55 protein-coding genes and 1 riboswitch (2 of these 56 only partly in view) are annotated in these 57,671 nt (G+C 54.3%); of the genes, 29 read left to right on the top strand and 26 right to left on the bottom strand.

The features are described 5' to 3' along the window. On the bottom strand, positions 1-178 hold the 5' end (the start) of the coding sequence (locus tag ONV78_RS15290) for a transglutaminase family protein (protein ID WP_279504309.1). The gene continues 3,101 nt to the left of window position 1, outside the view; only the first 178 of its 3,279 coding nucleotides appear in the window; the start codon lies at positions 176-178; the stop codon falls past the left edge of the window. A 174-nt stretch (positions 179-352) separates the two neighbouring features. After that, complete coding sequence (locus ONV78_RS15285) at positions 353-1,090, bottom strand: proteasome-type protease (protein WP_279504307.1); 738 nt, start codon at positions 1,088-1,090, stop codon at positions 353-355. Positions 1,091-1,386: 296 nt separating this feature from the next. On the opposite strand from ONV78_RS15285, the gene ONV78_RS15280 reads away from it, so the two are divergent. After that, entirely contained in the window at positions 1,387-2,160 is a 774-nt protein-coding gene (locus ONV78_RS15280; RefSeq protein ID WP_279504305.1) for an acetoacetate decarboxylase family protein, read from the top strand. A gap of 616 nt (positions 2,161-2,776) precedes the next feature. Here ONV78_RS15280 and ald read toward each other — a convergent pair. Beyond that, entirely contained in the window at positions 2,777-3,898 is a 1,122-nt protein-coding gene (ald, locus tag ONV78_RS15275) for an alanine dehydrogenase (RefSeq protein ID WP_127968551.1), read from the bottom strand. 132 nt (positions 3,899-4,030) lie between these two features. Between ald and ONV78_RS15270 the strand changes: the two genes are divergently transcribed. Beyond that, the gene (locus ONV78_RS15270; RefSeq protein ID WP_127968550.1) at positions 4,031-4,516 is read left to right on the top strand and encodes an Lrp/AsnC ligand binding domain-containing protein; all 486 of its coding nucleotides are present in this window, start codon (positions 4,031-4,033) and stop codon (positions 4,514-4,516) included. 21 nt (positions 4,517-4,537) lie between these two features. On the opposite strand, the gene creD is transcribed toward ONV78_RS15270, so the two are convergent. Then, positions 4,538-5,899 (bottom strand): cell envelope integrity protein CreD, encoded by a 1,362-nt coding sequence (creD, locus tag ONV78_RS15265; RefSeq protein ID WP_279504301.1) that lies wholly within the window; start codon positions 5,897-5,899, stop codon positions 4,538-4,540. Between the two features lie 213 nt (positions 5,900-6,112). Here creD and ONV78_RS15260 point away from each other — a divergent pair, with 213 nt between their 5' ends. The 3 genes from ONV78_RS15260 (at position 6,113) to ONV78_RS15250 (ending at position 11,133) form a co-directional block, all read left to right on the top strand. After that, entirely contained in the window at positions 6,113-7,267 is a 1,155-nt protein-coding gene (locus ONV78_RS15260) for an FIST N-terminal domain-containing protein (protein ID WP_279504299.1), read from the top strand. Between the two features lie 33 nt (positions 7,268-7,300). Then, positions 7,301-9,793, top strand: a complete 2,493-nt coding sequence (locus ONV78_RS15255) for a hybrid sensor histidine kinase/response regulator (RefSeq protein WP_279504297.1) — start codon at positions 7,301-7,303, stop codon at positions 9,791-9,793. 131 nt (positions 9,794-9,924) lie between these two features. Continuing rightward, on the top strand, positions 9,925-11,133 hold the full coding sequence (locus tag ONV78_RS15250; RefSeq protein WP_279504295.1) for an EAL domain-containing response regulator: 1,209 nt from the start codon (positions 9,925-9,927) through the stop codon (positions 11,131-11,133). Position 11,134: 1 nt separating this feature from the next. Here ONV78_RS15250 and cobC read toward each other — a convergent pair whose 3' ends face one another. The 8 genes from cobC to ONV78_RS15210 all read right to left on the bottom strand — a co-directional run bounded on the left by cobC (position 11,135) and on the right by ONV78_RS15210 (position 19,606). Continuing rightward, positions 11,135-11,689: an alpha-ribazole phosphatase gene (gene cobC, locus ONV78_RS15245; RefSeq protein ID WP_279504293.1), complete on the bottom strand. Its 555-nt coding sequence runs from the start codon at positions 11,687-11,689 to the stop codon at positions 11,135-11,137. After that, positions 11,674-12,540 carry an adenosylcobinamide-GDP ribazoletransferase gene (locus ONV78_RS15240; RefSeq protein WP_279504292.1) on the bottom strand — a complete coding sequence of 289 codons (867 nt, stop codon included), beginning with the start codon at positions 12,538-12,540 and terminating at the stop codon, positions 11,674-11,676. The genes cobC and ONV78_RS15240 overlap by 16 nt, the downstream gene beginning before the upstream one ends. A gap of 12 nt (positions 12,541-12,552) precedes the next feature. Further along, the gene (gene cobT / locus ONV78_RS15235) at positions 12,553-13,599 is read right to left on the bottom strand and encodes a nicotinate-nucleotide--dimethylbenzimidazole phosphoribosyltransferase (protein WP_279504290.1); all 1,047 of its coding nucleotides are present in this window, start codon (positions 13,597-13,599) and stop codon (positions 12,553-12,555) included. A gap of 115 nt (positions 13,600-13,714) precedes the next feature. Further along, the gene (cobU, locus tag ONV78_RS15230) at positions 13,715-14,242 is read right to left on the bottom strand and encodes a bifunctional adenosylcobinamide kinase/adenosylcobinamide-phosphate guanylyltransferase (RefSeq protein ID WP_279504289.1); all 528 of its coding nucleotides are present in this window, start codon (positions 14,240-14,242) and stop codon (positions 13,715-13,717) included. Continuing rightward, positions 14,239-15,729: a cobyric acid synthase gene (locus tag ONV78_RS15225; RefSeq protein WP_279504288.1), complete on the bottom strand. Its 1,491-nt coding sequence runs from the start codon at positions 15,727-15,729 to the stop codon at positions 14,239-14,241. Before ONV78_RS15225 ends, cobU begins: the two co-directional genes overlap by 4 nt. Before the next feature lie 60 nt (positions 15,730-15,789). Then, positions 15,790-16,986: a hypothetical protein gene (locus ONV78_RS15220; protein ID WP_279504286.1), complete on the bottom strand. Its 1,197-nt coding sequence runs from the start codon at positions 16,984-16,986 to the stop codon at positions 15,790-15,792. Positions 16,987-17,018: 32 nt separating this feature from the next. After that, positions 17,019-18,965: a TonB-dependent receptor gene (locus ONV78_RS15215; RefSeq protein ID WP_279504285.1), complete on the bottom strand. Its 1,947-nt coding sequence runs from the start codon at positions 18,963-18,965 to the stop codon at positions 17,019-17,021. Between the two features lie 110 nt (positions 18,966-19,075). Continuing rightward, a riboswitch (cobalamin riboswitch) is annotated at positions 19,076-19,273 on the bottom strand. Between the two features lie 144 nt (positions 19,274-19,417). Further along, positions 19,418-19,606: a DUF3012 domain-containing protein gene (locus ONV78_RS15210; protein ID WP_011394921.1), complete on the bottom strand. Its 189-nt coding sequence runs from the start codon at positions 19,604-19,606 to the stop codon at positions 19,418-19,420. A gap of 275 nt (positions 19,607-19,881) precedes the next feature. On the opposite strand from ONV78_RS15210, the gene ONV78_RS15205 reads away from it, so the two are divergent. From ONV78_RS15205 to maiA, 6 genes are all read left to right on the top strand, one after another. Continuing rightward, on the top strand, positions 19,882-20,565 hold the full coding sequence (locus tag ONV78_RS15205) for a phospholipase D-like domain-containing protein (protein WP_216736478.1): 684 nt from the start codon (positions 19,882-19,884) through the stop codon (positions 20,563-20,565). 238 nt (positions 20,566-20,803) lie between these two features. Next, positions 20,804-21,622: a phenylalanine 4-monooxygenase gene (gene phhA, locus ONV78_RS15200; protein WP_216736477.1), complete on the top strand. Its 819-nt coding sequence runs from the start codon at positions 20,804-20,806 to the stop codon at positions 21,620-21,622. 192 nt (positions 21,623-21,814) lie between these two features. After that, the gene (gene hppD / locus ONV78_RS15195) at positions 21,815-22,912 is read left to right on the top strand and encodes a 4-hydroxyphenylpyruvate dioxygenase (RefSeq protein ID WP_279504281.1); all 1,098 of its coding nucleotides are present in this window, start codon (positions 21,815-21,817) and stop codon (positions 22,910-22,912) included. Continuing rightward, positions 22,905-24,032 carry a homogentisate 1,2-dioxygenase gene (locus tag ONV78_RS15190; RefSeq protein WP_279504279.1) on the top strand — a complete coding sequence of 376 codons (1,128 nt, stop codon included), beginning with the start codon at positions 22,905-22,907 and terminating at the stop codon, positions 24,030-24,032. The genes hppD and ONV78_RS15190 overlap by 8 nt, the downstream gene beginning before the upstream one ends. 23 nt (positions 24,033-24,055) lie before the next feature. Continuing rightward, entirely contained in the window at positions 24,056-25,039 is a 984-nt protein-coding gene (locus ONV78_RS15185) for a fumarylacetoacetate hydrolase family protein (RefSeq protein ID WP_216736474.1), read from the top strand. Further along, positions 25,039-25,686, top strand: a complete 648-nt coding sequence (gene maiA / locus ONV78_RS15180) for a maleylacetoacetate isomerase (protein ID WP_279504398.1) — start codon at positions 25,039-25,041, stop codon at positions 25,684-25,686. Before ONV78_RS15185 ends, maiA begins: the two co-directional genes overlap by 1 nt. 55 nt (positions 25,687-25,741) lie before the next feature. Here the strand turns inward: maiA and ONV78_RS15175 are convergent, their stop codons facing one another. Together ONV78_RS15175 and ONV78_RS15170 are read right to left on the bottom strand one after the other, a co-directional pair. Continuing rightward, the gene (locus ONV78_RS15175; protein ID WP_279504276.1) at positions 25,742-26,467 is read right to left on the bottom strand and encodes a DUF5071 domain-containing protein; all 726 of its coding nucleotides are present in this window, start codon (positions 26,465-26,467) and stop codon (positions 25,742-25,744) included. Between the two features lie 10 nt (positions 26,468-26,477). Beyond that, positions 26,478-27,062 (bottom strand): PrsW family intramembrane metalloprotease, encoded by a 585-nt coding sequence (locus ONV78_RS15170; RefSeq protein ID WP_216736471.1) that lies wholly within the window; start codon positions 27,060-27,062, stop codon positions 26,478-26,480. Between the two features lie 255 nt (positions 27,063-27,317). Between ONV78_RS15170 and ONV78_RS15165 the strand changes: the two genes are divergently transcribed. After that, on the top strand, positions 27,318-28,598 hold the full coding sequence (locus ONV78_RS15165; protein WP_279504273.1) for a hypothetical protein: 1,281 nt from the start codon (positions 27,318-27,320) through the stop codon (positions 28,596-28,598). 66 nt (positions 28,599-28,664) lie between these two features. Here the strand turns inward: ONV78_RS15165 and ONV78_RS15160 are convergent, their stop codons facing one another. From ONV78_RS15160 to ONV78_RS15150, 3 genes are all read right to left on the bottom strand, one after another. After that, positions 28,665-29,873 (bottom strand): MFS transporter, encoded by a 1,209-nt coding sequence (locus ONV78_RS15160; protein ID WP_279504270.1) that lies wholly within the window; start codon positions 29,871-29,873, stop codon positions 28,665-28,667. A gap of 265 nt (positions 29,874-30,138) precedes the next feature. Beyond that, positions 30,139-32,313, bottom strand: a complete 2,175-nt coding sequence (locus ONV78_RS15155; RefSeq protein WP_279504268.1) for a HAMP domain-containing sensor histidine kinase — start codon at positions 32,311-32,313, stop codon at positions 30,139-30,141. Continuing rightward, positions 32,313-33,017 carry a response regulator transcription factor gene (locus ONV78_RS15150; RefSeq protein ID WP_279504266.1) on the bottom strand — a complete coding sequence of 235 codons (705 nt, stop codon included), beginning with the start codon at positions 33,015-33,017 and terminating at the stop codon, positions 32,313-32,315. The genes ONV78_RS15155 and ONV78_RS15150 overlap by 1 nt, the downstream gene beginning before the upstream one ends. A gap of 201 nt (positions 33,018-33,218) precedes the next feature. Between ONV78_RS15150 and ONV78_RS15145 the strand changes: the two genes are divergently transcribed. From ONV78_RS15145 to ONV78_RS15135, 3 genes are read left to right on the top strand one after another with little or no spacing between them, the layout of a single operon-like run. Next, positions 33,219-33,749 (top strand): PspA/IM30 family protein, encoded by a 531-nt coding sequence (locus ONV78_RS15145; RefSeq protein ID WP_279504264.1) that lies wholly within the window; start codon positions 33,219-33,221, stop codon positions 33,747-33,749. Further along, positions 33,746-34,309 (top strand): hypothetical protein, encoded by a 564-nt coding sequence (locus tag ONV78_RS15140; protein WP_279504262.1) that lies wholly within the window; start codon positions 33,746-33,748, stop codon positions 34,307-34,309. Before ONV78_RS15145 ends, ONV78_RS15140 begins: the two co-directional genes overlap by 4 nt. 34 nt (positions 34,310-34,343) lie before the next feature. Continuing rightward, on the top strand, positions 34,344-35,585 hold the full coding sequence (locus ONV78_RS15135) for a VWA domain-containing protein (RefSeq protein WP_279504261.1): 1,242 nt from the start codon (positions 34,344-34,346) through the stop codon (positions 35,583-35,585). Positions 35,586-35,645: 60 nt separating this feature from the next. On the opposite strand, the gene ONV78_RS15130 is transcribed toward ONV78_RS15135, so the two are convergent. The 7 genes from ONV78_RS15130 to ONV78_RS15100 all read right to left on the bottom strand — a co-directional run bounded on the left by ONV78_RS15130 (position 35,646) and on the right by ONV78_RS15100 (position 45,181). After that, a complete protein-coding gene (locus tag ONV78_RS15130; RefSeq protein WP_279504260.1) occupies positions 35,646-36,923 on the bottom strand; it encodes an immunoglobulin domain-containing protein in 1,278 nt (425 codons plus the stop codon). 242 nt (positions 36,924-37,165) lie between these two features. Next, complete coding sequence (locus tag ONV78_RS15125; RefSeq protein WP_279504258.1) at positions 37,166-37,642, bottom strand: GNAT family N-acetyltransferase; 477 nt, start codon at positions 37,640-37,642, stop codon at positions 37,166-37,168. Positions 37,643-37,673: 31 nt separating this feature from the next. Further along, positions 37,674-39,206: a right-handed parallel beta-helix repeat-containing protein gene (locus ONV78_RS15120; protein ID WP_279504257.1), complete on the bottom strand. Its 1,533-nt coding sequence runs from the start codon at positions 39,204-39,206 to the stop codon at positions 37,674-37,676. Positions 39,207-39,294: 88 nt separating this feature from the next. Further along, positions 39,295-40,056 (bottom strand): metallophosphoesterase, encoded by a 762-nt coding sequence (locus tag ONV78_RS15115; protein WP_279504255.1) that lies wholly within the window; start codon positions 40,054-40,056, stop codon positions 39,295-39,297. Between the two features lie 194 nt (positions 40,057-40,250). Further along, positions 40,251-41,777, bottom strand: coding sequence for a type VI secretion system contractile sheath large subunit (locus ONV78_RS15110; protein ID WP_279504253.1), 1,527 nt, complete (start codon positions 41,775-41,777; stop codon positions 40,251-40,253). A 242-nt stretch (positions 41,778-42,019) separates the two neighbouring features. After that, entirely contained in the window at positions 42,020-44,107 is a 2,088-nt protein-coding gene (locus tag ONV78_RS15105) for a TRAP transporter fused permease subunit (RefSeq protein WP_279504251.1), read from the bottom strand. A gap of 60 nt (positions 44,108-44,167) precedes the next feature. Beyond that, positions 44,168-45,181 (bottom strand): TAXI family TRAP transporter solute-binding subunit, encoded by a 1,014-nt coding sequence (locus ONV78_RS15100; protein ID WP_216736458.1) that lies wholly within the window; start codon positions 45,179-45,181, stop codon positions 44,168-44,170. Positions 45,182-45,455: 274 nt separating this feature from the next. Between ONV78_RS15100 and ONV78_RS15095 the strand changes: the two genes are divergently transcribed. From ONV78_RS15095 to ONV78_RS15065, 7 genes are all read left to right on the top strand, one after another. Beyond that, positions 45,456-45,767, top strand: coding sequence for a hypothetical protein (locus ONV78_RS15095; protein WP_216736457.1), 312 nt, complete (start codon positions 45,456-45,458; stop codon positions 45,765-45,767). A 68-nt stretch (positions 45,768-45,835) separates the two neighbouring features. Next, positions 45,836-46,054, top strand: coding sequence for a hypothetical protein (locus ONV78_RS15090; RefSeq protein ID WP_216736456.1), 219 nt, complete (start codon positions 45,836-45,838; stop codon positions 46,052-46,054). A gap of 133 nt (positions 46,055-46,187) precedes the next feature. Further along, a complete protein-coding gene (locus tag ONV78_RS15085; RefSeq protein ID WP_279504249.1) occupies positions 46,188-46,772 on the top strand; it encodes a hypothetical protein in 585 nt (194 codons plus the stop codon). A 153-nt stretch (positions 46,773-46,925) separates the two neighbouring features. Beyond that, on the top strand, positions 46,926-47,204 hold the full coding sequence (locus ONV78_RS15080) for a hypothetical protein (RefSeq protein WP_279504247.1): 279 nt from the start codon (positions 46,926-46,928) through the stop codon (positions 47,202-47,204). A gap of 161 nt (positions 47,205-47,365) precedes the next feature. Next, entirely contained in the window at positions 47,366-47,833 is a 468-nt protein-coding gene (locus tag ONV78_RS15075; protein ID WP_279504245.1) for a hypothetical protein, read from the top strand. 1,061 nt (positions 47,834-48,894) lie between these two features. After that, the gene (locus ONV78_RS15070) at positions 48,895-49,269 is read left to right on the top strand and encodes a nuclear transport factor 2 family protein (protein WP_216736453.1); all 375 of its coding nucleotides are present in this window, start codon (positions 48,895-48,897) and stop codon (positions 49,267-49,269) included. 2 nt (positions 49,270-49,271) lie between these two features. Then, a complete protein-coding gene (locus tag ONV78_RS15065) occupies positions 49,272-49,655 on the top strand; it encodes a hypothetical protein (RefSeq protein ID WP_279504243.1) in 384 nt (127 codons plus the stop codon). An 8-nt stretch (positions 49,656-49,663) separates the two neighbouring features. On the opposite strand, the gene ONV78_RS15060 is transcribed toward ONV78_RS15065, so the two are convergent. Together ONV78_RS15060 and ONV78_RS15055 are read right to left on the bottom strand one after the other, a co-directional pair. Further along, positions 49,664-51,019, bottom strand: a complete 1,356-nt coding sequence (locus ONV78_RS15060) for a sigma-54 dependent transcriptional regulator (RefSeq protein WP_279504240.1) — start codon at positions 51,017-51,019, stop codon at positions 49,664-49,666. Beyond that, entirely contained in the window at positions 51,012-53,108 is a 2,097-nt protein-coding gene (locus tag ONV78_RS15055; protein WP_279504238.1) for an ATP-binding protein, read from the bottom strand. Before ONV78_RS15055 ends, ONV78_RS15060 begins: the two co-directional genes overlap by 8 nt. A 232-nt stretch (positions 53,109-53,340) precedes the next feature. On the opposite strand from ONV78_RS15055, the gene atpD reads away from it, so the two are divergent. The 7 genes from atpD to ONV78_RS15020 all read left to right on the top strand — a co-directional run. After that, positions 53,341-54,720, top strand: a complete 1,380-nt coding sequence (gene atpD, locus ONV78_RS15050) for a F0F1 ATP synthase subunit beta (RefSeq protein WP_279504237.1) — start codon at positions 53,341-53,343, stop codon at positions 54,718-54,720. Further along, entirely contained in the window at positions 54,717-55,100 is a 384-nt protein-coding gene (locus ONV78_RS15045; RefSeq protein ID WP_279504235.1) for a hypothetical protein, read from the top strand. The genes atpD and ONV78_RS15045 overlap by 4 nt, the downstream gene beginning before the upstream one ends. Positions 55,101-55,127: 27 nt before the next feature. Next, positions 55,128-55,394: an AtpZ/AtpI family protein gene (locus ONV78_RS15040; RefSeq protein WP_216736447.1), complete on the top strand. Its 267-nt coding sequence runs from the start codon at positions 55,128-55,130 to the stop codon at positions 55,392-55,394. Between the two features lie 64 nt (positions 55,395-55,458). Beyond that, positions 55,459-56,163 (top strand): F0F1 ATP synthase subunit A, encoded by a 705-nt coding sequence (locus tag ONV78_RS15035; RefSeq protein WP_216736446.1) that lies wholly within the window; start codon positions 55,459-55,461, stop codon positions 56,161-56,163. After that, complete coding sequence (locus tag ONV78_RS15030; RefSeq protein ID WP_127968503.1) at positions 56,163-56,435, top strand: ATP F0F1 synthase subunit C; 273 nt, start codon at positions 56,163-56,165, stop codon at positions 56,433-56,435. The genes ONV78_RS15035 and ONV78_RS15030 overlap by 1 nt, the downstream gene beginning before the upstream one ends. Before the next feature lie 27 nt (positions 56,436-56,462). Next, complete coding sequence (locus ONV78_RS15025) at positions 56,463-57,191, top strand: F0F1 ATP synthase subunit delta (protein WP_279504232.1); 729 nt, start codon at positions 56,463-56,465, stop codon at positions 57,189-57,191. Then, positions 57,184-57,671: the beginning of a F0F1 ATP synthase subunit alpha gene (locus ONV78_RS15020; protein WP_279504231.1), read on the top strand. 1,018 nt of this gene lie beyond the right edge of the window; the window shows 488 of its 1,506 coding nt (coding positions 1-488); the start codon lies at positions 57,184-57,186; its stop codon lies beyond the right edge, outside the window. The genes ONV78_RS15025 and ONV78_RS15020 overlap by 8 nt, the downstream gene beginning before the upstream one ends.

Raw genomic sequence — 57,671 nt, 5'->3', positions numbered from 1 at the left:
AGAAAGGGTCCTGCAGCCAGTTAATGAAGTGCGGTTTGGGATGAATGTTCAGACTGTAACTGATAATCGGCGTGCGGCAGTGCGGAGCGGGACGAAGTCGGACAGTGTGTGGAGACAGACTGACCAGTCGGTCATAGGTGTATGTCGTTCGATGTCTGATCCCTACCAGAATACTCATAGCAACCCCCTTGCTTAGTCATCGTCGGTAAGCGCCTGCATTGTTATGACGCATCCTTTACTGACTCTCGCTAGCTCCCTTGCTCCGCAACAAGGATAGGAGGCGATGTCCGGTCAAGGAATACGTTAATTCATCTTATCGCAGCGCTTCTATGCAACTACCGCGCCTTGGCGCTTATTTATTTTTCTCCCACTCGAAAAGCGGCAACTCATTAAACAACGCCTTAAGCCCCTCGCTCCATTGCTTGCGCAATGTCGCATAGTAAGGCGAATTCAGCTTCAAATGCATGACATGGGCCGGCTCCAGTTTACCGGTCTCATACACCAGAAGATCAAACGGCGGCGCCACGGATAAATTACTGCGCATGGTGGAGTCCATGGAAACCAGGGCGCAACGGGCCGCCGCCTCGAGACTGGAGTTACTGCGGATCACTCGATCCAGAATAGGCTTGCCGTATTTCGTCTCCCCTATCTGCAGGTACGGCGCATAGGGCGAGCTTTGAATATAGTTTCCTTCAGGATAGACCATGAATATCTCATGGGGACCGTCGTGATATTGGCCGCCAACGATCAGGGTGCAGTCGAAATTAGCGCCCTGCTTCAAATCCTTTTCGTAATAGTTTTTCAATTCGACGCTCAAGGCGCCGATGTAGCGAGCCGCGTCGCTCATGTCATTGCATGCGGCCAGCCCGCCTTCTCCAGAAGGATCTTCCAGGTCGCGGGAGATGCGTCTGACCACCGCCTGCGTGGTCGCCAGGTTGCCGGAGGTCAGCACGGTGACAAAGGCCTTTTCCTGCACTTTGAACGAATACATTTTGGGATAGGTGTTGACGTTATCAACCCCTGCATTGGTACGGGAATCAGATGCAAACACCAACCCGGCATCAACGGATATCGCCAAACAGTATGTCACGACCGCGCTCTCATTAAACAACAGGGAATCGGCTGCATAATGTACTTGGCGACGCATGCTTGCAATAATTTCTTTGTTAATATTCATATGCGGGCGCAACCGGCGTGAAAGCAGCTTTTCACCGGGATAATGCGCGCGTCATACAGCGGAGCAGGAGGGATGTCGGCGGACCATGAAGCACGCCGGCTGCGCGAACTGACTCACATCAAACCCAGTGGGAAAGTTCGTGTTAATCTGTGTAAATCACCCGGCCAGGAGCCGCCGCCTCAACCCACGCCATCTGCGGAGACATCCCGATGACCGGAGTCAAATTAGGATTAACCACTCCAACTCCCATGCCAAGCACAGACAAAGGCGCACTCTCCGCGTCGATCAATTACCGCGACAGCGCCTGCATCAATGCATTCTTTCCCGTTTCTGTGGAGGCGGCGACATCTCTGCTAAAGGGCAGCGGGCTCAAACCGGCTTTTGCACTGGGCTCTCACACGTTGGTGGTGGTCAGTATCTATGATCACAAGCGCTGCGCCATCGGCGCGCATAAAGAGGCCGGCCTGGTTATTCCCGTACTGCCGGAAGGTGAAAGTCTGCCGCTGAGCAACGTGCTGGATTTGTACCTGCCTATTAATCAACGCCGTATCGGCTTTTTTCCGTTGGACCTCCCGGTCACATCTGAGAGCGCTCTCTCGACTGGCAGAGAACTGTGGGGGTTGCCGCGCTTTCCGGCGGAGATCACCCTCGCCAGCCAACGCAGGCAGATACACGCGCAAGTCCGCTCTGACGGCGAAACGCTTTTTACTTTGAGCGGCGAAACGCTGCCCGGCATTCCAGTGATTCCTGTCAACCTGCTGATTTACACCCAGGTGGAGCATCGACTTACGAAAACCAAAGTACGTTTGAAAGGATTTGGAAAGCTCTACCCTGCAGGCACGGTCAGGCTTACAGTCGGAGAAACCGACCACCCAATGACGGAACATCTGACCCGTTTAGGCCTTGATGAAAAAAGCCCGGCTTTGATAATGCGCGCGGAACGATTGCAAATGCTGATGGAGCCGGCGTCAAGGATTGACTGACGCAACACTTGTCTGCACAAGCGCACATTAATTGACCAAACTCCAGGATTACCGCCCCATCTTGGAGCTTCCAGCAAATATCCGGGGCGGAAATAGGAAGGAAAAACGTCCTCGATTACATGGAAGCTATCCAAAGATTAACGCTTTTTCTTTTGCTTTCAGTGAATTGCCCGGAAGTTGAAAACCACTGGCACGGCTTATGCTGAAACTGGAGTGAAAGAGGTGTCCCAAACCAAACGATAGACCCACAACCCAACGAAGACGGATTGTCTCAATCTAACCACTGAGAAGAAGGATTTAAGTTATGAAACCTGAAACCAACGAAAGTCTGCTGTTCGCTTTAACCCACCCCTATGAGGTGACGGTTATGCAGGAAATGAGAGAGTATTTTGAGTGGATGTATTACGCCAACTAAGGCGTCCCGCCGAGCAGGAAACGCACAGTACAAGGACGTTCTCCTGCCTCTGCGCTGTTTTGCGGTCCCCGCAAAAACAAAAGCGGCCACTCAGGGCCGCAAGGAAGACGAGAATCCATTCTCCAATGCACTAGAGAGCATAAGCGCCGAAGCGCTTTTGCGGAGGTTTAACGGTTTTACCCGTTAGAACAATGTCGCCTGTTACAGCAGCGCCAAACCTTCTTCTGGAGTCAGGGACTCGATGTCCTGAGCTACGCCGACAGATGGACAGGTCAGCTTACCTTTCACCACGTTCAGACCTTGCAGCAGGAAGGCGTTGTCTTCCAGAGCCTGCTTCGCGCCTTTGTTGGCCAGTTGCAGAACGAATGGCAATGTTGCGTTGGTCAGCGCCAGAGTAGAAGTACGCGCTACAGCGCCAGGCATGTTGGCTACGCAGTAGTGAACAACGTCGTCAACGATAAAGGTCGGTTCAGCGTGAGTGGTTGCGTGAGAAGTCTCGAAGCATCCGCCCTGGTCGATCGCCACGTCGACAACCGCCGCGCCGCGCTTCATTTTTCTCACCATTTCGCGAGAAACCAGTTTTGGAGCCGCTGCGCCTGGAATCAGAACGCCGCCGATTACCACGTCAGCCTGAGTTACCCACTCTTCAACCGCTTGCGCAGTGGAGAATACGGTTTGGACGCTGTTGCCGAAAGTTGCGTCGAAGCGTCTCAGCACGTCAACGGACTTGTCCATTACAACAACCCGCGCGCCCATGCCGACAGCCATCTGAGTGGCGTTAAAGCCAACCACACCACCGCCAAGAACCACGACCAGAGCCGCTTCCACACCAGGAACGCCGCCCAACAGCAGACCACGACCCGCCTGGGATTTTTCCAGACAGCGCGCAGCAGCCTGGATGCTCATGCGTCCAGCGACTTCTGACATGGGAGACAACAACGGCAAGCGACCTTGCGCGTCAGTAACAGTTTCGTAAGCGATACAGGTGGCGCCGCTGTTCAACAGATCTTGAGTCTGAGGAACGTCTGGGGCCAGGTGCAAATAGGTAAACAGAGTTTGCCCAGGACGCAACATAGCGCGTTCTTGAGCTTGAGGTTCTTTCACCTTGACGATCATATCGGCGACTTCAAACACTTGCTCAGCGGTAGCGGCGATTTCCGCGCCAGCCGCGACATACTGCTCGTCAGAGAAGTCGATGGCTGCGCCGGCATCCTTTTGCACCACCACTTTGTGTCCATTGCGAATCAGCTCCTGGACAGCGGCGGGAGTCAATCCGACACGGTATTCGTGGTTTTTTACTTCTTTTGGTACACCGACAATCATTAATAAGCCCTCTCAAGGTTAGTAATAATTCCAGTCTACGCTTTGTATGCAGAATTTATCTCTGTTGTTAAAATTAAACTTGGTGTTTTATTCTTTTATTTTAAAACTTTCAGCACATTTGACTGGCAAAAAATGAAAAAGCAGCTGGACCGCATAGACCACGCCATTTTGCGCGAACTACAAAGTGAAGGACGCCTTAGTAACAGTGAACTGTCCCGGCGGGTGAACCTGAGCCCCACTCCCTGCCTTGAACGGGTAAAACGGCTGGAAAGAGACGGCTACATTCGGCGCTATACCGCTGTTCTGAACGCTAAAAAGCTGGGCGTGGGTCTGGTGGTGTTCATTGAAATCGGTTTGAACCGAACCTCCAGGGATGTATTCGCCGACTTCAAGGACTCCGTCATCAAGGTTCCCGAAGTGCAGGAGTGTCACCTTGTCTCCGGCAATTTCGACTATCTGATAAAAGCCAGGGTGGCCAACATGGATCAGTACCGGGCTTTGTTGGGAGAAAAGATACTGGTGCTGCCTGGCGTGAGGGAGTCGCGCAGCTATGTCGTGATGGAGACGGTCAAGGAAGGCCAGGAACTGAAACTGGATGGCTGGCGCGAAGACCTCTGAGCCTCGCGCCAGTTATTCCGGTCAAGCTTCCCTTATGTCTCCTTCGCCGCCCCGCAGGTTATACCAGTCGATTCTGCGCGTGGCGAACATCGCTGCGCTAAGGATGACAAACAATCCCAGAGAGCCGTACAGCAGCGCCAGATCCTGTTCGTTCAGTAGCGATAATAGATAGCCGTACAACACAATCAATAACGTGACGAAGGCGATGGTTAGCTTTCTCCGCCGGATAAACTGCCCGGCGTACCATCCTACCTGCCCAATGACCGCGCCACAGGCGATCAAATATGCGGCCCAGGTCCCCAAATGCTCTGAAAGGGAGAGAAACAGCAGATAGAACAAACACAGAGTCAGTCCTGTAAACAAGTACTGCATAACGTGGATGCGCACGCCACTGATGACTTCAAAGAGCCACAGGCACGCAAAGGTGCAGGTAAGAAACAGTAACGCATACTTCACCGAACGGCTGATTTCCTGATATCCCGCCCCCGCAGCAGGTCGCGACACGCCGACTAATGGCGAAACCTGATCAAGCAAGGCAGGCGCTGACCCCGTCCAGGAAGCGGGAACCCCTTTGGCCAGAAACGGAATGTCCCATTTAGCGTAAAAGGCGTCCTTTTCCAGCTTACGCTCCACCGGCAGCCAATTTCCCTGGAAGCTCGGATCTAACCAGTCTCCATCGATTTCGATATTGCTTTCCTGCCCGACCGGCGATACATACAACGCCTGTGCGCCTTTTAAACGAATCGCCAGATTGAAATCATTAGGGGCGTCGGTGCGGATCGATCCTACCGGCAGTCGCATATGTACGCCGCTGACGTCAGCCATGCCGCCGCCGGGCGAAGGCGCAGCCTCGTGCTCATTCCAAAGAAACTTAATCGGACTTTGAATCGCTTTTACATCCCCAATCGCTACCGAAAGATAGGCGTCTTTTAACCGTAGCGACTGGTTTTCCTCCAGCTCCTGCAATTGCGGACGCAGGTCAAACGCCCCTTTCAGATTGGCGTCCGTATGATAAAGAGGCGCCTCATAAATACCTCGATATCGGATATCGCTGATCACTTTAAATTTTGCGTGCAAATAGGTCGGCGTCACCATTAGATAATGGGTCCGCATAACAGGTCTGGCGGCGGTCTCCGAAGCGACTGCGTTGGATGCGGTGTCCACCGGTATGACAAGAAAGGGGCCGTTCACGGTCTGCTCGCCGCCCCATTTCTCAGTAATCTCCGTCACAACATTATGGTATCTGACGCTGCGTTCTCCGATCAGACCATTAATCTCCATGATGGGAATCTGCAATATCAGGATCAGCACGCCAATCATAAAAGCTTTGCCCAGTGGAGAATGCAGCCCAAATCGCCGCCAATTTACTTCTCTTACGTTCACCTTGCCCGCTCCTTTGTTTGCTCTGTGGCTATAAAAACAAACAAATAGGGCGAACCGATGGGAAAATCAGGGCGAAATATGGCGCGGAGAACTTTATTGGGTGGGATGAATTCTCACCATTGAGCAACTAGACTTTAGGTAACGCCTGAACTGATGCATTTCACTGGCTTTGAGCCGTCATATTAATAACAGCTGTTACCGTGAAGGTGTCCCATGAAAGCCTGCTCCACTTCCACGAACGCCGCCGATCCATATCGGGCGGGGACCATGATGGGCGACGTGCTCGCCGCCATAAGCCCTGAAGTCATCTTCTTATTCTCCACCGTTCACTATGAAAACCCGCAAGAACTTGTCGAAGGGCTGTACGACAGTATTGGCAATGATGACCTGGTGATTATCGGCAGCACCGGAGACGGATTCTTTGAAAGCGAAGGGCCGCGGGACATCGGAGCCTGCGCGCTGGCGCTCAACTCGGAAGGCCTGGTCAGGTGGCGCGCCTCCCACGCATTAGGCGTTGGCGAGCAACCGGCGCAGACCGCGCGCACCGCCCTGTCTGACGCGCTGCAAGCCTGTGGCGACGACAAACCAACATGCATGTTTATGGTGTCGGATTTTCGCGCCGACGCCTCGCAGATTGAAAAAGTGCTGGAGTTCGAGACGGACATTCCCATTGTCGGAGGCTTCGCCGCCGACGACAACAAGATGGCCAGTTGCACCCTGTACGCCAACCGTCGCGCCCTTTCCGACGCGGTGGTTGTCATGACGGCGTCCGGCGAGCTGCATTTTGATATCTCCATCGGCAACACCCTGAATGCTGTCGGCCAACCGGGAGTCATCGACAAAGCGGAAGGCGCCACGATTTTCTCCATCGACGGCACCGACGCCATGGATTTTATCGAACGGGAAACCGGCAAGCCGGTACTACAATCGGACCGTGGCATCACCTCCCTGTCGATTATTGATTCTGACGAACCGGATATCACCCGACTACGATCCATCGTGCCCGACTTTTCCGTTTCCGAGCGTTTTTTGGGGCTCTATGGCGGCATAGAACAGGGCAAGACGGTACAAGTATGTCTGGCGCAACCGGAAACCATTATCAGCGAGGTATACAGCATCGCCGAAAAGGCGCGTAAACGCGGCGTGAAACCTGTCGCTGCGCTTATTGTCAGCTGCGTGGGCCGTAAATGGCTATTGGGACATGAGATCGAACATGAAATCCGCGCCTTGGCGGAGCACTTCGGCAGCGCCCTGCCCATCGCAGGGTTTCCGTCATTTGGGGAGATCGGTCCGCTCAAGACCGCGAAGGGTTATTCAAGAAACTTGTTCCACAACATGACCTATGTACTTCTGTTAATATCCGAATAACCCGTTCGCGCTTCCGTAGGGCATTGATAATAAATGAAAGCCAGGTTAATCAGTACGCTCGACCCCGCACCGCCAGGCTTCACCTTCCGCCACCCGCAAAAACGCGATCTGGTGGCCGGACCGGTTGTGGTGGTCACCGATAATTCCGAGCAGGTGCTCGCCATTGTCGACCATCGCAGCGACCGCTTACAGGGAGCGATAGTCAGCTTCGGCGACGCCTTTGATCTGCAACCTCTGGGGCCGCGCTGTTGGTTATTGCAGGCCCCTCATCACTGGTTCAATGACCTGGCGCAAATCTTCACGCCCATGTTAAAGGTGCTGGACGACACCATTCCACTGCTGGACGAATCCCAGGAACTGCAGTTGAAACTGGAGCGCGCCAGTCGCGACCTGTCCACGACCCATGATGATTACCAGCGGGTCAACGCACGCCTGCAAAACAAGGTGGAAGCGGTCACTAAAGCCCAAGGCGAAATACTGGCGCTGAATACCGCCCTGGAAAAACGCGTAGACGCGCGCACCGCTGAGCTGGCGGAAACCAATCGCAAGCTGCTCGACGCCAAAGAAGCGGCGGAAAGCGCTAACGAGGCCAAAAGCTTGTTTCTGGCCACAATGAGCCATGAAATCCGCACGCCGATGAACGGTATCCTGGGAATGCTGGAGCTGCTGTCGCATTCGCAGCTCAGCGCCGAACAAACCAAGATGATCAGCACAGTAAGGGACTCCGCCTTCTCCCTGCTGAATATTCTCAACGACATTCTCGATTTCTCCAAAATAGAAGCCGGACGCATGGAGCTGGAGAACATCACCCTGTCCGTGGAGGAAATTATCGAAGGCGTGGCGGAGACAGTGGCGGCCAGCGCCAACAAACGCAATCTGCACCTGCATTGCTACGTGGACCCGGACATTCCCGACGCGCTTATCGGCGACGAAGTGCGTCTGCGCCAGATTCTGTTCAATCTGTGCAGCAACGCCACCAAGTTCACCGACACCGCCAACGGACAACAAGGGTGCGTCACCTTGCGCGCCGACCTTCTGCACAGCGCGGGTCAGCTCTATTCCATCCGCATCAGCGTCAAAGACAACGGCATCGGAATGGACCGGGGCACCCTGGACAAGCTGTTCAGCCCTTTCACTCAAGGGGAAAGCTCCACCACTCGTCGCTATGGCGGCACTGGGCTGGGCTTGTCCATTTGCAAACGCTTAACGGAGATAATGGGCGGAGCCATAGAAGTCGCCAGCGAGCCGGGACAGGGCACGGAATTCCGGCTCAATCTGACCCTGGCCGCCGCTCCAGGCGCTCGCGTTGAGCCGCCGCCCACACTGGATGGCATAGAAATGCTGGTGGTCCTAAGCGACGAACTCACTCGGGCGACAATCACCAGCTACTTGCTGAAATTCGGCGCAACGGTGCAAAGCTGCCAGGGCATAAAAGAAGCGTCCACGCACCTCTCCAAAGCCCTGCAACTGGACCGTACGCCTCCCGTTCTGCTGACCTACGCGGAGCAGGACGGCGATCTCTCTCCCTTGCTGAAGCTGCGTGGACAACCCTGGGGGCAGGACGTGCGCTTTATCATCCTGACGCCGCGACGCTATCGGTCACTGAATCCGCCGCCGGATTCCGTCAAAGTCTATGTCTACCCGCTGTGTCGTAATGATCTTGTGATGGCCGCCGCAGCGGCGGCAGGGCGTTGCAGTCCACCGGTCAGACACTTTCAGGACCCGGACAAGATCCCCCGTTTCGACGTGCCGAATCGCCCAGGTCTGCACCCTGTGAGCATACTGGTGGCGGAGGACAACCTCACCAATCAGGAGGTCATCCGCCTGCAGCTGAAACGACTCGGTCTCGACTGCATTATTGTGGAGAACGGTTGCCAGGCGCTGGCGGTATGGCAGCAGCGTCAGGTGGATCTGGTGCTAACCGATTGCCATATGCCGGAAATGGACGGCTTTCAATTGACCTCGGCGATCCGGGAAAAAGAAGGCGCAGGCCTGCGCACCCCCATTATCGCGATTACCGCCAACGCCTTGCGTGGTGAAGCGGAGCGCTGCCTGCACGCGGGCATGGACGACTATCTTTCCAAGCCTGTGGAAATTCGCAAACTCTATGAGACGCTGGCCAAATGGCTGCCGCATCAGCGCCGCAAGCTCAACCCCGCGGACCACCCGGAAATGGTGGAAGGCTCCGTGGACCTCAATGTCTTGAGCGACTCTGTGGGGCCGGATATAGACGTCCAGCATGAAATTCTCACCAAATACCGGGAAGACGCCGCCGCCAACCTGAGGGCGCTGGTGCTTGCGGCCCAACAGGACAATCCTGAAGCCGTAACCTTCGAAGCGCACCGCCTCAAATCCTCCTCCCGCGCTATCGGCGCGGAAGCGCTGGGAGAATGGAGTGAGAAAGCCGAAATGGCTGGGCGCGGCGCTAATTGGCGCGATATCCGCTTCGCAGTCAGCGGGATTGAGCAAGAGTTCGAAAAAGTAGACTATTATTTACAAAACTGGCTGGCCCATAACGGAGGTTGAGCTGACTGCGGCCAAACCGTCACGCAGCCCCGTCGCCCCCGACTGCTCCGTCCCCACATCGCGGCTGCTTGGCCGATACTGACGGAGCGAGCCTCGGCGACACAGATCAAAAGAGTTAAGAATTGATTGTTATGAGCGAAAAGCAGTTTTGTCACCTGAACGCCCTGATTATTGATGACGACGCCTTCATGCGCAGCATTATCACCAAAACGCTGCAGCGACTTAATCTGGGGCGTGTGGAGAGCGTTGCGAGCGGAGAAGAAGCGCTGACCTTGTTGGAAGGCGACGACTCCCACTTCGATATTTTGCTGGTGGATCTTCTGATGCCAGGCATGGACGGTATTGAACTGCTGCGCCATCTGGCAGAACATGAATACCAGGGCGGCGTTCTGCTATTCAGCGGTGCAGACAGCAAAGTGTTGAAAGCGGCAGTGAATGTGGCGCGGGCGCGCTACCTGAATGTGCTGGGGTCGTTGCAGAAGCCCGTCACCGTTGACGCCCTCACTTACTATCTCACCCATTACCAGTCTTATTTCCGCTCCCGTAACACAGTTTCCGGCGGCTCTCTGCTCAATACCAGCGAGCTGCGCCAGGGCTTGAATGACGGCCACCTCACGCTTTATTACCAACCCCAGGTGGATATGAAAACGGAAGCCGTCGTCGGAGTCGAAGCGCTGGCTCGCTGGAAGCACCCACAACATGGTTTGCTGGGCCCCGGCGCGTTTGTGCCATTAGCGGAAGAAAGCAATCTTGTCGGTGATTTCACCACCGCCGTAATCGCCCAGGCGATAGATCAAATGCAGAAGTGGAAGCAGAAGCAGCTCAATCTGCAGGTCGCCATCAACATTTCCTCTTCCTCTATTTCCATCCTGGACCTGCCGCACTTGCTGGAACACTACTGCCAGCACCATAAAGTGGAGGCGTCGAGAATCACGCTTGAGATAACCGAGACCCAAGTGGGACAGGACATGGTGACCATGCTGGAGGTGCTCACTCGCATCAAGCTCAAAGGGTTGGGGCTGTCCATTGACGACTTCGGCACCGGCTATTCTTCATTGGAGCGCTTACAGCGCATTCCCTTCGACGAACTCAAAATCGATGGCAGCTTTGTCCACGGGTCCAATCGCGACCAGGCGGCGCGCGCCATTTTTGACTCCAGCGCCGCCCTGGGCAAACAACTGGGCATGAGTATCGTAGCGGAGGGAGTGGAAAATCAGGATGACTGGGATTACGCCGCCAAACTGGGCTGCGATATCGCTCAAGGATTCCATATCGCCCAGCCGATGGCGCCGGAGGATTTTGAGGCTTGGCTGAAGCGCCGCGAGGCTGGCAAAGAGTAGCTTACCGTTCAGGCAGATTCGGAGTGGGGATGTGAATCACGCCGCCATAATCGAGAGGGATGCTGAATGTTTTCGACTTGTCCCAGCGGCTGTATTCAGGATGCAGTTGCAGACACAGACAACGTAATAAGCCCGAATGCGCCACCACCAACGCCACTTTCCCCTTCGCTTCCCGCGCCAGACGTTCAATAAATTGTTCACTTCTCCGATACAGATCCGGAAAACCTTCGCCTCCCGGAGTGCGCTGAGTCAGCCAATTGTCTCCCCAGTCCCGGGCTTCTTTTTGCGGCAAGTCGGTTAGCAGCTTGCCATCCCAGTCGCCAAAGCTCATTTCCATCAAAAGGTTGTCATAGCTCGGCGCGGGGTCCAACCAGTCCGCCAGTGTTTTACAACGGGTCAGTGGACTGCTGTAAAGCAGGTCCCAGGCCGCCGGTAATTGCTTGCGAATGGTGGCGGCTTCTTCCGCAAATGTATCAGCCAGTGCGACATCGGATTGGCCGTACAGCGTTCCTTTCGGGACCGCAACCCGAGTATGCCGGATCAGATAGAGCTCCATAGCGCCCCCAGCAACAGGAATAAAACGATTTCCGCCAGTTGTTGCACGGCGCCCAGACAGTCTCCGGTGTAGCCGCCCAAACGACGGGACAGATAACTAATACTGGCGCGACGCAGGAGCCACAAGCCCACAACCGCCAACGCCAGCGCTTTGACGCCCGCCAACAGCAGCGGCGCAAGCGCTATTACTACGGCAATGGCAATGTCTCTCGTTGCGATGCCTTTAGCGACCGGCTTGACCTTGCTGAGCTGGTCCGCGCGCACGTAGTCCAGACTCGCGATCAGACTGATCGCCAGGGCGCGACTGCAGGCATGGGATATCCAAAGCAATAACAGGGCGGCGTCCGGAGCAAGCTGCGCCAGAATAACCATTTTCAGAGAAAGACTTAACGCAAGCGCCAACGCGCCATAGGTTCCCACCCGACTGTCCTTCATGATTTCCAGGATACGCTCCGGCGTGTGTCCGCCGCCGAATCCATCAGCGGCGTCCGCCAGTCCATCTTCATGAAAGGCGCCCGTGATAAGAACGCCTGCCGCAATAGCCAGCACCGCTCCGCCCCAGGGTCCATAGAAGTAGAGGCCCAGCAAATAAGCGCAGGCGACCGCAAGAGCGACCAACCACCCAGTCAGGGAGATATAGCGACTGGCCTGATTCAGATCCGCTTCATTGAAGTCATACAGTAAGCGCACAGGGACACGGGTATAGAACTGCAAGGACAGCATCAGCAGGTGCCATTGCCGACGCAGGATCTCCGCCCAGCGCTGCGCCGCGGACGCCTCGGTTTCATTCACGGTTTCGCCGCCGTCCATGATTGTTCGGGATCTTTGGTCAACGCGCTCGTAGTCGCTCACGAATTGAGTCCGCTAACTTTTTTCACTGACGCCAGCGTCCGCGAAGCTGGCCATTTCATTGAAGAAATTCAGAGACGACTGCAACAAGGGATACGCCAGCGCACAGCCGGTCCCTTCTCCCAGCCGCAAGTCCATCTTCAGAATGGGGTCCGCCTTAAGCGCTTCCAGCATATGTTGATGCCCCTGCTCCATGGAGCGGTGGCAGAAAATAGCATATTCGCCAATGGCCGGCGCCAGCTTATAAGCGGCCAGATAAGCTGCGGTGGCGATAAAGCCGTCTATCAGCACCAGCATGCGGTTTTGCGCCGCGCGCAATATGCCGCCGACCATGGCGACTATTTCAAAGCCGGCGAATGTCTGCAGGATATCAATCGGGTTTTTCAGGTCAGGATACTTATCCGCCGCCTGCTGCAATAATTTAACTTTGCGCTCAAATTGCTCATCGCTCAGTCCTGTGCCGCGCCCCACGCAGTGCTCCAGTGGGACGTCGAGAAGGTAACTCATCAGCATGGAGGCGGAAGAGGTATTGCCGATGCCCATCTCACCAAAGCCCAAGACGTTGCAGCCTTCTTCCGCAATCGCATCGACTTGAGCCGCGCCCAGGCGCAACGCCTTCTCGCAGAGTTCCTCGGACATGGCCGGTTGCTCCAGAAAGTTCTCTGTCCCCGGGCCGATTTTGCCTTTCACCAATTGCGGATAGTCTTCAAATTCGTGATTCACGCCTGCGTCGATCACCCGCATATTGATATTGTGCTGACGCGCAAAGACGTTAATCGCCGCCCCGCCCTGCAGGAAGTTATGCACCATCTGCCAGGTGACGTCCTGTGGATAGGCGCTGACGCCGGATTTCGCCACGCCATGATCGCCGGCGAATACCAGAATATGGGGATTCTTCAAAGTGGGGGTCATGGTGCCCTGAATGCGGGCGACCTGAAACGCCAGCCTTTCCAGTTGGCCCAATGCGCCCAGGGGTTTGGTTTTCTGATCGATTTTTTGGTGCAACGCCGCATCCAGCGTGTCGTCTATCGGGGGAACGCGCAAGCGTCTGATAAATTCCATTTTCATCCTCTTCTCGTCAAATAGTCAGTCATTGTTGTTTTCCAAACCCACGCGCTAACACATCAACAGGCCCAACCTAAGGTTTAGACCTTATTTTTAATAGTAATCAGTATACTTAGGCAAGCTCCAAACGACCTTTCAAGCAATGAGGCAGTCCTGCAACGGTCAGCACAACCCGATCACAGAGGGCGGCGAGGGCCTGATGCAAGAGCCCGGCTTCGTCGCAATAGCGTCGCGACAGCTCCCCTAATGGCGTAATGCCCATGTTGGTTTCATTGCTGACGAAGATGATGTCGCCATCGAGGTCGGACAGCATGTCCAACAACGCCTGCCGTTGCTGTTCAAAAAGTTCTTTGGAGTCTGTGATCAAAAGATTGGTAAGCCAAAGCGTCAGGCAGTCCACCAGTACGAGACTTCCTTCCTGCATGGCGTCACGCATGGCGTCAGCGAGATAGATAGGAGCTTCAATCAATCCCCAGGCGGAAGGACGGCGGGCGCGATGATGAGCGATCCTCGCGGCCATTTCGCCATCGCCGGCGGTCGCCGTGGCAATGTAAACGACAGGTTTCCCCTGGGAAATCGCCAATTGCTCAGCCAATGCGCTCTTCCCTGACTTCACGCCGCCTAGAATCAACGTCCTCACGCCCTGCTCTCCCTGTCGCCGCTGTGTGGTCCAACCTGTAGAAACCCTGCGATTTCGTCCCAGTTTAAGTACTGGTCCACGACATCCGCCAGGCGATTTATGTCAGCTTCTCGTAAAGCATCGTAATCCAGGTGTTGCACTTCGTTCAGTCCAGCCCAGCGCAATAGCGCCGCCAATGCCTGAGGGCTTTCAAACAGTCCATGCAGATACAGCCCCAGCACCTGATTATCATCGCTGACGACGCCGTCCAATCGCCCGTCCTCAAGACGCACCGCCGACGTTTGCGACGCTGCGCAGCGAGTCACTCCAGCATGAATCTCATAGCCGGTAATCCGGGCGTCATCCAACCAGAGACGTCCTTCCACTCGCCGCAATTGCTTTTCAGGCTCCAGCGTGGTGGCGATATCCAGCCAGCCGAGGCCGACGCTCTCTCCAGCGCCTCCTTCCAAACCATGCGGGTCGGCGATGCTACGTCCCAACATTTGGTAGCCGCCGCAAATACCGATGACTCGACCGCCATAACGTAGATGCTTGCGAATAGCCTCTTCCCAGCCATTTTCGCGCAGCCACTGCAGGTCGTTGCGTACGGATTTGGAGCCAGGCAGGATAATGAGATCAGCAGACGGCGGCGACTGACCCGGCCCGATAAACTGGAAGTCCACCTGCGGGTGTAAGCGCAGTGGATCAAAGTCAGTGTGATTACTGATTCGGGGCAAGGCGGGCGCGATGACTTTAAGCGTCGCACCAGATTTTACAATTGAGTCTCGCGGCAAGGCGTCTTCCGCTTCCAGATGCAGGCCGTTCAGATAAGGCAGCACTCCCAACACGGGCTTGCCGGTATATTCCTCCAGCCACTGCAGGCCCGGCTCAAGCAAAGCAATGTCGCCGCGAAAACGGTTAATGACAAAGCCACGAACACGCCGCTGCTCGCTTTCGCTCAATAAAGCCAAGGTACCGACCAAATGAGCGAACACGCCCCCGCGATCAATATCGGCAATCAGAATGACCGGGCAGTCGACCGCTTCCGCAAACCCCATATTGGCGATATCGCGATCGCGCAGGTTAATCTCCGCCGGAGAGCCTGCGCCCTCCACCAGAACTGCATCGTAAGCGGAAGAGAGTCGTTGAAAGGATTCCAATACCGCCTGCATGGCGGTGCGTTTGTAGTCGTGATAGGCCACTGCGTCCATATTAGCGCGGGCCTTGCCATGAATAATAACTTGCGCGCCAATATCCGTATTGGGCTTCAACAGCACCGGATTCATATCCGTATGCGGCTGCAAGCCACAGGCCTGCGCCTGCACCGCCTGCGCCCGCCCAATCTCACCGCCGTCTATCGTCACAGCGCTGTTCAACGCCATATTCTGCGGCTTGAACGGCGCCACATTCACGCCGCGCCGCAGCAGACTGCGACACATCGCGGTGACCAGCGTGCTTTTGCCCGCATCGGAAGTGGTTCCCTGGATCATAAGCATGTTATTGGTCATCCAGATACACTTCCTTCTAGAACAAAACAGCTCATTAAAACGGGCGCACGCACGGGCACGTCAGTCTTTTACATCAGCGAAAACAATTCTGTCAGGGTTCTTATTAACGCCTATCGTTTTAATGACTGTTTCCGTTGAGGTGTTAGCTATTACTAAGTCAGGATTCGCTCCCCCAATGCCGAACCAGAGTTCGCCATATGGGCTGGCGGCGATTGCACGAATATCAACGCTTGTAGTACCAGGAATTACAGAAGCCACAACAGTGCCGGAAGTAGGGTTGAAGCGGTAAAGAGTGGCCTTTTCGGCGCCTTCATAACCCCTGAAGTACCCGACCGTATCAGAAACGATAGCCATACCCGTAATCAAGCCATATGGATGGGTAATATTATCGCCATCATCTACAAGTATGTAGTGGTTATAAGTATCTGGGTCGACTACTTCAATCCCTCCAGTATATTCAGCAGGACGGGGGGGATCAGAATAAGTGCTATCATATCGGCCAAGCCCAGCAATATATAATTTGCCGCCCTGAATAATAATGGTGTGAGGGTTTTTGATATTCAAGGCCAAGCCTTTTTGGTCCCCGCCGGAGATATTCACCTCCTGATTAGTTGCGACATCAATCACTGCGAGGTAAGCAGTTCCTGGAGCAAAGCTTGCATCCATGTTCTGCATGATCACATATAGCTTGCCATTGAATATCGCAGCAGCCGCCATTTCCGGCTTTCCGTCGTCATCATAACTACTCAGATCTATCTCCGCCGTTTTAAAGTGCGCTTCATCATTCAATGCAACTGACGGATCTACAACCCAGATAGATGAGCTACCGTACCGTAATACATAAGCCTTTGAATCGCTGACAAATACCATCTCATAGGGATTGCTCAATGAAGTTCCGTCGTCATCAGTAGAAAACTGCCAGTCAGGTGCTCCAGGACTGTCATAACCATATTTCGATATATTGTCTTGGTTAAATTTTCCAATACGATAAAAGCTGTCTCCATATGCGGCTACAGTAATGTCTGATTTATCAGATCCAGCATAGCCCTCAACAATGTCATAAGGAGCCTTGGCGGAAGCGATCGAAATCTCACTAGAGGTGTAGTTGTGCGCGATACCAGCTATAACCGCAACCAACTTAGTGTTTGGCGTATTTCCGCCATTTCCACTATCCCCCCCGCCTCCACAACCTGACGCTGCTGCATACGCCAGAGCTAACCCCGTCCATTTCAACGTTGTTCCTATTTTCTGCTGCATGCCTGTTTCCTCTTGGTGATAAGGCAAAAGAACTAAAACAAGTGCTGTAAAGACACAAAATAGTGACGTCCAGGAGAAGGGAAACCGTTGAAGGCTTCAACGACCTCATCCGTCACATTGTTTGCGCTAACTTCAACTGTTGTCTCGCCGTCGGACCAGCGGCCCACCACATCGACAATGTTTTGATCTTCCACTTCCGTTTCCTGAGCGCTGTCGTAATACGCCCCGGATTCATGGCGGTACTCAACGGAGGTAGTGATGCGACCGATACTCCAGGCGGCGGATAAAAAGTGGGAATAGGTGTAAGCGCCCGCCAGTTGCTTGCCGTGCAGGTCACGGGCGTCTGACAGGTTTTCTGTGTCCTGGGCGGTGCTTCTGGCGATAAACGTCCAGGCGGGAACAGGTCGATACATGGCGTCCACTTCCACTCCGCTAACCCTTGCTTTGCCAACATTCTCAAAGCGGCCGACTCCCCTTGAGTCATAAGAGGGGACGATAGCATCTTTTAAATCCCGATAGAAATAGGCCGCAGAAACACTAAAACTATCTACGCCCACTTCAAATCCGATGTCACCGTTCAACGCTGTTTCCGGTTGCAACTCACTATTACCAATGAAGAAACCTCTATCGCCGAACTTCTCCGCTAACTGAGGGAACCTCACATCCCGGGATGCATTGGTCTTGAGCGACAGCCAATCTGTCAGGCGGTAACGAACGCCCGCCTGCAATGAGTGATACTGTGCACTGTCAGAAGCCGCCTCCGTGCGCCCGCTCATGGATGCAACAGGGGTTTCGTCTTCAAGAAAATATTGGCGTGCGCTCAAACGCACCAACCAGATATCTTCCGCATCCGCCCACTCATCCTGAACGCCCAGTAAGTAGGTCATGCGCTCAAACTCTTGCTTTTGGCTGCGTCCGGTCAGGTCCTCTTCCTGATATGTTTCCCGGCGCGCCTCCATCGTAGCGGAGAGCAGATGCAGACCGATTGAATAGGAGCCATATAACTCGGCGCCGACCACATCTGTGTCAGCGCGCGTTTTCTGCACGCCCAGGCCGATTCGGCTTTGACTGTCGTCATAACGCTCTTCTTGTGTGGACCAGAAAATGCGCCCCGAATAATTTTCCTGTGTATTTCGGGCAAAGCTCAGTTTGCTCTGCAGACGAGTGAAGTCCGTATCCAGACTGGTTCGCGTACTCTCCAGGTTGGCGATATCAGGTAAGTGCTGATCTTTATTGAAATGTTGCGCCATCAGTTGCAAGTCCGTGCGATCCGACAGGCTGCGCTCCGCCGTCAGCATGCCGTTGAACTGACTGAAATCCGCATTGCGACGACGTTCCACACGGTCATCGTAGGGGTTAAATTCGGTCTGGTTGTTGTTCAGCATCTCGAAGTCGTTATCACTGCCGAGATAATCAAGGGACGCCAGGTAGTTGGTTTCGCCAACGCTATCGGCGAATGTGAGCGCCCCTTTGCGACTGTTGAATGAGCCATACCCAAGACTTAATTGCCTGAGGGGTTTGCTGAAGCGAAGGGACTTGATGTTAATGGCGCCGCCAACGCCAGAGTAACCCAACTGAATTGGCGTTGCGCCCTTATAAATTTCAATCTGCTCAATGCCGTTCAGCAATATCTGGCTCAAGTCCACCGAGCCGCCAGTCGCGTCGTTTAACAATACGCCATCAAGATAAACGTTCACCTGCTTACTGGTCGAGCCACGCAGATAAACGGCGGAGTATGACCCCAGTCCGCCGCTCTGACGCACTTGAACGCCGGTTTCATTCTTCAGCACGTCTGCGACGGTCGCGACTTTCGAGTCAAATTGCTCGCGCTTGATCACCTTCACGAAGCCAGTTTGATACTCGGCGTCAATCTCATCCGCAGATGGAGCCTTGGCTTCGACGACAACAGGCTCCAACTCTTCCGCGCGAACGCCGGTCAGTTGTGAGCCAACTAAAAGCAAAAGGGTTACAAGCCTCATAATGTTCCGAAAGAATAGCGCCAGTGAATGCAATTGTTGCGCAGCGGATACAAGCAAAGAGGGAAAGGAGTCGAGTCAGACGAGTCCCGGCAAAGCCCTCCGCTATGCCACGCGATAAGCAGGCGTCAGGCCGGTCTCCGGGCTCATGAGTGGCGTAACCGGCGACAACGTCTTCCCGCGAATCCGCAGTGACAGGGGGTTGTCGTTTGACTCATTTACCGTTGCGGGGGCAGCGTCGGATTTTAACCGACTTCCCGTTTCATCCCGTGAACGAATGTTCGTGGGACACCTGATGCAATGGGGGCGTAAGCTAAATGGCCGCCCCGGCAAAGTCAAGGCGCACAAAGCGCCTCACGGAAACAACAGGCTCCAAGTTGACGACAACCTGTTGATAACTATCAAAATGTAAAACTGGTCCACTTATCCCAAAGTTTAGGTTTGGGGCTGCTCGCTTAGCTGTCAGAGCGGAACAGACAGTGTTTGGCGTAATCCGTCGCCTCATTGGCCGTCCAGTCGCCCTTCGGCTTGGTCGCCATATCCTCACACCAGTCCTTGCTCCCCACCTCTGGAGAACAACCGGCCAAAGCGCCCAAGCTCAACCCCACCACCAATAGCCAAGAAGATACGCGTTTAATCGCCATAGGAAATCCTGAATAACAAGTCATCAATTCATATTTAGCGAGCAAGTATACAAGGGAGAGCGCTCATGTTTGGAGACTTTAGGCGATAAATTTCAGCACCAGCTTCCGATACGACAGAAAAAGTTTCTATCGAGTTATCTCAACCTGCGCGCCATCCGAGCAGGCTGGATATCTAAAGGCATTTCATGCAAGCTTTTTTAGTTATAGATAGAACAAAGCAAACACCTATAGCGCTGACTGTGCGCTTGTATTTTTAGCAATAAGGCGTTTTCCCCATGCAACTGGATCAACTGACTTTTTTCCTCCAACAAACCCTCACGGATGAAAGGTTCGATAATGCTGAGAAACAGGCGTTGCTGGCGATGCTTGAGACTTTACAGCCGGATCAGGTGCGTTTTATGCGTAATCGCGCCTTTGAGTTGACCCGTCCATTGATCGTCAATGGCGGCGATGGTGCGCTCAGGGCGCTGAAATGGCTGGAGCGGGTAATCAAGGCTTTGGACTCTGGCGAGGAGGAAAGCAATCTAACACGGGCCTATTTCAGCCCAGGGGAGCAATGCCGTCGCGCAATCATAGAACGCATACGCAATGCTCGAAGCAGTTTGAAAATCTGCGTATTCACCATTTCCGATGACAAAATCGCAGATGAAATTATTAACGCTCACAAAAGGGGGCTAAAAATCCGCATCATCACGGACAATGACAAATCCTTTGACCTGGGCAGCGACATTGATCGTTTCAAAGATGCCGGCATTTTGGTGAAGATGGACGATGAACCCCACCATATGCATCATAAATTCGCCCTTATCGATGACAGCGTCCTGATTCACGGCAGTTTTAACTGGACCCGCAGCGCCAGCACTTATAACCAGGAAAACATCGTAGTGACCGACCACCCCGGCCTCGTCAGGGAGTTCTCCGGAGAGTTCGCCAAACTGTGGCGCACCTTCTCGGACTAAGGAGTCTTCGCTAAAGAATTGTCATTAAACCTCCCTCGTTAATCGCCAGCCGTTATTAGCAATGTATAGACAAATTCTGCGGATTGTCATTTAATCAGAGGAAGGCCCGGCCGGAAAAAAATCCGACCTCGCGCCGTCCAACCCAACTGACGGCCGCCAGATTAAGCCGGCCACAAGCCGGTAGAATAATAAGAGTGCCATGGAATACACCCTTCCTGACACGTCACGAGGTGAGAAAATGGGCAAAGGTACAAAGTATGTTGCGAGAGAGCCTGACGCATCCGGCTTTATCGCCTACCCCGATTCGGAGCACGCCGTCTGGCGTGAGCTGATCACACGACAAGACAAGGTCATACGCAATGTGGCCTGCGACGAATATCTTCATGGACTGAAGTTACTGGATTTACCCGAAGACCGTATCCCCCAACTAGAGGACGTTTCCTCCGTATTACGCCGTGAAACCGGCTGGGAAGTGGCGCAAGTGCCCGCATTAATCCCCTTCGATACCTTCTTCGACCTGCTCTCAAATAAGAAATTTCCCTGCGCCACCTTTATTCGTACGCCAGACGAAATGGACTATTTGCAGGAGCCGGACATCTTTCATGAAATATTCGGTCACTGCGCCATGCTGACCAACCCCTACTTCGCGGAATTCACGCAAATGTACGGCAAGCTGGGTTACTCGGCCTCCAAGGAAGACCGTATCTTCCTGGCGCGGCTGTACTGGTTCACCGTCGAGTTCGGCCTGATGGACTCCGCTGCGGGGCAACGAATTTACGGCGGCGGCATTCTGTCTTCTATCGGCGAGACGCAATATTGCTTCTCCGACACGCCGGAACGCCGCCCCTTTGATATCGTGGATGTGCTAAGAACGCCTTACCGCATCGATATCATGCAACCTATTTATTACGTGCTGGATGGCCTCAAACAGCTTTACGAAGTCGCCCACTGCGACATCATGGATAAAGTGCGCCAAGCCAAAGAACTTGGGCTGTTCGCTCCGACTTTTCCACCCAAACAACAATCCAATACGGAGAAGTTAGCCGCCGGCGCCTGAAGCGCGGGAACGGTGACGACGTACAGACGAAGCAGGTTAAATCCACCAAGGTTATGAACGATTTTGCATTACTCGCATTGAAGCTATTGATAGCCGCAGAAATACGCGCCCAATGGAGCTAAGCGGGGCTTTGCCCCGGCTGACGACAATTCCATTACGCGTTTTTTAATTGATAATACAGAGGACTGTATCATGAGTAATGTATATACAAACCCACTTGGCACTGATGGTTTCGAATTCGTTGAATTTGGAGCTCCGGACAAAGCAGGCGCAGAAAGCCTGAAACCTCTTTTCGAAACGCTGGGCTTCACCGCTATCGCCAGACACAAGCGTAAAGCCATCACCCTGTATCGTCAGGGCGATATTAACTTCTTGGTCAACGAAAACGTCCCCAGCTACTTCCACAAGTTCAGCATGGATCATGGACCCTGCGCCTGCGCCATGGCGTTCCGCGTCAAGGACGCACAAAAGGCGTTCGAATACGCCGTATCTCAAGGCGCCAAGCCCTTTGACAAAGGCGACGTTCAAGGCGAAGAAGTTCGCATCCCTGCGGTGTATGGCATCGGCGACAGCGTGCTTTATTTCGTTGATAAATATGGCGAAGACAGCATTTACGATATTGATTTCGAGTACTTCCCCGGCGTGGACAAACATCCGAAAGGCCTGGGACTGACCACTCTGGATCACCTGACTCACAACGTCTTCCGCGGCAACATGGACACCTGGGCCGGCTTTTATGAGCGCATCGGCAACTTCCGCGAGATTCGTTATTTCGACATCGAAGGCAAGCTGACCGGCCTGCACAGCCGCGCCATGACTTCTCCCTGCTGCAAAATCCGCATTCCGATCAACGAGTCCGCTGACGACAAGTCTCAGATCGAAGAATATCTGCAGGAGTACAAAGGCGAAGGCATCCAGCACATCGCGCTGTCCACCGAGGATATCTACAAGACAGTACGCGACATGCGCGAAGCTGGCGTGGTGTTTATGGACACCCCTGATACTTATTACGAAAAAATCGACACCCGCGTCCCCGGCCATGATGAAAATATCGATAACCTGAAAGATCTGCGCATCCTGATCGACGGCGCGCCTCACGATAACGACGGGCTGCTGCTACAAATTTTCACCAGCACGGTCATCGGCCCGATTTTCTTCGAGATCATTCAGCGTAAAGGCAATGAAGGATTCGGCGAGGGCAACTTCCAGGCGCTGTTTGAATCCATTGAGGAAGACCAGATTCGTCGCGGTCTGCTGTCACCCAACGCCGGAGAGAAGGAACATGCGTAAGTGGATCTCTTTTCCGCATAAAGAAGGACTTGTCTCCAGACAGGCCCACGCAGATCTGCCCAGCGAAGCCATTTATGAAAGGGAAGCCGGACGCAGCGGTTTCTTCGGGCCTACCGCCCACTTCCACCACAAGCGTCCGCCTACCGACTGGGATAGCTGGGAAGGACCGCTACGCCCCCGGGCTTTTGACCTCAACAGACTGAACATCGAGACGAAGTCTCCGTTCGACGCCCCAGTATTGCTACACAACGCGCACTGTCAGTATCGCTACTGGCGTTGCACGCAGAAGATGGACACCCTCGCCCGCAATGCGGACGGCGACGACCTGTTCTTCATTCACGAAGGAGAAGGCGACTTCTTCTGTGATTACGGCCGTCTGACCGTGCGCGAAGGCGACTATATAGTGCTGCCGCGCAGCACCATGTGGCGACTGGAGCCCAAGTCTCCCATCACTATGTTGATGATCGAAGCCACTAACGACAGCTATCAGCTGCCAGAAAAAGGATTGGTGGGACCGCAGGCGATCTTTGATCCGGCCATGCTTGACGTCCCCCGCATTGACGACGCCTTCCTCGCCCAGCAGGACGACACCCAGTGGGTAGTGGAGATCAAGCGTCGCAATGCGATTTCCAGGGTGACCTATCCATACAGTCCGCTGGATGCTCTCGGCTGGCACGGCGATCTGTCCGTGGTGCGCATCAACTGGCGCGACATTCGCCCGTTGGCGTCTCATCGCTACCATTTGCCACCGTCAGCGCACTCCACCTTCGTCGCCAGTCGTTTTGTGGTGTGCACATTTGTGCCCCGTCCGATCGAATCCGATCCGGGCGCACTGAAGGTGCCCTTCTACCACAACAATGACGACTTCGATGAGGTCATTTTCTACCATCAAGGCAACTTCTTCAGCCGCGACAATATCGGTCCGGCCATGGTGACCTTCCATCCTTCCGGTTTCACCCACGGGCCTCACCCCAAAGCGTTCGCAGCGGGCCTCGAATATACCCGCAAAGAAACCGATGAAGTCGCCGTGATGCTCGACACCCGCGATGCGCTGGAAGTCGGGCCTGCCGCCTGTCAGGTGGAGACCATCGAGTATGCAGACAGTTGGAAAATGAAATAGCGACGGTTTAAGGAGCAATATCCATGAAATTCGCAACATTAAAAAGCAACTCGCGTGACGGCGTCCTGGTTGTCGTCAGTCGCGATCTGCAACAGGCCGTCGCCGTTCCACAGATCGCTCCCACGCTGCAGGCCGCTTTGGACCAATGGAACGACCTGTCTTCCGCGTTGGAAGAGGTATACAACGCTTTGAATGAAGGCGGCGTCAAAGACGCTATTGCGTTTGATCCCAATCAGTGCGCCTCTCCTCTGCCCCGCGCCTATCAGTGGGCTGACGGTAGCGCTTACGTTAATCACGTAGAGCTGGTGCGCAAGGCTCGCGGCGCGGAAATGCCGGAGAGCTTCTGGACCGACCCACTGATGTACCAGGGCGGCAGCGACGCCTTCCTGGGGCCGCGCGAAGATATCGCCATGGCTTCGGAAGATTGGGGCATCGATATGGAAGCGGAAGTGGCGGTGATTACCGACGATGTTCGTATGGGCGTTGACGCTGCGGACGCCGGCAAACATATTCGCCTGCTGATGCTGGTCAATGACGTGTCCCTGCGCAACCTGATTCCCGGCGAACTGGCGAAAGGCTTCGGCTTTTTCCAAAGCAAACCTTCCAGCGCCTTCTCTCCTGTGGCGGTAACGCCGGACGAGCTGGGCGACGCCTGGGACGGCGGTAAGGTGCACCTGCCCTTGATCACGCATTTGAATGACAAGTTGCTGGGTCAACCCAACGCCGGCATTGATATGACCTTCGACTTTCCCACGCTGGTCGCCCATGCCGCGAAAACCCGTCCGCTGTCCGCCGGAGCCATCGTCGGTTCAGGTACGGTCTCCAACAAAGACCGCTCCACCGGCTCAAGCTGTCTGGCGGAAGTGCGCATGCTGGAAATCATTGAAAACGGCGCGCCGAAAACGCCGTTTATGCGCTTCGGAGACCAGGTGCGTATTGAGATGCTGGATAAGCAGGGGCGCTCCATTTTTGGCGCCATCGACCAGAAAGTGACGCGCTACTCATGATGATGCGTTTATATGATTACTGGCGCTCCAGCGCCGCCTATCGGGTGCGTATCGCGCTGAACCTGAAAGGGCTTCCCTACGAAGCCCATAGCGTGCACTTGGCGAAAGACGGCGGTCAACAGCACCAGTCGGACTATAAGGCCCTGAATCCTCAGGGTCTTGTGCCGCTACTGACAGACGGCGAGTTTCGCCTGAACCAGTCTCTGGCCATCATTGAGTTTCTGGAGGACAATCATCCGACTCCGGCTCTTCTGCCTGCTGACCCTCAAACCAAAGCGCAAGTGCGGGCTTTCAGTCAGGTCATTGCTTGTGACATTCACCCACTGGATAACCTGCGGGTGTTGCAGTATCTGACTGGCCCCATGGAGGTCAACGAGGAGAAGAAGCTGGTGTGGTATCAGCACTGGATTCTTGAAGGCTTCAAAGCGCTTGAGCAGATGGCGGCGGGCTATGCGGATAAGGGCCCTTATTGCTTCGGAGAGCATGTGACGATGGCGGATGTGTGCCTGATTCCTCAGGTATATAACGCCAATCGCTTTAACTGTCCGATGACGAACTTCCCGAGACTGCGTGAGATCAACGACAACTGCTTGAAACTGGATGCTTTCCAGAAGGCGACGCCTGAACAACAGGCGGACGCGACTTAGCCGTTCGATTCAGGCTCATTACAAGGGAGGTTGGCTAACGCTGATTTCCCTCTTCCTATTCCTCTTCCTTGAGAGCATCTTGCAGCTCCGCTATATACTCTGCGTACGCATCTATCTTTATCTGGGCCCATCTGCGCAGATTCTGCTGGTCTCCCAGTTTATGACGCAGCAAGAGCTGGATAACCTGGACGCCCAATTCCTGGTCTTCGCTTAATATCCAGAATGACAATTCCGTTCTAAGCGCCTCCACAGAGGTCGCCGGCAACCTGTTGATCAGGCTAAGGATAAGATTGGACACCCACCAGGAATCATTATCCTGACGCGCCATTTTGAGCGCCTGCAGCAACGCGGGCGTTAGCTTCTCCCCCATCGCAGCCAAAGGTTCAGCAATGACTCCCGCGACGGGCCAGTTAGGGTCCTGTAACCACGTGAGCAATTCCGGCAAACAAGGTTCGATCCGCTCAAATGGCAACTTCAGCAGTCTCTTTGCTTTATCCGTATCGCATTTATCTTCCGGGCGTAATTCCTGCAGCGCTTCCGGCCATTCCGGACTCTGAACCCAGGCGGACCGTTGTAATAAGTCAGGGGGAACCATGTTTGTCGATGGGTCATAGGTAGAAGCATACGCCTGCCAGACGTCCTCATAACATAGCTCGACCTGAAGCATTAATTCCTCTTCGTCAGGATCAAGATTGGCGCGGGAGTGCAAACGGCGCGTCATGTCCTGCAACCAGAAGCGCAGCGCCTGCAATGAATAAACGTAGTCGTTGGAACTAATCATATGCGAGTCATCAAGCCTCGTTTTGCACACGGTGCAGAATCCGCAACCGCCACATCCAGATCGCCAGGATCAGCAATGGTGGGGCAATATTCGCCCAGATGGATAACCCAATGCTGAAAAAGTCGAACACGCCATGCAGAAACATCGCGATGAGGAGAAAACAGAAAGTCACGAGGTATCGATTGCCGCCATGGGAGTCAGAGTAACCGTATGCATACCCCCAAATGGAGGCGAACATAACATGCACCATCGGCGCCGTCAGCGATCTGGCCAACGCTTCCCACCCCTCCAGATAAGTCAGGTAATAACTGTTCTCATGTAATGAGAATCCGAGCGCGATAAACGAGGAATAAATAATGCCGTCTATGGGTTCATCAAAATGCGGCAATCTAACAATGATAAGAAGAAAAGGAATGAACTTGGCCAGCTCTTCTATCGGCCCAATGGCTAAAACGGAATATAAAAATAATTGCAGACTTGAACTTTTCGCAAGTTCATAGGCGTCAAAACGTAAATGAATATAGTCCAGCGCTTCATACAAATATAAGCCGATATAGGCTGAGCAGTATCCCAATACCAGGGCCAAAATCAGCATTAAAACAGGCTCTGGTTTATGCCGGTCCTTATAGTAGTGATAGGCGGCCCAAAAGAGACACGGGAGGTAGAGTAAAGACCAGTATTCCATTGCTATATATCGCGTCAAATATAAAGCGCCGCGGGCGCAAACTTCATGAGGGATAAGGACTCGACAATGAGTCGGGCCGAAATACTATCACCTTATGATATACTCGGCCAGCTAACGCCTCACATATCCGACACACTACCGACAAGCCTCATCCATTACTTAGATATGCAGTTTATTAATCAACTATTTAGCTATGGGATCTATATCATTCCCGCATTCATCCTATGGGGAATTATTAAGTTAATCTGCAGCCTGCCTTTTAATGATTACCCGGTCTCCAATGCGGTGCTGACCATTGCGGAAAGCCGAACAACCTATCCATGGAACGCAGGGGCTAATGAAGATGTTCCTTATCAGTCAGTTATTCGAGTGTATAGCGGCGTCAGCCGGGGAAGCGGATCTTATAACTTCTGGGGCGACAACGACATCAATCTTCCCAGCGGCGACGTTATCGCCGAAATCAACGCTAACGACAACGGCAAGGTGGAAACATTTCAGGTTAAGGACGCCAACGGCGTCTTGCTGGCCTCCTCTGAAGAGCGAGAAGTCCGCAAGTGGTTGGGTCTGGCGGGCCGCAAAGAGGCGCTGATCGGTCGAGTGCTTGTCGAGGATCAGCTTATTCCTGTCTTCGCCATCAACGAAGATGACCCAGCCTTTGGCCGGGAAGAAACCGAAGTGTATGGCGCTATCAACAACGGCGACGTCCACGATATTAAACCGCTGTATACCGTCATCGAAGGCCGGGGCATGCTGGGCATATTGGGCGAACGCATCCGCACCGGCACCAAATTAAAGGACGAACGCCAGCAATTGCTCATGGAAACGCAGGAAGACGGCGTTTTGCTGGGAGATCTGTTTTTTCACCAGGGTAGCAACCTCAACATTTTGGGCGCTCATTATCGTGTAGAAGAAGAGTATCCCCCGGGTAATTTTCTGGGACGTCCCCGCAGCTGGTTCGATGGCTATTCCCTGTATCAAGGCTTGGAGATGGGTCCAGACAGCAAGCCTGTCGCCAAAATCAGCATCGACGCCCGAGCCTTCACCCACGAGCTGGGTTATGAGTTTTGGTATGACGCCAACAGAAATGGCGAGTTTGAGGCGGAAGAAAAGCTGTGCACGGTCGTGTATGGAACCACCGTCGTGCAGGCCGCAGACTCGGAAAAGCGCACCTCAGGCAAGGAACTTAACCACCTCTGGGTCGCCTCCAGCCTGCATAATGAAGACACGATTCATCGCAACCTCGACTATGTGGATGCGATCCTGAAAATGATGCCCGACGCCGTCAACCACCATCCAGAGCTGCACAATATCGAGCACCTGCTGGACGGCTATAGACTGGCGCTCAAGCCTGAGTTGAAAACCCTCGCAGACGCCTCTACCGAAGAAGACGCCCTGTCCTTTTTCGACGCCTACGCACTGCTCTTCCCTGAGGCGCAGCATAGGTAACGCCCTGAAGCCGGAGCGAATGACCATAGGCTCCGGCTGAGTCCACTTAACACGTCTATCAGCGACTTAACTCGTCACCGCAATCGGCTCCATTTGCTCTTCATCTAACTGTCTGAATGCCAACACCGTAGACGCCATCGCTAACAGGCAGCAAAAGAATGAGAAAATAAATATAGACTCGTAGCCGAACCAAGAGACGATCGAGCCGCCGATAATGCCCGCAATCAGAATTCCAATGTCAAAGCAGGATTCATAGGTACTCAACGCCAGCCCGATGTTCTTATCCGGCAGGCTTTTCAGGGCTGGCAGCGCCAGTAACGGATACACCATGGATAGACCGAATCCAGTCAGAAAAGCGCCAACCATCGCTTGCTGCGGCGACGTCGCCAGTCCGATCAACAACAGCCCTGCCGCCTCAATAACAAGAGAGAACAGCGTCATCTTTAAGCCGGATGAATCCGCCATCCAGCCCAGCGTCAAACGTGCGCAAACATAACCCACGCCAAAAAGCGATAAAGAGAATGCCGCCTCTTCCCGCCAGCCGCTTTCCACAAAGTACAGCACCAGGAAAGCGGTAATCGCCGCATAGCCAATATTCGCGAGAGAAAAGCCTGACCCCGACTTCCAGATCCGACTGATCGCATAAGCGAGCTTGATTTCGCTTCTTTCCGGATGCACATCCACGGGACGGACAACCGCCACAAATACAAAGCCAATGACTGGCGGCAGGCTCATGAAAAGCGCCGCATAGACAATGCCTACAGAGTAATAAGACCAGGCCCCGACATAGTTACCGGCTGCCAGCCCTAAAAACATAGCGATACCCACCCAGGACATAATCTTACCGGCGTGCTCACGACCAACCAGCCCGATGGGCCAGGTCCCGCTACAAGTGAAAATCAGGCTCTCGCCAATTCCCATCAAAATACGGGAAAAGCAGATAATCACAAAAGTAAGAACCGATGCAGGCAGCAACGCAAATGACAAATAGCACAGCATCCCCGCGCTGAAGGTCAATGCGAGCCCCAACACCATCCCTTTTCTGGGACCATGGTTATCCGAAAACCTGCCGGCGTAGGCGCGGGAAAGCAACGTAGAAATTGACTCAATCGCTACCACCAATCCGACATAAAACGCAGAGTAGCCCAGCGTTTTATTGACGTACAACGGCAAGACAGCCAGGGAAAGCCCCAGGCTGACAATCGCGAGAAACAGAATACTGGCGACCATACTGGCCGCGACAAGATCATTTTTAATACGCAATACAGCGTTCATAGCCCTACTCAATCCTTAATCATCCAGCGCTATCGCCACCAACTGCAAAGCCCGGCAAAAACCGGCTTCGTTTGGAGGGAAAATTCAGAGAACGTTGCTATCCGCGACTAATTGGGCATAGCGCAGATGAGAGGTAAATCGTCGAGGGGTAAGTTCGCAACAAGCGAAGCGGGGGATACATCATCGTTTGCGTCCTGCAACAAGTCTTAAAACAGATAAGTGGCTATTTTATAGAGAAAATTACAGTTAGCCACTTATTCCTGCATCAGCGCAACACCACCTCAAACTCCGCTCCCGGGGTGCGATTGAGCACGTCGACTTCGCCTCCCATGGCGCGGGTCAGCTGTCGCACCAGCGCCAGCCCAATTCCGGTGCCGACGGTTTCGCGGGTCAGTTCATTACCGGAGCGGTAGAACAGTTGGAAGATTTTCTTCATCTGGCTTTTCTGAACGCCCGGGCCGTAATCCCTGACGCTCCAGGCGACTGACTTGGCGCCCCGCGGCCGCGCCTGGATCTCGATACGTTTGCGCTCGGATTTAGAGGAGAACTTAATGGCGTTATCCACCAGATTGATGATCACTTGCACGAAGGCGTCTGCGTCCACGTGCAGCTCTCTATCCGCACAGGAAGGATCAAGTTCGTAGCTGCACTCAAATCCGGCCCGCTCCACCTGACTGCTGATTTTGGAGCGCACCATATCCATCAGGGCCTGGGCGCCGACGGGCTTGAGTTCCAACTTCAGGTCATTGCGCTCCATTCTCGCCAGTTGTAGCACGTTGGCGATGAGGCGGGAAAGGCGTTCGCTCTCGTCATGAATGAAGTCGTAGTACTCCCGCTTTTTCTCTTCGCCAACCCAGCCTTCCCGCAGCATTTCGCCGTACATGCGAATAGAGGTCAGAGGCGTTTTCAGTTCATGGCTGACGGCGGAAACAAAGTCCTGCTGCTGCCGCGCCAGTTTGATCTGCCGCAGGCCAAGCCGGTACAGCATGATAAATCCCAGCAGCAGCACACCGCCAAGAATCACACTGGCCCATATGACAACCTGAGCGCCGGGGCCAGCGGGAAGTCGGTTAATCGTCCACAGCAACTGAAAGTCGCCAAGGGGAGCTGACAAGCGCACCTGATGCAACAGCTCACCATTTAATTCATCGCTCTGGTCCATGTAGCCACGTCTGATGGAGCCGGAAACGGTCTGCAGGATATCGCCCTGAAACGCCACCACCATATTGCTCATCTGCGCCAGGGCCGTCCCTTGAAACGCCTGCGCCATCGCACCTTCGATAAAGGCGTTCTGTTCAACGATCGCCCCCTGAATAATACGCTGGCCATCGCGCCAGACTTTCCTGAACAGGACAAACTGTCCGCTGTCCAACAAGGCCAGCTCCAGGGGATCAACTTCACTTTCAAAGATTTTGACTTTGGGCGCAGCAACAGCGGGCTCTCCTGGCGCGGCTTCGGACTCCACTTCCTCGACCAAGGCGGTTTGCTCTATGCGCGAGGAGCGATTAGGGGCGGGCGCTGAAACGCCTGCCGCTTTCGACAGGGACTTGCTCGCAACGTTTTCTTTCTTGAAGCTGCTCTGTAGCTTGAGATCTTCCAGACGCTTGTCGCTCTGGCTACGCTGGCGTTGCTCGAACACCGGCGAGTTCAGATTATCAAATGCCTGCTGCGCGTATACTGGCGGGGACTTGGCTTTGTATTCTTCCTGCGCCGGGGCTTGCGCGATTTTTCTCTCCTGCGCGGCTGGCGCCGCTGGCGTTGGTTCGGTCTGCGCCGTACTGTCCATCTCCGCGTCGCGGCTCCAACTGCTGTCCGCGTTCTCGCTCAGGCCTCCCGCGCCGGACTCAGCCGACGAGCTATAGGCTCTGGAAGACAGCCCCATCGTATCCGCCAGGCTCATCGCTTCATCCGCCAGACTGACAGGCTTGTCGTCCGCCCGGCGACGTTGCACCAACTGGTTCTGGCTGAGAATATCCAACAAAGTGTCGCGCAAGGCGGTTCTCTGGGTCAGTTCCTCTGCGCTCAGCCCCCAACGCTCTGGGTTATCCAGCGTATCAGGGGTCGCCGGCGTGGAGAAAACGCCTTCCGCATCCACCTGAAAATACCCTAGCAGCCCCGGAATGGACGATTCCACAGGATACGTCGCCAAGGGGGAACGCTGCACATAACTGGAGGTATTGGGATCGCCGGTCAGAACCAGAAACTGATAATCCGCATAAGAATGCGCTTCTTCCGCTGCAATCCAGCGCTGCAATTCAGAGTCGATGCGCTGAGACAGTTCCTCCGCCAGCAAGCGGTACTGATGAAACGCCTCCCACTTGATCTGCTGCTGGGTCTGCCAGACCAATACCGTAAAGGGGATCAGCAGGGCCAAAAACAAAACCGCCAGGAACAGACGCAGGCGTCCTGGCGTAAGTCCATGTCGCAGCGAGGCGGCCATCAGGACTCCGTCATCAGGCGGTAGCCACCGCCGCGCACAGTCACCAGCCGTTGCGGTTGCTTGGGATCGTCCTCGATCTTACGACGCAGTTTGGCGATATGAATATCTACGGTGCGGGTTTCAATATCCAGATCCCGAGCGTACCCCCAGACTTTGTTGAGTAACTCCTCTCGCGATACCGGGCGCTCGCAGTGCTCATGCAGATATTGCAGGACATCCATCTCTCTGCGGGTAAACGCCACGTCCTCACCCTTGTGCTGACAACTCAGATTCAGAGTGTCTATCTCCAGGCCGCCCGCCAGACGAATATGGGCGTCATCCAGCGTCGTGGAGCGAGAGCGCCGCAATACCGCCTGCACCCGCAGCACCAGTTGCGCCACGGAAAAAGGTTTGGCGACGTAGTCATCGGCGCCCAGTGACAGGCCATGAATGACATCTTCGTCGGAAGACTTGGCAGTCAGCATGATGATAGGTTGATCGCGGTCCTTGAGGCGCACTGCTTCGCATATCTCATAACCGTTTTTACCCGGTAACATTACGTCCAGCAGGATCAGGTCATAAGCGCCATTCAGCGACTTGCTCAGGCCTTCGTCGCCATCCACGGCGAAATCCACCTCATAGCCATGGTAAACGAAGACATCCACCAGTCCGGTGCGAATCGCCGTTTCGTCCTCCACGATCAGAATGCGCGCTTTGCGTTGCATCTCCACCTCAATTGATACCTGAAAAAATCACTCTCGCGATAGCGAATGTAGTTACAGACGAGTCTAACAACAAGCGTCGCCACGCCATGTAAATTCTTTGTAAACAGCGCCGCGAAGGTTTTACAAAAGCCTGTCTACGACGCCTGCACGCTCCTTTTTAGACTGTAACCACATCAACGAACACCCTGAAAGGAGACGAACATGGCGCTGATCACCAGACTGACTCGTTTATTCAAAGCGGATATGCACGCCGTGCTGGACCGCTTGGAAGAACCCGACGCCCTTCTGCGTCAGGCGATTCGGGAAATGGAAGAGGAAGTATCGCAAAACGCGCGCCGGCTGCAAGCGAAAGAGCATGAAATACAGCAGGTTAGCAGTCGCATCAACGAAGTGGAAAAGTCTCTGAGCGGACTCGACGCCCAACTCGATCTTTGCTTCGAAGCGGAGAATGAAAACCTCGCCCGGAGCCTGCTCCGTCGCAAACTGGAAGGCGAGCTGCTGCTGTCGCAATTCCGTCAGCAGGCCAGTCAACTGACCAACGCCATTACCGCCCAAGCCTCATCGCTCTGCGATCAGCGTCGCCGGCTTGAGAGCATGCGACAGAAAGCCGCTTTGTTTGAGACGGATCACAGCGTCGAGCCCAAGACCTGGGATAGCAAAGACGTCAGCATTACCGAGGAAGATATTGATCTGGCGATGCTGCGCGAACAACAAAAGCGGAGGGCGTCATGAGCAAGTCTACTTTTTGGCGCGGCGCTGTGATTGCGCTGGCGCTCAGTATCGTCGGCGCACTGGCGCTGGTTCTGTTCGCTCCTGTGGTTGGAGAAGGCTTCGGACTCAGGCTGCTGATTTCCGCGCTGGGTCTGGCGTATGTGGTGATCTTGTTGCGCGACAGCCGCGCCCGCACCGGACGTCTGGTCGTGTTCTCCGCCTGGATGACCGTTACCGCCGCCTTGTTCCTGCTAAACCCTGGCGTATGGGTCTGGCTGACGACGCAAACCGCCGCTATCTGGCTGACGCGCTGCCTTTATATCCACGACAGCCTGATCGCCGCGGCGCTGGACGCCTTTCTCAATGGCGCCGCCCTGCTCGCATCCCTGGCCGCCGCACTACATACCCACAGTCTGTTTCTGGCTCTGTGGACGTTCTTTCTCGTGCAAGCGGCGTTCGTTTACATCCCTCGCAAACTGTCTGCGTCAGGACGCGTTGATGCTCCCGCCAGCAATGAGGAATTCGAGCGCGCCTATCGCAATGCAGACGCCGCCTTGCGCCGTCTATCCAGACATTCCTGACATCGGCTCATTCATTTATTGGAGGAACTCAACCATGAAATCGAAACTGCTCGCCTTCACCCTGTTTGCAGCCACCGCCGGCGTGGTCGCCTTTTACCCTACGCTGCAGAACCTCGCCATTGCGAAGCCGGCGGTCAACCAGATAACTTATCCAGTCACGACAACGGCCCCTATCACTACAACGAACCCGATCGCGACAATTAATGAGAAGCGGGCCAAAATTGAAGTGGTGTTCGCTCTCGACACCACCAGCAGCATGAGTGGTCTGATTCAGGCGGCGAAAGAAAACATCTGGTCCATCGCCAGCACCATGGCCTCCGCGCAACCCGCTCCAGAAATCAAAATGGGGCTGGTCGCCTTCAGGGATCGAGGAGACAGCTATATCACCCGCGTCATCGATCTTTCGCCGGACTTGGACTCCATGTACGCCACCTTGATGGACTTCCAGGCTGAAGGCGGCGGCGACGGTCCAGAAAGCGTCAATCAGGCGTTGTTCGACGCCGTGCATAAGATTTCCTGGAGTCAGGACAAAGACAGTTACCGGGTCATCTTTCTGGTTGGCGACGCGCCTCCGCACATGGACTATCAGAACGAGCAGCAATACCCGCAAACGTTGAAAGACGCTCTGACCAAGGGCATCGTCGTCAACACCATCCAGGCTGGCGATGATCCTTTCACGCAAACGGAATGGCGTCGCATTGCGCAGTTGAACCAGGGCTCCTTCTTCCAGGTAGAGCAATCCGGTCAGGCCGTTGCGGTGGCCACGCCATTTGACGAACAGCTGGCGTCCCTCTCCAGAGAAATGGACAAGACCCGCATGTTCTACGGCACGGAAGAAAAACGTAAGGCTCTCGCCGCCAAAAGCGCCGCCACGGACAAACTGAATGCAGTCAGCTCCGATGCCGCGCTGGCTAAACGGGCCGCCTTTAATGCGTCAGCCGCAGGTGAAGGTAATTTCCTCGCGGAAAGCGAACTGGTCGATGACATCAGTAGCGGCCGCGTCGATCTGGACAGCATCGCCCCGGCGACGCTACCCGCTCCGTTGCAAGCGCTGGAAAAAGACGAACAGGCGAAAGTCATCAAGGAAACAGCGGAAAAACGCGATGCCCTGCGCACGCAAATTGCGGATCTGTCACGCCAGCGTCAGGAATTTATCGAACAGAAACTCAAAGACAGCGGCGCAGAAGAAGAAACGCTGGACTACAAAATTTACTCAACAGTTAAAGCCCAGGCGGCGGAAAAAGGCATCCAATACGAGAGCGCGCCAGCTTACTGAGGGATATGAGGTTAATAGAAGTAAGGGAAGTAAAAAGGGCGGATAATCCGCCCTTGGTTTTTATAAGACTTTTTTCATCACAATATCTGACGTGTCGCTCTCCAGCCCATTTACATCCACAGCCGACACGGCGAAGTAGTGGGTGCCGACGGGCAGATTGTCGAAGGAGAAGCTGATTTCATCCGGCGACGCTTCATATACTGTTTCCACGGAACCGTCTTCAGACAGGTGATAGATCCGGTAAAGCTGGATTTCCGATGCAGCCAGCACACTACCGTCTTCACGGGTCGCCGGCGGCGTCCAACTCAGCAGCGCAGTGCGATCGACCACAACGTCCAGCGTCGCCGCATCACTGATGACAACACCGCTCTCGTTGCCAATCATGACGTCATAACTGCCCGCGTCCGCTTCGCTCACATTGGGTATGGTGTAACTGGAGGTCACCGCGTCCGGAATATTCTGTCCGTCTTTACGCCATTGATAATACAGCGTATTGCTGCCACTGGCGCTAACGTTCAAGGTGACCGACGATCCCACTGATGCAGACTGCGATGCGGGAGGCAAAGAAATGACTATGTCCACCTCATCTGGCTGTGTCTGATCTGTGGAAGTATCCGTGGTGGAGGTATCCGTCGTCGCCGTAGTATCGGTTGTACTGGATGTATCAGTCGTACTGGTAGTATCCGTCGTGGTGGTCTGATTCGACGACGTATCAGTAGTGCTGGTATCCGTAGTCTGACTGGTGTCAGTAGACTGGCTAGTGTCGGTAGTCGTGTCTGAAGGACTAAACGGATCTGATGACTGGGTAGTATCAGTGGTATCCGTAGTGGGACTAAACGGATCTTCAGTTGTCGTCGTGGAGCCGGAGGTGTCCGTGGTGGTGTCAGTAGTGCTGGTGTTGGAGCCATCGCCCCATCTGCCGCCTCCTCCCTTGGTCCCGCCTTTACCGCTCTTGGTGGAAGTGGTGTAAGACGAATCCAGTACCGTATCGCCGCTCAGTTCGGTTTCTGAAACGGTGATGGAGCTTTCCGCTGAAGCCTGTGTTTTTGGCGCGGCGCTAGCCGGCGTCGCCCCCCCGCACCCTGCAAGGAATAACGGCGACAAAGTTAAAACAGATGTCAGTACGGTGCGTCGTAAATTACGTTGAATCTTAAGAGTGCGCCGTATTTGCCGGTCTGACACCAAGTGTTCTTCGACCAGGATCTCACCCAGCTTTTTATGGGATGTCTTCTGCAAAGACATCGCCCTTTCCAGTTGCTCCTGGGTGATGAGATTCCGCTCGAGCAACAGGTCCCCTAAACGGGTCTTATCTGACGATGATACGGGTGCTTCCGCCATGTCCACTCCCCCCTCTGAGGATACTTCCCGCCGACTCGCCACTTGGCGCTTCACTGCGCATGACTTCGGGCTGCGACGGATATGTTGTTCTGGCGTGAATAAATATGCGGGCTGTTCTCGTCCTTTTGGGCGCAAAATCCAAGAAGCAGTATTTATGCGGCGCCATTATTTACAGTTTAGTAAAGGATTTACTCTGTAAATAACGACGATAAGATCAAATGGATATAAAAAAACCAAATGTGCTAGCGTTTTGTTAACTTCTTTTCCAGTGTGAAATTAACCAGTATCTGACCGTTGCGTTGTATTTCATTAAGTTGCGTCGTTACAAAGCCTTTTGACTCGAAAAACGGGCGCGCAGCCCTTGATGCTTCTACATAAAGGCGCGTCATACCTGCGTCAACCGCCTCCCGCTCCAGCCGCTGATAAAGCTGAGCCGCCACGCCACGCCGCTGAAACTCGACATGGGTATACAGGCAATCAATATGGCCATCAGCCTCCAGTTCGATAAAACCAAGCAAGCGCCCGTCGCTTATCGCCAAAAACGGCTTTTTGATATCCAGTCTGGCTTTCCATTTATCATAATCAGGCGGCGTCGGCGCCCACGCTTCCTTTTGCGCAGGCGTGTACATCTGCGAATCAACGCCATGCACCGCCCCATGAAACAAATCAGCCACCGCCACGGCATACTGAGAGTCGTAATTAACTACATCTACATTCACAACAAAAGTACCCCTGACAGGTCCCGTTTATCTAACGCGTCGCGCCGTTGTAAGTCGTTTTTTCAAGAAAAACATTATTTTTGAAGAACTCAGTAGTCACTGAGTAAGAACCGGAACCATCAAGACGACACCAATCCCAGAGCTGCCTGGCTCTGGCGGCGCAAGTCGATTGAATCACGTTGGAGCCATAGGTGGCGTCCAGCCAATTTCCTCGCGGGTGCGCAGGACATGCGGTGACAGAAACCTCGCATCTGTTGGACGGAAGTATCGTCTCCAGCTCAGCGCAGGCATTCCCGGGACCTTTGTCCTCGGCAAGGCAGCCGTAGTTCTGGTCCCTGTTACCCGTAAAAGCCGCTGTCGAGTCATGGTTAAGCACAAAGGTTCTGCCGCTCGTGTTTGTGGTTGAAGTACGAGTGATATTATCGAGAATACTCACCCCAATGACAGGCGCGCCAAGCTCCGCCAGTTGCGCATTCCCAATTACAACGTCGTACACCATTTTATGTTTCACTGACGGATCGCTCAGATCGTTCCAACTTGTACCGTGAAAGGTATTGCCGGAAATGGTTTGAAAGCTGTCCATCACCTTTATGGAGGCGATATTGTTCACAAACGCATTTTCCCTTACGACATTGTGTTTGGAGAAATCAAAGTATCGGTTACCGTATCCTGGCATCGCATCGTCCGAGCACCCGGACAACACAGCTCCCTGGCGCGCCGCAATGACAATCGCCGCGCCGCCGTTGTAGTTGTCGTGGTAGCTGAACGTATTGCGTTCAATAAGGTTGTCATTCGCATGCATATTCCGCGCAACGCCAGCCTCACCGCAGTTTTTGTAGGTTGCTATCGCCGCGTACTTATTATCTTTAAACAGGTTATTGGCAATGACGTTCTCTGAGGAGGCATCGATCGCGATAGCCTCACGCCCGGAAGCGCTGCCGGAAAATCCATTATGAATAAAACTGGAGTTGGTCACGCGCGTTCGAACGCTGTACGCCTCCAGATAGATCCCTGATAGTCTCGTATTTTCAACGACAACATTATCAATCAAGAAATCCTGACTGTAGGGGCCAACAATGAGGCCTTCTCCTCCAAGCGGACTATTTGCGTCATAAACGCCAATGTCCTTGATCGTAACGTTTTTTACCCGAAACCGTTTAAGTCCCGTTGCGTAATTGGCGCCGCCGATCCCTAGCGTCGCTGGCGTCAGAAGCAGCCCTTTTTGATAATTCTTGAATGTGCAGTTCTCAATGGCCACATCCTCCAATGCCGCCGCAGAGTCCACTGCTCTTGACGCTTTTTCAGTCGTGGCTGGGATAGTTCCGTCAAAGGTATTGCCGCCGCAATCCAACGTAATATTCGACGCTTTTAGCTTGAATCGCGTCCCCCGAATAACCTCTTCCTGAGGGCATAATGCAATGCTTTCCGAAACAAGGATGAGCCTTTCGTTATCGATATTGCTAGAGGGAAGGCTATCCAGACTGACACACGCCTCCACCCTCGCATTCGCTATTCCAGGCAATAGAAAGAGCGCCAGCAATAAACTTTTCCTGTATTTTTTCATTTATGTGTACCTGATATTTTTCCGTGCTAATGCAGTCCAGGGCGCAGCCACTTCCAACGCCGGGACAGCACTGTGTTAGCTACTGAAGTTATAAAATGCTGACAGTGAAAGCCGGATCAAAGTCCAGATTGCGTTCCCCGGGATAGCCTCGGGGATTGCAGACAACCCGGGTTGACCCTATCTGGTAATCACTGCTGTTGTGCAAATGGCCGTGTACCCACAGATTCGGCTGCAAGGATTCCACCACCGGCTCCAGATTGGAAGCATACGCTGAGCTGATAATATGGTTTTTCCTATGCAGCGGCAGTGACTGACTACTGGGCGCATGATGAGTAACAACGACGCGCCGGCTGGTTGGATGCGTCTCGTCGCAATGGGCGAAGGCGCCTTTTAGCCAGTGCAGCGAATGAGAATGAATTACCGCCAGATCCAGTGAGCGCATTTTGGAGTAGCCAGGTTCTCTGCGGATTTTACGAAAGTCGCTCATCACCTGTTGGCATTCAAAACCCGCCACGCGAGGATCGCAGAGCAACTCGAAGTCCGTCCACAACGTGCATCCGAAAAAGACGACGTCGCCCAGCGCCACGGACTCATTCTCCAGCACATGAACATGCGTTCCCTGCGTCATCTCTCGTAACTTTCGCGCCAGTTTCGGGTAGATATGCCGATAGTATTCATGATTTCCCAGCACATAAATGATCGGCTTCGCCGGATTCTGCTCCAGCGCCCAACGCACGCCTTTGTCGCCGACATGAATGTCTCCGGCCAGAACCAGCGCATCCACATCGTCGACATCGACAGCGAAGTCCTCAAACTCCAAATGGAGGTCGCTTAATACTCTAATTTTCATACTACTGCTTACTGGCTCACTCTCCGCCTGTCATCTTCACAAGGAGGGAGCCTGAGTTTCCTTTTGTCTAACTGTTATCCGCCTGAGCCTTAAGGCATGCGTCTATACAGCCTTATCTCCAGAGGCTTGCCGCCATCCTGGCGCATCCCTGCGCCAGATTATCAACATATCCATATCGACAGGCTGTTAACGACTCATGCGTTCCAAGGACCGTTAAGGTCGGGGCTGGCCGCTGCAATCGAACGGAAATTGGGTATCAATACACTGTCTTTACCCACGATGGAACGCACCGCCATCAAGCCAGCCTGACTCAGCGCCCGCACCGCCGAATCAGTGATGTTGACCTCCGCGCAAGGCGTCACCACGGATTCGCCATCTTCGCTGTAAACGTGCAAAGGCAGGCGGTCCACCTGCTGCTTTTTACCCGGAACGAAATTCCAGCCGAAATCCGTATAGTGCTGCGCCAGCAGCATTACCGCCAACCAGGCGCCGTTGCCCCACAGGTAGAAAGCATGTCGATTACGTTCCGGCAACTCTTCAAAATCAAAGCGCTCCGTACGGGAGGTGCGTTTGCCATAGGGCATGCGCAGCAATACCCGCGGCGCCACCATCGCCAGACTGCCGGCGCAAACCTGCTCTCTCACGGTTTTCCAGTGTTCAGAGAATTCCGCATCGACGGCGTCGCTCCAGTCATCCGGGTCAGGGGTCGCCGCCAGATCGCCGCATCCCGCCAGCGCCGCTGCGCCGCCGGTCAATGCCGCGGCTCCGATCACATGGGCGGAACCCGCCAGTGTGGAAAGAAAGTTCAGCGACTCCGTCTCCGTTCCGAAGGCATAGTCAGCAAGGATCATGCTGAATGGCGTAGCGCCGCTGGCGCTGCGCTTTTCCACCAGCAACTTGTACAGTCCGGTTTCGTCGATAGATTCCGCGGCGTTCGCGTCAGCGATCAGCTCTTGACGCGTCGCATCGACGATGAAAACGCGCAGGTTTGCATCCGTCTCCAGCCTGCGCACCAACAAATACAGCCCGCGCCAGCTCGCTTCCAAGGCATGAAAAGCGCTGTGATGCATGATTTTGCGCATCAGGTCGCTGGCGGCCTGGTCCACGGCCTCCAGCATTTCCTGCTGGCGAGGGTCCGGTCCCTGGCTCACATAGGGCGCAAAGATTTCCTGCACCAGCGTGCGCACGTCAAAAGCGTTACTGGAGCGCTGAACGCCAGATGTGCTGTCCAACAGGCTTTCCAACAGAGACCCGCTGTCGCTGGAGCCGCCCACATTAGACGGCTTAGCTTCCATCACAGACGTTTCCGCTTTTGGAGCGGAACCACTCCAGCCGCGGATTTCATCCGCCGCCGCCTGGAAAGTATCGTTACTCTTGAGACGACGCTTCAGACTTTTGAACTTCTCAAACAGTGCGGTGCGGTCATAGATATAATCGGGATGCATATCATCCAGCTCGCGAAAACGTATGACGTCATCGATAACTGGAATATCCAGCTCCACCTTCAACTGCTCGAAGACGTCGTCATAATTATCCCGGTCCACTTCAATCAGTTTGCGTTTCGCCAGCGTCTCCGGTTCATGCGCGCCACGATGTCCACGGCCGCTGAAATCCCCCAACACCACGATGTGACAGGGTTGATTGGCTGGCGTCGCTTTCTTGTCGCCGGCATCTTTGGTTTTAAACTGAATTTCGCCCGTGCTGATGGTTGTTCTGGACATATGAGCTTCCCTTGAGGTTGTCGCGCCTCACATTGGAGGAGAGTGTAGACGCCATATTTTATGCAAAGCAACCGCGTCAGGCGGCCGCTGTCATACAAATTGAATCGGTCGAGAATACAGCGTCGTGAAAAAGAGTAAAAGCGTTGAAACAGGAGACTCTCCGGCGCCGGAGAAATGAAGCCGTCCATGGCTTGGTGTGAAAGTAGCGAATGCCTTCCTTTACGGCCTAGAAGGCCTGGGAGCTAGAGTGTCTGCAGAGGCGTCGCGTCGCCTGATGAGGCGCGCGAGCGGTTCAGTAAACGCAACGCTATCAACATGCCAAGGCCGCCAAGATGCCACCAAAGCGACAGCGGCCAGAGTAACAACAGCGCGGCGGCGCAAACCAGCAATCGCATGACTGGATTCAACGCCTGTCCCAGCCAGCCCACAAACACGGCGGCGAAGGCGTACAAACCAAATGCAGAGAACACGAAGATCTGCAGCGCCTCGCCCCAGTCGCCGCTCAAAAACGGCGTGTAGGCGAACAGGAACGGAACGATATACAAGGCTTTCGCCAGACTCCACGCGGACAGCCCGGCTGACATCGGCGAAGTCTTGGCGATGGCCGCAGCGGTAAAGGCGGTCAAACAGACTGGCGGCGTAACGTTACTGTCCTGAGACAACCAGAAAATGATCATGTGCGCGGACAACAGCGCCAGGGTAATCATTTCCGGCGCAATCGCCACATCCAGCAGCGTCGGCAGGATATCCCGACTGATGCCCCCCACCAGCGCGGCGGCTTGATCGTAAGGAATCGGCTGACTGAGATCCACATCCGTCACGCCCGCCATAAACTGCAGCGTCACACGCGCAGTCTCCGGCAATTGTCCGGCTACCAGCAAATCCACCAACTGGTTTTGCAGAATCAATTGCTGCAACGCCGGCGCAGCGATCGTCGCCACCATGATGTACGCCGCCGTCACCGGCAACCCCATTCCCAACACCAGTGAAGCCAGGGCGATCAGTACGATGGCGATCCACAATTGCCCTCCCGCCCATTGCACGATCATGAACGAGAAAGTATTGCCAATGCCGGTCGTGGCCACCACGTTGACGATCAGTCCCACGCTGATCAGTAACAGCGCAGTCATCACCATATTCTTGGCGCCCAACGCCAGCGCGTCGCAGATCGCCGCCGGGCCCATGCGGTTGGGCGTCAGCCAGGAAGAGCCAATCACCGCCAGGATCGCAAAGCCCGCCGCGTAGGTGGGACTCAATCCCCATATGAGCAGCCCGATCAACAGGACAATCGGAACAAGAAAGGAGTAACCGCCCCGCTTCATCAACACTGACAGCGGTTCCGGGTTATCGTCCTCGATAGGTTTCAGGCCTTCTTTCTTAGCCTGCAGTCGCACAAAAGCCGCGATTGTCAGGAAGTACAGCAACGCCGGCAGAAACGACACGACCACAATGTCCGTGTATGGAATCTGGGTGTAGTTGGCCATGACAAAGGCTCCAGCCCCCATGATCGGCGGCATGAGTTGCCCTCCGGTAGAGGCGGCGGCTTCAACGCCAGCGGAAAAACGCGGCGAATACCCCGCCTTTTTCATCAAAGGAATGGTGATGACGCCGGTTGAGGCGGTATTGGCGACCGCTGAGCCGGAAATGGTGCCTGTGAGACCGGAAGCGATAACCGCGATGAGACCCGGCCCACCGTGCATCTTGCCTGCGGAGCGTTTGGCCAGATCGATAATGAAATCCCCAGCGCCCGAGCGCACCAGAAAAGCGCCAAACAGGATAAACATCATCACGAAGCTGGAGGAAATGGTCGCAATGCTTCCAAACATGCCGTCATCGCCGAAAAGACTGCGAAACATGATGGTTTCCAAACTCAGACCACTGAAGCGGAACACGCCGGGAAGGTACTGTCCCCACCATGCGACGTAGCCCAACGCGATGATAATCAGCGTGGGAATCAGCCAGCCCGCCATGCGCCGGGTCAACTCCAGCGAAAACAGCACCACCACGCATCCGGCCAGCCAGTCCGCCCAGCTTAAATGAAGACCGCGCTCATAAATAATGTCCTCGCTGAAAAACAGCCAAAGCGTCGCCGCCGTTGCGGCCGCGGCCAAGGCGTAGTTGAACGCTTTCAGCATTTTGCTGGCGTCTTTGGAGACGTACCAGCCCACGCATAGCCAGGCGAATCCAATGAAATGAATGACGTTAGGCCAAAAACCGCTGATCCAGCCGGTCATGTTGATAACGATATGGATCAGGGATACTACGACAGCCACATAAAAAAACATGCGGCTGTCACGGAGCTGACTCCACTCCGTCGCAGACTGACTCATTACAAATCTCCAAAGTAAGCGGGGGACGCGTCCCCCGTTGTGACTCAGTGATGGAGGCTGTTATTTCATCAGCCGGTCAGGAATATTCAGTCCTTGTTCTTTGTAGTAGCGAATTGCGCCAGGGTGCAATGGAATCGGCAGACCGGCAATCGCCTTTTCCAGCGCCATGTCGCTGGTGGCCTTGTGGATGCTGTTCAGGAAAGGCAGGTTTTCATAAATCGCCTTGGTCAGGAGATAGACGGTTTCCTCGTCGATGTCGTCGCGCACCGCCAGGAAGTTAGGCTGGGCGATAGTAACGATATCTTTGTTCACGCCTGGATATACGCCAGCTTTCACCGTGAAAGGCGTCCACAGATCAAAGCCATTGTCCGCCCGCTGGATTTGCTCCGGCGTGAAAGACAGCAGGGTGATGTCGGAACGTTGCGCGAAAGCGTTAATCACCGCGCCCACTGGAACGCCGGCCGGCGTCCCCATGCCCACGACTTTGCCGTCTTGCAGGGCCTGACTGCTGGGACCGTAGCCGGCGTACAAAAGATCAAAGTCTTTATCCAGATCCAGGCCGAAGTTGGCGAGGATGGTGCGGTTGGACTCAATAGTGCCGGAGTTCTTGGAGCCCAGAGCCAGACGTTCGCCCTTGGCGTTGACCAGATCGCTGATGGTGCCGGTTTTGACGTATTTGTTGTCCAATACGAAATGCTCGACGTTCTGCCACAACATGGTGATGGAGCGGATGTTGCGTTGCTTGCCTTCATTGGCGAACACACCAGAGCCTTCCCACGCATATTTGCCGAAAAGCCCCTGCAGGATGGAGAACTGCGCTTCGTTATCCCGCATCAATTTGATGTTTTCCGCAGACCCGGCGGAACTGATGGCGGATATGCCGATTTTATGCGTCGGCTGCAGCTTTACTTTCGTCAACGTGGCGATTGCGACGCCAACGGGGTAGTAAGTACCTCCTGTGCTGGCGGTCGCCATGATGTAATTCTTCTCCTCGGCGGCGCGCAGGCCAGAAGAGAACACAGAAAAGGACAGAACGGAAAGGGTGAGAGAGATTAGTCGGATATACCGATTCATACTGAATTACCTCAAAGTTTTATTTTTTTAAGTCACAGGCGTTCAAATGCTTCGCAAAGGTCATGCCGCTTACCACCTTCACACAACTTACTGATTTATAAAGAAGCCAACTAAAATACAAAAAGCGCCATAAGCTAATTTTGGCTTATCGCTAAAACTTTATAGGCAAAATTTTGCTTATCGACCAATGAATGTGGCTTTATGCTTGAAAACCGTGACGACACCATCAATGCAAGCAAGCCGTAATAAAACGTTGAATGAGGAGACCTTTCCTATGTCGAACCAACGCATCCTGGCGCTCACACTCTGCCTTTTCGCATTGCCGGCCCTGGCCGCGGAAGCGCCCATGCTGAAAAACGATCCCAAGCGCCCTGTCGCTGATATCAGCCGGGAGTTAGGCGTAACGCCGGACCAATTCGTCGCCTGCTTCAACGACGTCCATCCGGTTCCACAAGGTCAAACGCCCACAAAAGCCAGAGAACGCATGAATAAATCCGTGCTCTTACCCTGTCTGCAACAAGCCAACCCAGAGATCACCAACGACAGACTTGATCAGGTGATGGATAAATACAGACCGAAAAACTAGCGGGACCCAGCGTCATCATTCAATGCGCTCAACCGGAGTCGCAAAGCAGAAATTAAAGGGAGATGAACATGCATAGAGCCACCCAGCTGCTTCTACTCGTCGGCGGCGCACTGCTTATCCAGGCCTGCTCGACCAAGCAGGCTTACTACGCCGTACGGGAAAACCAAAGACAACAGTGCGAAAAATATATTGAACAATCGCAGTACGAAGCCTGCATGAGGCAGGCGAATGAAAGTTACGACGATTACGAAAGGCGCCGAAAAGAGCTGGCGAAACAGAAGCCGTAAGCGTCTTTTGAATTTGCACATTCTTTCCTTATTTCAGCCGACGGCCTTCCTCGTGGGTGAGCGCTTTCAGAGTTATCAACATCTATCAATAACTCTGAGCGGCGACGCTATCATCAACAAGAAGGCTAACACCATGGCAAATGAATACATCTATATCCCTGTAAACAGTGATGAAATGAGCGAGTTCGCGGAGAGATTCGCGAAAGCGAAGGGGATTCCAGTCAATCAGATACTGGCCAACAAGTGCGTTTCAGGCAAAGGCAAAGCGATGTATCGCTGGATTGACAAGTGTCTCAGTAAACTCACCAAGGACGACACGCTCTATGTCGTAACCCACGGCACTGGAGCCGCTGACGCCCTGACCATCGGCTCGGAGCGCAACATGGGGAAAAACAAACAGAAAAGAGTCAACGTTAACGGCAACGACACCTGGGAAGGCGGCGAGTGGAAAAGTTATACGCCGGATCAGCTCACCTCCACGCTGACCAAAGAAGGGCTGCCCAGCACCTTTGTCAACCTGCACGTTTGCGCCTGCGGCGGCGGTTACGAAGGGAAAATGGCGCCCTGGGCCAGCCGCTTGAAAGACGCGATGAAGCAGAGCTTTCCCAAGGTTCAGGTGACCGGCTATCAAGGCGCTTTCTCCGTTAGTCCCACCCGCGTCGCCATCATCGATAAAGGCGCGCTATATCCCATGAACGAGCGCGCCGTCACATTCTAAGCGACTTTATCCCCGTGCGATCCATCCCATTCAATTTATGGCGTGGATCGCGCCGCACGCCTGGTTGCACGCTGGCTTGACCGCCCCGATAATGCCTGCCTTGTATCTTCACATCAGGACACATCGCCAGTGCGCATATCCAGGTCATTACAAATGACGCTTGCAGTGACGCTCCTTTTGTCAGCCATTCCATGGGAATTCTGCATGGGCGGAACCGCTTACGGTCTTCCTTTTCCGTTGGTATTTCCATCCCATGAGGACATTGACTGGTATCTTATCCCCATTGGCGAGATTGAAAAGATTCACACAACGCTGGTTAGTCCTCTTTCTCTGGTGGGCAACCTCCTTGCCGCTCTCGCGCTCGTTAAGACGGGATCAGCTTTGTTTAGATATATCAAATCGTTAAGAAAACAACTCGTGAAGCCTGACTAGATCGGTTCTGTTATACAGATCGTTATCTGACGCTCACAATGTTGGCGTCCGTCCGCCGCTAGACTACACTGAGCGCCTTCTTCATTCCCCAAAGACAGTCAGGGAAGACAGCTCCACGCAATACGCTGTGGCCATGATGAATGATTGAGATTTGATAACTTATGCCGCCAAAGAGACACAGCAAGATAGCCGGAACAGGCGTTATTCTCGCCGCGCTAGGCGTACTTCTGCTGGGAGTCACCCAATATTATTGGTCTATCAACGATCAGTATGTGACTTTCTTCGCACAGTTCTACGCCCATATATTGTCGGCATTCTCTATCGCTCCCCCTGTCGCGGAGCCTGCTTTTATCACTGGCGGCTTTTCGCTTACCGAAGAGTTAGCCGTGCAGATCAATCACGGCATAGCATTTTCATGCGCCCTCGCCGCCATATTCTGTGCGTTCCTGGCGAGACGGAGAAAAGAAAGTCCGGTTTATGGAGGGGCTGCCCTTGTTTTTGGAGTAAGCGTGTTTATTTTGTTTAACCTGAAGGTTGGACTGTTAGTGGTCACAGCCTGTTTCTTGGTTATGCTAACTCGGAAAAAGGGTGAAACCATGAGCCCCGCTCTCAGTGAAGGAAGGGTCTGAATCAGCGTCTCCACATTCTGATAATCATCTCAGCGAGCATTAGTCGATAGCCGCTCCTAATAGACATCAACCTCGACAGAACATAGATAACGAGGCACACCCTGTAAGTAGCGCCATGTTGAGAACACGCGCACAGTTCCCCCCTACACTGCAACCCACTTCAGTCATTATCTAGACAGAATATTGCCTTCCAGGTTCTGATACTTATAATGCTGACAACTTGGCACGGATGCGTTGGCATGCAGGATTCTATGAGTTAGCCCTCATACTTCTCCCTTCTCGCTCCACTACCATCTTTGACAGCACGTTCCGTGTTCGCTAAGTCTTTTATTTTTATAGCATTGTAGTACCAGGATTCATATATGAAGTACCTTCTTGCCATTCTAGCCATAGCGGCAGGATATTATTATTGGCATAACAATCAGGCCTCTACGCAGCCTCCTTCAGCAAGCTTGATGAGAACCCCGTAACTAAAGAAGAACTACTTGACTTCATGTCCGCACAAAAAGAAGGACTTTGTCTAGAAGTCAACAACATGGATGAGCACTCACCAAATTACGCAAGCTGTATGAAGCGGGCAAAGAGCTTTAAAAGTATGTGTAGAAGCCGCGTCGGAAAGGATATGCCGGACATGATTGGCAGCAAGGATGAATTTCACAAGTATGGAATGAGAATGATGGACTGCATAGTCCCTCCTAAGTAGTGGCGGGATATATTTTTATTCTCCCTCATTCCAGAAAATTTGAGAAAAAACCAGAATTATCTAAACCACATGAGTCGCAGTAAACACTATGGAAACTATCGCAGCAATCATTTTCATTATTGGCTACATAATGTCGTTAATAAAAGGGTTTCAAGTATCATTCGTATGTTTTTTGCTAAACTTCTTTTTCCCGCCTATAGCGCAAGGCATATTCGCTATTTATGAATCTGAAATGAGAACCCCTCTTTACTTAATGTTAGGCAGTATTGTGCTTGGCGTCGTGAGCGGGGGAGTTGAATTTACTTATACAAGTTCCTAGTCATATAGCTGTATAGAGCAAATATAACCAGTGAGTAATATGAACCCAAAGTCTACTATTGAAAGGTACTGGGAACTCATGCAAACCAATGACTTCCATAAGGCCAGCGAGATGCTGTCGGAGGATTATGTCTGCCATTGGCCGCAGTCTGGTGAAGTCATTCGAGGGCGTGAGAACTTTGTTCTGATCAACGCCAATTATCCCGCGCAGGGCGAGTGGCGTTTTACGCTTAATCACATCCTGTGCGAAGGCGAGCAGGTGGTGACGGATGTGTCTGTCACGGATGGTGTGATTAAAGGACGCGCCCTCACCTTCAGTACAGTCAGAGACGGTTTGATCATCAAACAGGTTGAGTACTGGCCAGATGACTTTGCGCCGCAGGAGTGGCGTAAAGAGTGGGTGGAGGTGAGTTAATAATGCCAGTGCATGTTTGGAAAAACCATCGTATTGAAGTTACGTCAAAGTCAGAACCAAAACACCTATGGCTTAGCCTGACCATAGAAGTTTATGTCGATGGCGAACTAAAGGGTAAATCGCCAGATAGACTTGAGGGCTTATCTGAAACTATACCCTTTTCATTTCGATCGGACGATGTGGAGTATAAGGGATTACTCACTTCACTAGTTCCTGCGTCAGCTTTACTGACGCGATATAGCATATCAATTGATGGCGTTGAAATAGAGAAAGGACGTGTTCGAGCCAAGAACTGGCTCGACTGTTATGTATTTATTGGCTCCGTTTCCCTATTGATCTTATCTATCCCGAAGCTTCACTTTCTGCTGAAGCAGCTTTTCGCCTGAAATGAATTTCACCCCAAGAAATCCTCCCGCCGCAATCCATAACGCTGCATCTTCTGGTTCAGTGTGCGGCGGGGCAGGTCCAGTTCTTCCATCACCTGATTGATATTGCCTTTCTTGGCGGTCAGTTCCGCGCTGATAACCGCTTTTTCATATTCCGCAACACGGGACGCCAGGGACTGGTCTGACGGGCTGGACATGTCCAGTTTTTCGCCGGAGAGCATTTCCCGGATGGATTCGTCGCTGAACTGGCTGCGTAAAAGATAGCGCTCCGCGAGATTTTTGAGTTCCCGCACGTTGCCCGGCCAGTTATGGCCTTCAAGAGCGATCCAGTCATCACCGCGCAGCTCGGGCGCTTCTTTATCGTGTTTCTGCGCCGCCAGTTTCAAAAAGTGGGCGAACAGCAGCGCAATGTCTTCGCGTCGCTCCCGCAACGGAGGGATGCGCAACTCCGCCACCATCAAGCGGTAATAAAGGTCACCGCGGAAGCGGCCTTCATCCCCGGCTTTTTTCAGGTCCTCTTTTGTCGCCGCCACCACACGCACATCCAGCGCTACCGCCTGATGCGAGCCAAGCCGAACCACTTCCCGCTCCTGCAAGGCGCGCAGCACCTTCACCTGAAAATGCAGCGGCATGCTTTCCACTTCATCCAGAAACAGCGTGCCCTTGTTGGCGTATTCAAACTTACCCGCCTGGGCTTTCTGCGCGCCGGTGAAGGCGCCGGCGGTATGCCCAAACAGTTCACTTTCAAACAGATTTTCCGGAATCGCCGCCACGTTCAGGGCGACAAAAGGATGTTTCGCGCGCTTACCGAAGTCATGTAAGCATCGTGCCACCAGCTCTTTGCCTACGCCGGTTTCACCATGGATCAACACATCCACATCCAACTGCGCCAGTTCATGGACATGTCGACGCAGTCGTTTGATGCCCGGCGAGTCCCCGATAAGAATCGATTCCAGCCCCTGCTGCGACTCTAACGCCTTGCGTAGGCGCTGATTTTCCAATAGCAAAGAACGCTGCCGGCAGGCGCGCTTGATCGCGTCCACCAGATGCGTGGGCTGAAACGGTTTCTCAATGAAGTCATAGGCGCCCTGTTTCATCGCCTCCACCGCCATGGCGATGTCGCCATGACCCGTGATCAGCAGCACAGGAATATTTTTCGGCATCTTCTGCAACAGCGCCATGCCGTCCAAACCGGGCATCTTGACGTCTGACACCACCACGCCGACGAAGTTCTCATCAATGGTCTGCAAGGCCGCTTCAGCGGACGCCCACCCCTTGGCTTCCAGACCCGCCAGCGCCAGCCATTCTTCCAAGGCCTCCCTGACGGAGCTATCGTCGTCGATGATATAAACCAATTTAGTCATAATGAATTACAGCCGGTAAGCTAAGGGTGAATTCACTGCCTTCACCCGGTGTACTGGTAACGGTTATCTCCCCATGCATGTCCTGCAGCAGGTTATAACTGATCGCCAACCCCAGGCCCAACCCCTCACTTCCTGTCTTGGTGGTGAAGAACGGATCGAACAGGTGTCGCATGCGCTCTTCGTCCATCCCTTCGCCATTGTCGCGAACGGATATCATGATCTTATCCCCGCTGCGCTCCGCCATAACAAAAATATCAGGCTGTACCGCGGACTTCACCGCCGCAATGGCGTTATCAAGCAAGTTGATCATCACTTGCTCCAGCATATGCTGATCTGCAGTGACCTGAAGTCCCTCAGGAATCTGTGTACGAATGACAGACCTCTGCTGGCTGAGCTTATGCTCCAGCACCTCCCCCACATAACGCATGACCGCCTGCAAAGCAGTTGGCCGTATGTCGACGGAGCGAATGCCGGCAAACGACTTGAGCTGTGAGGAAATTCTGGCGATGCGTTGCACCAGCGCATCCATTTTATCCAAGGTAGCGGCGCTTTTGTCTTTTTGTTCCTGCGCCAGATACAGGCGTCCCATGGCGACATAACTGACCAGCGCCGTCAGCGGCTGGTTCAGCTCATGGGCGATGGCGGCGGACATGCGCCCCATCGCCGCGAGTTTGCGCTCCTGCATCAATGCTTCCTGAGTCGCCCGCAGCGCCTGGGTGCGCTCCTCCACTCTCGCCTCAAGCTCTTCATTGGCTTGCAGCAAAGACGCCTGCGCCGCTTTCAATTCACTGACGTCGTGAACCGTCAGCAAATACTCCCGATCGGGCCCAGTGCGAATCAGGCTGACGCAATACAGGATGGGGAATGAAGCGCCATCTGAACGGTAGCCTTCCGCTTCCCTGACCTCTCCGTCGGGCGCGTTGATCCAGGGCGACAGCAAGCGCATCGGGTCCAGGGATACGCCTTGTTCCTGCGCCGCCACGCCGAAAAGCTCCGCCGCTTTCTGGTTTACCTCGCGTATTTCAAAGCGTTCGTTGAGGGTCATCAACCCTGCGTCCGTGTTCTGGATGATGGCGCGTTGATGAGCGTCGCTCTCTTCGATCACTTTCAAGAGCCGGTGTTCCGTACGGCGTTTCTGGCGCGCTTCGCGGTAATACAAGGCGAGCACGATCAGCAGCAACACAGCGCCGCCGCACGCAGTGGCGATCAGAGCCGCCATGGTGTTCACATCGGCTACCGGCAACGCCCGGTGCATCCGCCAGGGCTGGCCGACGACCTGACGCGAATACAGCAGCAAACGGGCGCCCTCCACTTCCACAATCGGCGCGTCAGACCAGGCGTCCGTTTGCGCCGCCAATGGCTTCGATTCCGCAGAGCCGTATTGTTTGGTGACCTTGAGTTCCGCCGTCACCCTCTGCTCTAACGGCCTCAATGCGCGATACAGCGCCGCCGGATCAGACGCCAGGAAGATAATGTCGTTGGGTCCGCTCAGGAATATCCGGTTGCCAGTCGCGGCCCAACTTGCCTGTTGCGGCGTCAGGTCCAGTTTGACGACCGTGACGCCGAGTATGCGTCCGGTGTTATCCCGTATCGGCGCGGAGATAAACAATCCCGCCTTGCCGGTGGTGACGCCGACCGCATAGTAAAGCCCGGTGCGTCCCGCTACGGCGTCTGCGTAATAAGGTCGAAATGCATAGGAGTGACCGACAAAGCTGGTGGCGTCGCGATAGTTGCTGGAAGCCAGGGTCAGCCCCTCTGCGTTCATGATGAATATCTCATCAGAGCCCGCCGCTTGATTGAAGCGATTCAGCAATTCTGAAATGTCGTCGTCACGCTCATTGCGCCGCAGCATCCGCTGAAAACGCGGATCCGCAGTCAAAATAGCAGGGAAATAGACATATTTATCAATCGCGGTCAGCAGAGCGCTTTCAAACGCCCGTAACAGTTGCTCCGATTCAACGCCGTTGTGTTTGATAAGCAGGTTGCGGGAGAGGAAAAAACTCAAAAACACCGTCGCCAGCAACAAAAAAGCCAGCGCGATCTGGCGCGCCTTGCGATGGGACGGACGGGACGAATCAGCCGGGAGCATGGTCAACTACACTTGTTTTTATTGGCGTTCATCTTAACGACATTCCGTACCTGTGGGAATCAAGGTCTCAACCTTACCATCCTGTCAGGTTTGCCAAAAAATGCGCCAAATCAACCAGGGCTCCGTTCCCGCCGCCTACACTCGAAAAACTCTTTTTTGACTCGCCGATTGTAACTGGATTATTTTTATTCCATAGGAAACAAACAATTATGCACGACAAGGATCTCGCCACATGACCGCAGACGCTGCGCCTATTGGAGAAATTGTCGAAGTTCACGGCCCCGTGGCGATTATTCGCTGCCCTCAGCTGCCGCCTCTGCGGCGCGCGGTCTATACCCGTCTCGATGGCGACACCTGCATTTTTGAAGTGCACCGTCATATCAGCCCCAATGAACTCCAGGCGGTGACGCTGCACAGCACTCAAGGCTTGTGGCGCGGCATGCCAGTGTATGACAGCGGTTCGCCCCTGCATGTTCCTGTAGCGGAAAACTGTCTGGGACGTCTGCTGAATATCTTCGGCGAGCCGCTTGATGGCGGTCCCGTCATAAAAACTGATCAATACCGCAATATCCATCACTCACCTGCTCCGCTTAACGAACTGACGGCCCAGGGCGACCTCCTGCCGACCGGCATCAAAGTGGTCGACCTTCTCTGTCCGTTTATACGCGGCGGCAAGGCGGGCCTGTTCGGCGGCGCCGGCGTGGGGAAAACCGTGCTGATCATGGAGTTCATGCACGCCATCGCGCACCTTCACCAGGGCGTTTCCGTGTTCTCCGGGATCGGCGAGCGCATTCGCGAAGCGCACGAACTCTGGCGTGACATGCAGGACGCCGGCGTCATGGATCGCGCGCTGCTGGTGTTCGGACAGATGGATGAATCTCCCGGTGTGCGTTTTCGAGTCAGTTTATCCGCCCTGGCGTATGCGGAATATTTTCGCGACAGCCTGCGTCGGGACGTGCTGCTGGTAATGGATAACGTATTTAGATTCGTGCAAGCCGGCGCTGAAGTCTCCAGTCTGCTGGGTCGCATGCCCGCCACGGTGGGCTATCAACCGACTTTGGGCAGTGAAGTCGCCGAACTGGAAGACCGCATCACCTCTTCTCTGCACGGAGCCATCACCTCCGTGCAGGCGGTCTACGTTCCCGCCGACGACATGACCGACCCGGCGGTGACCACCATTTTAAGCCATCTGGACACCAGCGTAATTCTATCCCGCACCCAGGCGGCGAAAGGGCTGTACCCCGCCGTGGACCCACTGCTGTCCGGGAGCAAGGCTTTGGACCGCCATACCCTTGGCGCCGCCCACTACACTGTCGCTGAAGCGGTGCGCGGACATCTCGCCCGCTACAAAGAACTGGAAGACATCATCGCCATGCTGGGCGTGGAGGAGTTGTCCGCCGAGGATCAACAGGTCGTGGCCAGAGCCAGAAAACTGCAACGTTATCTCACCCAACCCTTTGTCGTCACCGCCGCCCATACCGGCATGACCGGGGCCTCCGTAGAGTTGAAACAGACCATTTCCGACTGCGACGGCATCCTGGCGGGTCGCTATGACGACTTCAGCGAAGACCAGTTTTACATGCGCGGCGGATTGGAAGGATTGACGTCGTGACACCATTCACCGCCATTCTAAGGGACAGCGACCAGGAGTTACGCATTGACGATCTGGTTTCCTTTCGTAGCCGTGACGCCAGCGGCGCTTTCAGCCTGCAGGCGCGTCATGCCGACTTCCTCACCTTGACTGAGTCCGGGCTCAGTCAATTGACGCGCAGCCAGGGAGTGCAATTTCTGGCGGCCACTGGCGGCTTGTTGGAGTTTGAGAAAGGCGTGCTTTACTTCAGTACGCGACGTTTTTTCATTGACGCCGACGCAGACATTATCCAGCAGCGCTTAATGGAATGGTTGGCCAATGAGAAAGAGCGCCGCGCCAGCTCTCACGTCCATTTGCAACAGCTGGAGCATGAGCTGATGCGTCGCCTGAGTCGCGCCTGAAATAACTGACGAGGAAACCAGTGAGCCATGGAATACAAACGCTTGCGGGACAATCTGGAACGGGACAAAGCCCGTCTCGACAAGGCCGGCCGGGAACGCTCTACGCTGATGCAGGCCACTCGCATCCTTGGCGTGCTGGGTTTTCTGTTTGTATTGCCTGTCATCGGGGGCGCTTACCTGGGGCATTGGCTGGACGGGCTTGGAGAAGGTTACTCCGTACGCTGGACAGTCGGCTTTATCTTGCTGGGAATCGTCGTTGGCGGTGTCAACGCCTATCTGGCGTTACGGGAATAAATCATGCGCGTCAGCCGACCCGGATTTTCTTTTTACTACACAGGGCATCGCAAAGGACACACCTATGAATGACGGCGTATCGACTCCGGTATGGCTGCATATCGGCCCGCTGGCGATCCATGAAACCGTAGTCACAACCTGGCTGATCATGCTTGCTCTGGTCGTCGCAAGCATTCTGATGACGCGCAGACTTTCTCTTCAGCCGGGTCGCGTACAAGCCATGCTGGAAGGCGTCGTTCTGACGCTGGAAAACGCCATCGCCAACGCCGACAGCCGCAATGCGCGGCGCTTGTTGCCGTTGATAGGAACCTTCTGGATATTCCTTCCCGTGGCCAATCTGCTTGGCGTCATTCCCGGCATGCATTCGCCCACTCGCGACCTGTCAGTCACCGCCGCCCTGGCGCTGGTCGTGTTTTTTGCGGTGCACGCCTATGGCGTCCGCCAATCGGGCCTGGGCTACTTTAGGCACTACCTGTCTCCCAGTCCGATCCTGCTGCCGTTTCACATTATCAGCGAGATCACCCGCACCGTAGCGCTGGCGATTCGCCTGTTCGGCAACATCATGAGCCTGGAAATGGCGGCGCTGCTGATTCTGCTGGTAGCGGGTTTTCTGGCGCCGGTGCCTATTCTCATGCTGCACATCATTGAAGCGCTGGTGCAGGCGTACATCTTCGGCATGCTGGCGCTGATCTATGTCGCCGGCGCCATGCAACAAACAACGGAATCCCCCGTAACGACCTCGTCACGTTCAAACTCAGGAGCCCCTTAATGGAGACCATGAACAGCTTTGTATCTTTCTCGACCGTCGCCGCGATTATCGGCATCGCGCTGGGCGCCATGCTGCCCGCCCTGGCCATGGGTAAAGCCATCAGCAGCGCGCTCGACGCCTTGGCGCGTCAGCCCGAAGCGGAAAAGTCGATTACCCGCACACTGTTCATCGGCTTGGCGATGATTGAATCCCTGGCGATCTATGTGCTGGTCATCGTACTGATCGTCTTGTTCCGCAATCCGCTTCTGGAATACCTGCTGCCAGCGCAATAATTCCGACCGGCCTAGAAGGAAAATACCGTGGAACTGGATTGGACCACCGTCGCACTGGAAATTATCAATTTCATAATTCTGGTGTGGTTACTGAAACGCTTTCTGTACCGCCCCGTGCTGAACATCGTCGAGCAGCGGCAAGCCAACATCAAAGCCTCTCTCGATCAGGCCCGCGACGCCCAGGAGCAGGCCGACGCTCTCAAGCGCCAGTACAACGAGCGTCTGCAGACCTGGGAACAGGAGAAGCAGGAAGCCCGTCATAAACTGCAGGAAGAACTCGCCCGCGAAAAAGCAGGCAAGCTGGAGTCATTGCGAGTGCGTCTGGATCAAGAGGTGGACAAAGCCCGCGCAGCTCGCGAAAGCCAGAACCAGCAGTGGCGCAGAGAGACCACCGAGCAGGCGTTGCAGATGGGCGCAGGTTTCGCTTCCGCATTGCTGCAGCCACTGGCCGATCCTCACCTGGAAGAACGCTTGGTCAATCTGTTCTGTGAACGGGTCAGCGCATGGCCCCCGGAACGACTCAGCGGCCTGCGCAATGGCGGCGACATCGAAATCAGCACAGCCTATCCGCTACAGGAAAGCGCCCAACAGCATCTGCAGGAGACGCTGCAAACCTTAACGACGGACCATCGCTCCATACTCTTTCAACAGGACGCAAGTCTTCTGGCCGGCGTCAGAATCGCTTCTGGAGGCTGGACGCTCGGTCTGAATCTGGCGGATGAATTAAGAGGTTTCGCCGAGTCACACCATGAATAATCTCTCTGACCCCATGCAAGATCCCAATCCCAACAAAGATGACCGCGCGCTGCGGCGCACCCGTGACTGGATATCCGACTACTCCCCTGACGTTCGCATACAGGAGCGCGGCGTGCTGGTGTCCGTCGGCGATGGCGTCGCCTGGATCAAGGGCCTGCCGTCGGCGCGCATGGAAGAATTGCTGGATTTTGAAGACGGCAGCCAGGGCATGGTGTTCGACCTTTGCGAAGAACTGGTCGGCGCCGTCATTCTGCAACAAACCGGCTCCCTGACCGCCGGACAAGAGGTGCATCGTACTCGTCGTCCCTTGGGATTAATGGCCCATGACAACCTGCTTGGCCGTGTCATTGATCCCACCGGCCGACCTCTGGACGGTCAACCGCCCTTGCATGAAGGCGCCTGGGTTAACCTTAACGCTCCCACTCCAGCCATTGTTGAACGGGACTTCGTGCACGAACCGCTTTATACCGGCATCCGCAT

The organism is Hahella sp. CR1 (assembly GCF_029813005.1).
Lineage (GTDB): Bacteria > Pseudomonadota > Gammaproteobacteria > Pseudomonadales > Oleiphilaceae > Hahella.
The sequence above is the reverse complement of the archived record's forward strand: the minus strand, read 5'-3'. Positions and strand labels throughout refer to the sequence as shown.

What these genes read in the sequence shown, in the direction of transcription:
- ONV78_RS15280 (WP_279504305.1), top strand. Translation starts at nt 1,387, where the DNA reads ATGACCGGAGTCAAATTAGGATTAACCACTCCAACTCCCATGCCAAGC.
- ald (WP_127968551.1), bottom strand. Translation starts at nt 3,898, where the DNA reads ATGATTGTCGGTGTACCAAAAGAAGTAAAAAACCACGAATACCGTGTC.
- ONV78_RS15270 (WP_127968550.1), top strand. Translation starts at nt 4,031, where the DNA reads ATGAAAAAGCAGCTGGACCGCATAGACCACGCCATTTTGCGCGAACTA.
- ONV78_RS15260 (WP_279504299.1), top strand. Translation starts at nt 6,113, where the DNA reads ATGAAAGCCTGCTCCACTTCCACGAACGCCGCCGATCCATATCGGGCG.
- ONV78_RS15255 (WP_279504297.1), top strand. Translation starts at nt 7,301, where the DNA reads ATGAAAGCCAGGTTAATCAGTACGCTCGACCCCGCACCGCCAGGCTTC.
- ONV78_RS15250 (WP_279504295.1), top strand. Translation starts at nt 9,925, where the DNA reads ATGAGCGAAAAGCAGTTTTGTCACCTGAACGCCCTGATTATTGATGAC.
- cobC (WP_279504293.1), bottom strand. Translation starts at nt 11,689, where the DNA reads ATGGAGCTCTATCTGATCCGGCATACTCGGGTTGCGGTCCCGAAAGGA.
- cobT (WP_279504290.1), bottom strand. Translation starts at nt 13,599, where the DNA reads ATGGAATTTATCAGACGCTTGCGCGTTCCCCCGATAGACGACACGCTG.
- ONV78_RS15225 (WP_279504288.1), bottom strand. Translation starts at nt 15,729, where the DNA reads ATGACCAATAACATGCTTATGATCCAGGGAACCACTTCCGATGCGGGC.
- ONV78_RS15220 (WP_279504286.1), bottom strand. Translation starts at nt 16,986, where the DNA reads ATGCAGCAGAAAATAGGAACAACGTTGAAATGGACGGGGTTAGCTCTG.
- ONV78_RS15215 (WP_279504285.1), bottom strand. Translation starts at nt 18,965, where the DNA reads ATGAGGCTTGTAACCCTTTTGCTTTTAGTTGGCTCACAACTGACCGGC.
- ONV78_RS15210 (WP_011394921.1), bottom strand. Translation starts at nt 19,606, where the DNA reads ATGGCGATTAAACGCGTATCTTCTTGGCTATTGGTGGTGGGGTTGAGC.
- ONV78_RS15205 (WP_216736478.1), top strand. Translation starts at nt 19,882, where the DNA reads ATGCAACTGGATCAACTGACTTTTTTCCTCCAACAAACCCTCACGGAT.
- phhA (WP_216736477.1), top strand. Translation starts at nt 20,804, where the DNA reads ATGGGCAAAGGTACAAAGTATGTTGCGAGAGAGCCTGACGCATCCGGC.
- hppD (WP_279504281.1), top strand. Translation starts at nt 21,815, where the DNA reads ATGAGTAATGTATATACAAACCCACTTGGCACTGATGGTTTCGAATTC.
- ONV78_RS15190 (WP_279504279.1), top strand. Translation starts at nt 22,905, where the DNA reads ATGCGTAAGTGGATCTCTTTTCCGCATAAAGAAGGACTTGTCTCCAGA.
- ONV78_RS15185 (WP_216736474.1), top strand. Translation starts at nt 24,056, where the DNA reads ATGAAATTCGCAACATTAAAAAGCAACTCGCGTGACGGCGTCCTGGTT.
- maiA (WP_279504398.1), top strand. Translation starts at nt 25,039, where the DNA reads ATGATGCGTTTATATGATTACTGGCGCTCCAGCGCCGCCTATCGGGTG.
- ONV78_RS15175 (WP_279504276.1), bottom strand. Translation starts at nt 26,467, where the DNA reads ATGATTAGTTCCAACGACTACGTTTATTCATTGCAGGCGCTGCGCTTC.
- ONV78_RS15170 (WP_216736471.1), bottom strand. Translation starts at nt 27,062, where the DNA reads ATGCTGATTTTGGCCCTGGTATTGGGATACTGCTCAGCCTATATCGGC.
- ONV78_RS15165 (WP_279504273.1), top strand. Translation starts at nt 27,318, where the DNA reads ATGCAGTTTATTAATCAACTATTTAGCTATGGGATCTATATCATTCCC.
- ONV78_RS15160 (WP_279504270.1), bottom strand. Translation starts at nt 29,873, where the DNA reads ATGAACGCTGTATTGCGTATTAAAAATGATCTTGTCGCGGCCAGTATG.
- ONV78_RS15155 (WP_279504268.1), bottom strand. Translation starts at nt 32,313, where the DNA reads ATGGCCGCCTCGCTGCGACATGGACTTACGCCAGGACGCCTGCGTCTG.
- ONV78_RS15150 (WP_279504266.1), bottom strand. Translation starts at nt 33,017, where the DNA reads ATGCAACGCAAAGCGCGCATTCTGATCGTGGAGGACGAAACGGCGATT.
- ONV78_RS15145 (WP_279504264.1), top strand. Translation starts at nt 33,219, where the DNA reads ATGGCGCTGATCACCAGACTGACTCGTTTATTCAAAGCGGATATGCAC.
- ONV78_RS15140 (WP_279504262.1), top strand. Translation starts at nt 33,746, where the DNA reads ATGAGCAAGTCTACTTTTTGGCGCGGCGCTGTGATTGCGCTGGCGCTC.
- ONV78_RS15135 (WP_279504261.1), top strand. Translation starts at nt 34,344, where the DNA reads ATGAAATCGAAACTGCTCGCCTTCACCCTGTTTGCAGCCACCGCCGGC.
- ONV78_RS15130 (WP_279504260.1), bottom strand. Translation starts at nt 36,923, where the DNA reads ATGGCGGAAGCACCCGTATCATCGTCAGATAAGACCCGTTTAGGGGAC.
- ONV78_RS15120 (WP_279504257.1), bottom strand. Translation starts at nt 39,206, where the DNA reads ATGAAAAAATACAGGAAAAGTTTATTGCTGGCGCTCTTTCTATTGCCT.
- ONV78_RS15115 (WP_279504255.1), bottom strand. Translation starts at nt 40,056, where the DNA reads ATGAAAATTAGAGTATTAAGCGACCTCCATTTGGAGTTTGAGGACTTC.
- ONV78_RS15110 (WP_279504253.1), bottom strand. Translation starts at nt 41,777, where the DNA reads ATGTCCAGAACAACCATCAGCACGGGCGAAATTCAGTTTAAAACCAAA.
- ONV78_RS15105 (WP_279504251.1), bottom strand. Translation starts at nt 44,107, where the DNA reads ATGAGTCAGTCTGCGACGGAGTGGAGTCAGCTCCGTGACAGCCGCATG.
- ONV78_RS15100 (WP_216736458.1), bottom strand. Translation starts at nt 45,181, where the DNA reads ATGAATCGGTATATCCGACTAATCTCTCTCACCCTTTCCGTTCTGTCC.
- ONV78_RS15095 (WP_216736457.1), top strand. Translation starts at nt 45,456, where the DNA reads ATGTCGAACCAACGCATCCTGGCGCTCACACTCTGCCTTTTCGCATTG.
- ONV78_RS15090 (WP_216736456.1), top strand. Translation starts at nt 45,836, where the DNA reads ATGCATAGAGCCACCCAGCTGCTTCTACTCGTCGGCGGCGCACTGCTT.
- ONV78_RS15085 (WP_279504249.1), top strand. Translation starts at nt 46,188, where the DNA reads ATGGCAAATGAATACATCTATATCCCTGTAAACAGTGATGAAATGAGC.
- ONV78_RS15080 (WP_279504247.1), top strand. Translation starts at nt 46,926, where the DNA reads ATGACGCTTGCAGTGACGCTCCTTTTGTCAGCCATTCCATGGGAATTC.
- ONV78_RS15075 (WP_279504245.1), top strand. Translation starts at nt 47,366, where the DNA reads ATGCCGCCAAAGAGACACAGCAAGATAGCCGGAACAGGCGTTATTCTC.
- ONV78_RS15070 (WP_216736453.1), top strand. Translation starts at nt 48,895, where the DNA reads ATGAACCCAAAGTCTACTATTGAAAGGTACTGGGAACTCATGCAAACC.
- ONV78_RS15065 (WP_279504243.1), top strand. Translation starts at nt 49,272, where the DNA reads ATGCCAGTGCATGTTTGGAAAAACCATCGTATTGAAGTTACGTCAAAG.
- ONV78_RS15060 (WP_279504240.1), bottom strand. Translation starts at nt 51,019, where the DNA reads ATGACTAAATTGGTTTATATCATCGACGACGATAGCTCCGTCAGGGAG.
- ONV78_RS15055 (WP_279504238.1), bottom strand. Translation starts at nt 53,108, where the DNA reads ATGCTCCCGGCTGATTCGTCCCGTCCGTCCCATCGCAAGGCGCGCCAG.
- atpD (WP_279504237.1), top strand. Translation starts at nt 53,341, where the DNA reads ATGACCGCAGACGCTGCGCCTATTGGAGAAATTGTCGAAGTTCACGGC.
- ONV78_RS15040 (WP_216736447.1), top strand. Translation starts at nt 55,128, where the DNA reads ATGGAATACAAACGCTTGCGGGACAATCTGGAACGGGACAAAGCCCGT.
- ONV78_RS15035 (WP_216736446.1), top strand. Translation starts at nt 55,459, where the DNA reads ATGAATGACGGCGTATCGACTCCGGTATGGCTGCATATCGGCCCGCTG.
- ONV78_RS15030 (WP_127968503.1), top strand. Translation starts at nt 56,163, where the DNA reads ATGGAGACCATGAACAGCTTTGTATCTTTCTCGACCGTCGCCGCGATT.